The 57,671-nt window shown below is 55.3% G+C and carries 42 protein-coding genes, 1 pseudogene and 1 riboswitch (1 of these 44 running past the window's edge); of the genes and pseudogenes, 19 read left to right on the plus strand and 24 right to left on the minus strand.

All coding sequences use genetic code 11. The features are described from left to right. Positions 1-251: 251 nt before the first annotated feature. Positions 252-3,164, minus strand: coding sequence for a family 78 glycoside hydrolase catalytic domain (locus tag FE783_RS14540; RefSeq protein WP_138880106.1), 2,913 nt, complete (start codon positions 3,162-3,164; stop codon positions 252-254). 157 nt (positions 3,165-3,321) lie between these two features. Here FE783_RS14540 and FE783_RS14545 point away from each other — a divergent pair, with 157 nt between their 5' ends. Then, entirely contained in the window at positions 3,322-4,107 is a 786-nt protein-coding gene (locus tag FE783_RS14545) for an AraC family transcriptional regulator (RefSeq protein WP_138880107.1), read from the plus strand. Between the two features lie 160 nt (positions 4,108-4,267). On the opposite strand, the gene FE783_RS14550 is transcribed toward FE783_RS14545, so the two are convergent. The 5 genes from FE783_RS14550 to FE783_RS14570 form a co-directional block, all read right to left on the minus strand. Further along, the gene (locus tag FE783_RS14550) at positions 4,268-5,782 is read right to left on the minus strand and encodes an extracellular solute-binding protein (protein WP_138880108.1); all 1,515 of its coding nucleotides are present in this window, start codon (positions 5,780-5,782) and stop codon (positions 4,268-4,270) included. Between the two features lie 25 nt (positions 5,783-5,807). Continuing rightward, positions 5,808-6,686: a carbohydrate ABC transporter permease gene (locus FE783_RS14555; RefSeq protein ID WP_138880109.1), complete on the minus strand. Its 879-nt coding sequence runs from the start codon at positions 6,684-6,686 to the stop codon at positions 5,808-5,810. A gap of 18 nt (positions 6,687-6,704) precedes the next feature. Next, positions 6,705-7,601: an ABC transporter permease gene (locus tag FE783_RS14560; RefSeq protein WP_138880110.1), complete on the minus strand. Its 897-nt coding sequence runs from the start codon at positions 7,599-7,601 to the stop codon at positions 6,705-6,707. 66 nt (positions 7,602-7,667) lie between these two features. Continuing rightward, entirely contained in the window at positions 7,668-8,039 is a 372-nt protein-coding gene (locus tag FE783_RS14565) for a Rieske (2Fe-2S) protein (RefSeq protein WP_138880111.1), read from the minus strand. Further along, positions 8,036-9,172 carry an amidohydrolase family protein gene (locus FE783_RS14570; RefSeq protein ID WP_138880112.1) on the minus strand — a complete coding sequence of 379 codons (1,137 nt, stop codon included), beginning with the start codon at positions 9,170-9,172 and terminating at the stop codon, positions 8,036-8,038. Before FE783_RS14570 ends, FE783_RS14565 begins: the two co-directional genes overlap by 4 nt. A 567-nt stretch (positions 9,173-9,739) precedes the next feature. On the opposite strand from FE783_RS14570, the gene FE783_RS14575 reads away from it, so the two are divergent. From FE783_RS14575 to FE783_RS14585, 3 genes are all read left to right on the plus strand, one after another. After that, positions 9,740-10,393, plus strand: a complete 654-nt coding sequence (locus FE783_RS14575; RefSeq protein WP_138880113.1) for a hypothetical protein — start codon at positions 9,740-9,742, stop codon at positions 10,391-10,393. A gap of 98 nt (positions 10,394-10,491) precedes the next feature. Then, positions 10,492-11,502, plus strand: a complete 1,011-nt coding sequence (locus FE783_RS14580) for a hypothetical protein (RefSeq protein WP_138880114.1) — start codon at positions 10,492-10,494, stop codon at positions 11,500-11,502. Positions 11,503-11,559: 57 nt separating this feature from the next. Then, complete coding sequence (locus FE783_RS14585; protein ID WP_238403090.1) at positions 11,560-12,117, plus strand: GNAT family N-acetyltransferase; 558 nt, start codon at positions 11,560-11,562, stop codon at positions 12,115-12,117. Between the two features lie 144 nt (positions 12,118-12,261). Here FE783_RS14585 and FE783_RS38315 read toward each other — a convergent pair. Beyond that, positions 12,262-12,435 (minus strand): annotated as a pseudogene (locus FE783_RS38315) (aldo/keto reductase); the annotation flags it as partial. 308 nt (positions 12,436-12,743) lie between these two features. Between FE783_RS38315 and FE783_RS14595 the strand changes: the two are divergent. From FE783_RS14595 to FE783_RS14605, 3 genes are read left to right on the plus strand one after another with little or no spacing between them, the layout of a single operon-like run. Further along, positions 12,744-14,399 (plus strand): RNA polymerase sigma factor, encoded by a 1,656-nt coding sequence (locus FE783_RS14595; protein ID WP_138880117.1) that lies wholly within the window; start codon positions 12,744-12,746, stop codon positions 14,397-14,399. 15 nt (positions 14,400-14,414) lie between these two features. Beyond that, positions 14,415-16,910 (plus strand): LamG domain-containing protein, encoded by a 2,496-nt coding sequence (locus FE783_RS14600; protein ID WP_138880118.1) that lies wholly within the window; start codon positions 14,415-14,417, stop codon positions 16,908-16,910. Between the two features lie 48 nt (positions 16,911-16,958). Beyond that, positions 16,959-17,330, plus strand: a complete 372-nt coding sequence (locus FE783_RS14605; RefSeq protein ID WP_138880119.1) for a VOC family protein — start codon at positions 16,959-16,961, stop codon at positions 17,328-17,330. Positions 17,331-17,572: 242 nt separating this feature from the next. Here the strand turns inward: FE783_RS14605 and FE783_RS14610 are convergent, their stop codons facing one another. The 4 genes from FE783_RS14610 to FE783_RS14625 all read right to left on the minus strand — a co-directional run bounded on the left by FE783_RS14610 (position 17,573) and on the right by FE783_RS14625 (position 22,605). After that, positions 17,573-18,412 carry a GNAT family N-acetyltransferase gene (locus FE783_RS14610; RefSeq protein WP_138880120.1) on the minus strand — a complete coding sequence of 280 codons (840 nt, stop codon included), beginning with the start codon at positions 18,410-18,412 and terminating at the stop codon, positions 17,573-17,575. A 169-nt stretch (positions 18,413-18,581) separates the two neighbouring features. Beyond that, complete coding sequence (locus FE783_RS14615) at positions 18,582-19,979, minus strand: MFS transporter (RefSeq protein WP_158301804.1); 1,398 nt, start codon at positions 19,977-19,979, stop codon at positions 18,582-18,584. Between the two features lie 139 nt (positions 19,980-20,118). Beyond that, complete coding sequence (locus tag FE783_RS14620) at positions 20,119-20,976, minus strand: C39 family peptidase (RefSeq protein ID WP_138880122.1); 858 nt, start codon at positions 20,974-20,976, stop codon at positions 20,119-20,121. A 33-nt stretch (positions 20,977-21,009) separates the two neighbouring features. After that, positions 21,010-22,605 carry a glycoside hydrolase family 26 protein gene (locus tag FE783_RS14625; protein WP_158301805.1) on the minus strand — a complete coding sequence of 532 codons (1,596 nt, stop codon included), beginning with the start codon at positions 22,603-22,605 and terminating at the stop codon, positions 21,010-21,012. 271 nt (positions 22,606-22,876) lie between these two features. On the opposite strand from FE783_RS14625, the gene gltC reads away from it, so the two are divergent. Beyond that, positions 22,877-23,785: a glutamate biosynthesis transcriptional regulator GltC gene (gene gltC, locus FE783_RS14630; protein WP_138880124.1), complete on the plus strand. Its 909-nt coding sequence runs from the start codon at positions 22,877-22,879 to the stop codon at positions 23,783-23,785. Between the two features lie 125 nt (positions 23,786-23,910). On the opposite strand, the gene gdhA is transcribed toward gltC, so the two are convergent. The 4 genes from gdhA to FE783_RS14650 all read right to left on the minus strand — a co-directional run bounded on the left by gdhA (position 23,911) and on the right by FE783_RS14650 (position 30,346). Further along, positions 23,911-25,290, minus strand: coding sequence for an NADP-specific glutamate dehydrogenase (gene gdhA / locus FE783_RS14635; protein WP_138880125.1), 1,380 nt, complete (start codon positions 25,288-25,290; stop codon positions 23,911-23,913). 215 nt (positions 25,291-25,505) lie between these two features. After that, positions 25,506-25,688 carry a hypothetical protein gene (locus FE783_RS14640; RefSeq protein ID WP_138880126.1) on the minus strand — a complete coding sequence of 61 codons (183 nt, stop codon included), beginning with the start codon at positions 25,686-25,688 and terminating at the stop codon, positions 25,506-25,508. A gap of 130 nt (positions 25,689-25,818) precedes the next feature. Further along, a riboswitch (cyclic di-AMP (ydaO/yuaA leader) is annotated at positions 25,819-25,993 on the minus strand. A 212-nt stretch (positions 25,994-26,205) separates the two neighbouring features. After that, complete coding sequence (locus FE783_RS14645; protein ID WP_138880127.1) at positions 26,206-27,339, minus strand: response regulator; 1,134 nt, start codon at positions 27,337-27,339, stop codon at positions 26,206-26,208. Beyond that, positions 27,317-30,346 (minus strand): hybrid sensor histidine kinase/response regulator, encoded by a 3,030-nt coding sequence (locus tag FE783_RS14650; protein ID WP_338015853.1) that lies wholly within the window; start codon positions 30,344-30,346, stop codon positions 27,317-27,319. Before FE783_RS14650 ends, FE783_RS14645 begins: the two co-directional genes overlap by 23 nt. Positions 30,347-30,664: 318 nt before the next feature. Between FE783_RS14650 and FE783_RS14655 the strand changes: the two genes are divergently transcribed. From FE783_RS14655 to FE783_RS14700, 10 genes are all read left to right on the plus strand, one after another. Beyond that, positions 30,665-31,396: a DsbA family oxidoreductase gene (locus FE783_RS14655; protein WP_138880129.1), complete on the plus strand. Its 732-nt coding sequence runs from the start codon at positions 30,665-30,667 to the stop codon at positions 31,394-31,396. Positions 31,397-31,617: 221 nt separating this feature from the next. Continuing rightward, the gene (locus FE783_RS14660) at positions 31,618-32,709 is read left to right on the plus strand and encodes a GerAB/ArcD/ProY family transporter (RefSeq protein WP_138880130.1); all 1,092 of its coding nucleotides are present in this window, start codon (positions 31,618-31,620) and stop codon (positions 32,707-32,709) included. Between the two features lies 1 nt (position 32,710). Beyond that, complete coding sequence (locus tag FE783_RS14665) at positions 32,711-34,285, plus strand: spore germination protein (RefSeq protein WP_138880131.1); 1,575 nt, start codon at positions 32,711-32,713, stop codon at positions 34,283-34,285. Between the two features lie 27 nt (positions 34,286-34,312). Then, positions 34,313-35,407 (plus strand): GerAB/ArcD/ProY family transporter, encoded by a 1,095-nt coding sequence (locus tag FE783_RS14670; RefSeq protein WP_138880132.1) that lies wholly within the window; start codon positions 34,313-34,315, stop codon positions 35,405-35,407. Between the two features lie 5 nt (positions 35,408-35,412). Then, a complete protein-coding gene (locus FE783_RS14675; protein WP_238403091.1) occupies positions 35,413-36,606 on the plus strand; it encodes a Ger(x)C family spore germination protein in 1,194 nt (397 codons plus the stop codon). Beyond that, positions 36,603-36,824: a hypothetical protein gene (locus tag FE783_RS14680; RefSeq protein WP_138880133.1), complete on the plus strand. Its 222-nt coding sequence runs from the start codon at positions 36,603-36,605 to the stop codon at positions 36,822-36,824. Before FE783_RS14675 ends, FE783_RS14680 begins: the two co-directional genes overlap by 4 nt. Positions 36,825-37,104: 280 nt before the next feature. Continuing rightward, positions 37,105-38,460 (plus strand): ABC transporter substrate-binding protein, encoded by a 1,356-nt coding sequence (locus FE783_RS14685; RefSeq protein WP_138880134.1) that lies wholly within the window; start codon positions 37,105-37,107, stop codon positions 38,458-38,460. Between the two features lie 117 nt (positions 38,461-38,577). Next, complete coding sequence (locus tag FE783_RS14690) at positions 38,578-39,384, plus strand: sugar phosphate isomerase/epimerase family protein (protein WP_158301806.1); 807 nt, start codon at positions 38,578-38,580, stop codon at positions 39,382-39,384. Positions 39,385-39,621: 237 nt separating this feature from the next. After that, complete coding sequence (locus FE783_RS14695; RefSeq protein ID WP_138880135.1) at positions 39,622-40,071, plus strand: MarR family winged helix-turn-helix transcriptional regulator; 450 nt, start codon at positions 39,622-39,624, stop codon at positions 40,069-40,071. Between the two features lie 4 nt (positions 40,072-40,075). Next, a complete protein-coding gene (locus tag FE783_RS14700) occupies positions 40,076-40,615 on the plus strand; it encodes a glutathione peroxidase (protein ID WP_138880136.1) in 540 nt (179 codons plus the stop codon). 76 nt (positions 40,616-40,691) lie between these two features. Here FE783_RS14700 and FE783_RS14705 read toward each other — a convergent pair whose 3' ends face one another. The 5 genes from FE783_RS14705 to FE783_RS14725 all read right to left on the minus strand — a co-directional run bounded on the left by FE783_RS14705 (position 40,692) and on the right by FE783_RS14725 (position 50,913). Beyond that, positions 40,692-45,611 carry an OmpL47-type beta-barrel domain-containing protein gene (locus tag FE783_RS14705; protein ID WP_138880137.1) on the minus strand — a complete coding sequence of 1,640 codons (4,920 nt, stop codon included), beginning with the start codon at positions 45,609-45,611 and terminating at the stop codon, positions 40,692-40,694. Between the two features lie 89 nt (positions 45,612-45,700). Further along, positions 45,701-47,041 carry an ABC transporter substrate-binding protein gene (locus FE783_RS14710; protein ID WP_158301807.1) on the minus strand — a complete coding sequence of 447 codons (1,341 nt, stop codon included), beginning with the start codon at positions 47,039-47,041 and terminating at the stop codon, positions 45,701-45,703. 680 nt (positions 47,042-47,721) lie between these two features. Then, entirely contained in the window at positions 47,722-48,630 is a 909-nt protein-coding gene (locus FE783_RS14715) for a hypothetical protein (protein ID WP_138880139.1), read from the minus strand. Further along, positions 48,624-49,484, minus strand: a complete 861-nt coding sequence (locus FE783_RS14720; RefSeq protein WP_138880140.1) for a glycosyl hydrolase family 28-related protein — start codon at positions 49,482-49,484, stop codon at positions 48,624-48,626. The genes FE783_RS14715 and FE783_RS14720 overlap by 7 nt, the downstream gene beginning before the upstream one ends. A gap of 49 nt (positions 49,485-49,533) precedes the next feature. Beyond that, positions 49,534-50,913: an ABC transporter substrate-binding protein gene (locus FE783_RS14725; RefSeq protein WP_138880141.1), complete on the minus strand. Its 1,380-nt coding sequence runs from the start codon at positions 50,911-50,913 to the stop codon at positions 49,534-49,536. Positions 50,914-51,155: 242 nt separating this feature from the next. Here FE783_RS14725 and FE783_RS14730 point away from each other — a divergent pair, with 242 nt between their 5' ends. Then, positions 51,156-53,387 carry a helix-turn-helix domain-containing protein gene (locus FE783_RS14730; RefSeq protein ID WP_158301808.1) on the plus strand — a complete coding sequence of 744 codons (2,232 nt, stop codon included), beginning with the start codon at positions 51,156-51,158 and terminating at the stop codon, positions 53,385-53,387. Positions 53,388-53,443: 56 nt separating this feature from the next. Here the strand turns inward: FE783_RS14730 and FE783_RS14735 are convergent, their stop codons facing one another. The 4 genes from FE783_RS14735 to FE783_RS14750 all read right to left on the minus strand — a co-directional run. Beyond that, positions 53,444-53,992 (minus strand): SGNH/GDSL hydrolase family protein, encoded by a 549-nt coding sequence (locus FE783_RS14735; protein ID WP_138880143.1) that lies wholly within the window; start codon positions 53,990-53,992, stop codon positions 53,444-53,446. A gap of 14 nt (positions 53,993-54,006) precedes the next feature. Continuing rightward, positions 54,007-54,753, minus strand: coding sequence for a type I methionyl aminopeptidase (gene map, locus FE783_RS14740; RefSeq protein WP_138880144.1), 747 nt, complete (start codon positions 54,751-54,753; stop codon positions 54,007-54,009). Positions 54,754-54,868: 115 nt separating this feature from the next. Continuing rightward, positions 54,869-57,067, minus strand: a complete 2,199-nt coding sequence (locus tag FE783_RS14745; RefSeq protein ID WP_138880145.1) for a PAS domain S-box protein — start codon at positions 57,065-57,067, stop codon at positions 54,869-54,871. 202 nt (positions 57,068-57,269) lie between these two features. Next, positions 57,270-57,671: the 3' portion of an SDR family NAD(P)-dependent oxidoreductase gene (locus FE783_RS14750; RefSeq protein WP_138880146.1), read on the minus strand. Its footprint extends 363 nt past the window's final position; the window shows 402 of its 765 coding nt (coding positions 364-765); its start codon lies beyond the right edge, outside the window; it ends in the stop codon at positions 57,270-57,272.

Below are 57,671 nucleotides of genomic sequence, written 5' to 3' on the forward strand. Positions count from 1 at the left end.
CCTGATGGCCGGGGACGGCACACGCCGAGTGACGGGGTGCAGGGGGCGTGGCTCCCTGCAAAAAGCAAGAAACTATGAAAAACCGAGTAATTCACAGTAAGACTCCAGAATTAAGGGGCCGAACCGATTAGTGAACATAAGTTCAGTAATAGCAATTTTGGGTTCGCTATTTCCACAAACATAGCCAAAACCATCAAATTAGCGAAATGAGGTTCACTGCTAATGAACAGCGGTTCACTATTGCCTCAAAGTCAACGATCCAGCACCTTTTTAACCGAACGGACGATCTCTCCCGTCAGCCCTTCCGGGATGCGGATATCGAGCTCCACGCTTTTCGGCGCGGACACCTTGAGCGTCATATTGTCTCCATCGATGCGCCAATCAACTTCGATCAGGTCGCCTCCCGGAAGCGGAACCGCGCCTCTCGCCCACTTCAAGCCGCACGGATTCGGCTCGATCGTCGCGCGGCTCCAGCCCGGCGCCGCCCGCTGAACGCCAAGCACGCTGCTTCCGAGAAAATATCCCGGCGCGGCGGACCAAGCATGGCAGTGGCTGCGCGTAAGCTGTTCGGGATTCGCCCGGTTTTGGGTAAAATTCGGGTACATTTCCCAGCACGTGGTCGCGCCGTTCTCGATCATTTGCCCGTAATTCGCGCGGATGTCGTCCAGCATATGCCCGAACCGCCCGGACAGCGCGAGCGCCTCGTAGTAGAAAAACGACATGAACGGGCTGCCGATCCGAACGAACCCTTCCGGCGGCTCCACCAGATACGCTTCGATCCGTTCCTTCCGGCTTCCTTCGGCGATACGGCACAAGTAGGCGACCACCTGTGTCTGCATGCTGAATATGCCGGATCGTCTGCCGTCGGAGTGGATGCAGTCCAAGTAAGCCTGCTTCTCCTCGCTCCACAAATGGTCGTTGATCGCATGCGCCAGCGCGTCCGCCGCTTCCCGGAACGGTCCGCTCTCCATCGTCGCGCGTCCGGCCGCATTGGCCAGTTCGGCCGCCTTGCGCAGCGCCTGCACGAGAAACATGTTCTGATGCGTCACCACGCCGTCCTTCGGCTGATCGATCGGGGCCCAGTCCAGCAAATTCCACCCTTTCATGTTCAGGAGCCCGCGTTCGTCCCGTTTGGCCAAATAATGCTCGAGCGTAAAGCGAACGGAAGGCCATATCTCGTCCGCAAACGACGCATCCCCGGTATGCTCCGCATACTCCGCACACGCGACGACCCAGAAAAACGTCCAGTTCGGAATGACGCTGTTCCATCCGCTCGGCACTTGATCGACGTATAGAGGCGTCAAATGTTTGGAGCCTGGAACGAGCTTCAAGCAGCGCTTGACGATATCGAGCGAGCCGAACGCGTAGTAGTTGACAAGCGCTTCGTTCCGGGCGTCGCCTACCCAGAATACTTGCTCGTAGGCCGGGCAATCGACGAACGTGTCTTCCATGCACAGCCGCGTCGTATGGCGGCTAATGTCCCATATTTGTCCGAGCAGCGGCTCGGAGCATTCGAATTTGCCCGCGTCGGTAACCGGATAATTGCTTTGGTTGACGTACACCTCGTACAGCTTGACCGGCCTGGCGGCGCTTCGTACGGTCAGCAGCAAGTAGCGAAATCCTCTGCGTACCGGCGACAGGAAGCTCTGCCTTCCGCCCCGGCATATATACCGGATCGTATTGTCCAGCCCGTACGTATGCTGCCGGTAATCACCCTTCAAATATTCGATGCCGTACAGATCGATAATCGTCCCCGCTTCCGCCTCCACCTCGAAGCCGATATAGCCGGACCATTCCTTGCCGAAATCGATCACGAGCTCGCAATCGCCTTCCGCGAAATGCGGAATGACGGCCGGCTCCGGCGACGGGATGAGCGCATGCTCCAATTGGCGCGGAACCGCGTATGGTTCGGACTCGATCTGCCAAACGGAAGCGCCGAAGACGTCTTGCTCGGTGTATAAGGCCGGCGGAAGCGGACGAATCCACGCCGCGAATGCCTCCAGACCGGCACGGTCCGCCAAACCTTTCGCCCTAATGAAATCGGGATGCTCGCGGCTGATCGGAACGACTCCCTGATGGTCGATATTGACGGCGGATTCGAAAGGACCGACGACGATAAACGGCGTTTCCCCGGAACCGCTTCCCTTGCCCTTGCCGGAAAAAGGCGAGTGCAGCTCGAAACGGGCCGTTCCGTCCGCGGCAATATGGTAAGCCGCTCCATGATCAGTCGACGTGACGTCGATCAGCAGCAAATGCTCTCCCCTCTCCAGCTCCAGCTCGAAATAACGCTCTGGCTGGACGCCGTGCCATTTCCCGAGTGGGTTGCCGTCCACCCATATGTTCGGCGTACGTATTCCGCCCGGAAAGCCTAACGTTACCGTTCCCGCCTCGCTCACAACGATCGATGCGGCCAAATAGCCCGCATATTGAACATGGTTGGCGTGGTTGACGCTGTCCGGGATCATGGCCGCGCGGAGATCGATCGCGGCCGTCCACCTCGGCGCCTTCACCCGACGAAGCGATTCGATCCGCGCCGGGACGATTTTCTCCTCGGTCAGAAACGGAATATCTCTAGCCACGAGCGATTTCCACGGCCCCTCTCCGACGCTTCCGACGGAGAAGGCGCTGTCCCAGCGGCTATCGTCGTATTCCGGTTTCCCCCATGCCTCGTCCCACAGCCGTGCGTCATACACTTCGGCGAACGCTTGCTGGCACGACATGCGCGGTGCTTCGGGCTGCTGTGCGGCCACTCTTGCCGTCTTCCATCGGGCATCCGTGGCCGCAGCGACAACGGCGCCGTCCTCCGAACCAAGCTCAAGCTCGGCCAGCAGGCCGCCGCGCCCTCGGATGTAATAAAAGTTGGAGACGCCGAAATGGAGCACAAGCACCGCAATCGTATTGTCCCGCCCGGCCTTCAGCAAATGCCCTACTTCGTATGTATCGTAAAATTGCTCGGCGGGCCACGAACGGACCGGTCCCCTTCCGACCTGCACGCCGTTCACGTACAGCACGTAGCGGGAGTCCGCACTAATGCTCAGCTTCGCACTCCCCGCTTGCCCGTCCTGCAGCGCGAACGCACGCCGGAAGCAGCGCCACTCGTTGCGCGGACTTTCCTCTTCGCCGCCCCATATCCATGTTGCCGTCCACTTTTTGCCGTTTATCAAGGGTCACACTTCCTTTATGGTTTGCTGATACTTTAGACCTCATTGTAATTGTTTTCCGTCTGCGATAAACGGGGGTTATTGCCGAAAATATAGGGCTAACTTGCCACGGATATGATATTCTGATCGTAGATTCCAAGTTCGAAGGAGGGCGGCCGCCATGCCTGCCAACCGGTTCGAGATGAAAGGGTACGTGTACGCCGGGCCTCAGCCGGGCTTCATCATGCCTGAGGATACGTACGATCATTACGTCATGATCGCCATGGAGGTAGGCTCGTTCGATTACGAAGTCGGCGAAGAGCGCGGAAGCGCCGCTTTCGGCGATATCGTCTTCTGTCCGCCGGGCATCCCGTTCAAGCGCAAGGCGCACGGCGAAGTCGTGTTCCATATTATCCATTTCACGCTCAATCCGGAAGCCAGCGAGCCCGACGACCGGGTTCCGGTCGGGAAAGTTTCGGTCAGCGACACGACCCGGCTGTCGTCGACCTACTCGTATTTGCGCAATTTTTTGGACAGGCCCGGCTTCAATGCGCCGATTCCGAAGGTGAGCCACCATCTCGTATCCGATCTGCTGTTCCTGTGCGAGATGGAGCGGCAGCTTGCGCTGAAGAGCAAAAAAACGATCGACCCGCTCATGCAGCAGGCGGCCGGCTACATTCACCGCCATATGTTCGGCGAAATCAACATGCGGAGTATCGCCGCCATGCTAGGCATCAAGCAGCCGCAGCTGACCCGCAGGTTCCAGGAAGCATACGGCGTCGGCCCCGTCGAATACGTGACCGGGCTACGTCTGGAAGAAGCGAAGCGGCAGCTGCTGAACTCGGACGATACGCTCGAATCGATCGCCGAACGGTGCGGCTATGAGAGCGGCTCCTACTTCAGCCGCGTGTTCCGGGCGAAGGTCGGGCTGAACCCTTCCGCTTTCCGGCACAATTACCGAATGTAATTATTCCCCCAAAAGTGAAGTTCCGCTTCGCAGCTTATTCCTATTACTTTCGGGGGAGCCCCCATGTCAAGTCCCCCTCCCCAACAACAAAACCCCCGTCGGATGCGCGTATCCGGACGGAGGCTTTATCGGCACTACCTTATTCGATTGCGGAAACCGCTTACTTTTTCAGCTCGACCTGTTCCTTCTTGTATATCGCCGTCGCCTGCTCGATCCAGGCGCTGCCGCCCTCGGCCAAAACTTTTTTCTTGTAGTCGGCATACAGCTTATCCAGATCGCCCTTGGAGACGATCGCCGACGTTCGGAATTCGAGCTCCATGTCGTCCAATATTTTTTTCTTGTCCCGGTCGATTTCCGGCACCCCGAATATATACGCGTCCGGTATCGGACTGTTGACCGACAAATCGATCCCTTTGCGCGTCGTTTCGTTCATGAGCTGGTACTCCATGCCGTCCAGCCGCTGCATAATGCCCGAATAGGCGAATCCGCCCTCGTTCCGCAGCTGGACCGCGTCGTCGAACGGCTTGATCCATTCGAATTTGCCGTCCTTCATCGTATAATGCTTGCCGTCGATGCCGGCCCAGGTCAGCCGGTCGCCTTCTTCGCTGACGAGGAAATCGAGCACCTTCATCGACGCTTCCGGATTTTTCGATTTGCTCGAGATGAACGTCCACGGTCCCGTATCTTCGCGCACGTACCGAGTGTTGCCGCCTTTGCCGTCCGGTCCTTTCACGATCGTGTAGACGAACGTCGGCTTCGGATTCTCGATGTAGCGGGTCAGCCAGTTTTGCGTCGTGCCCGGAGGGTTGAATTGGAAAGCACCCATCTTGCCGTTCCACAGTTTCTCGAATTCCTGCAGTGACGGTATCGTCGAGAAGTCGGGCTCGATAAGACCTTGCTGGTACAGCTTGTTGTAAAATTTGACCGCCTCGAGATAGCCGGGAGCAAGCGACCACGGCGTCACTTTGCCGTCGACCAGTACGCCTCTTTTGAAAGGAACGCCATAGGCGGCGAAAATGTGCTCGAACGTCTGATCCGACGCGACCGACAGCCCGAGCGGAATCGTATCGTTTTTGCCGTTGCCGTCGGGATCTCTCGTCGCGAACGCCTTGAGAACGCTCTCATATTCGTCCAGCGTCGTCGGCGTCTTGAGCCCGAGCTTCGTCAGCCAGTCTTGGCGTATCGCCAAGCCGTTGCCGAGCACGTAGGCGTTCGGGATCGCATACGTTTTCCCGCCGATATACCCGGCGCCTTTCAAATATTTCCCTTTGTTGTCGACGATGTTTTTCCCGGATTTGGCGAGCAGATCATCTAGCGGCATGACGACTTTGTTGTCGACGAGATCGATTATTTTCGCCTTGCTCGATACGCGGAAAATATCCGGAGGACTGCCGGAGGCGATCATCGTATTCAGCTTGTTGTCGTAGTCCGGACCGTCCACGGCGATCACCTGCACGTTAACGCCGGTACGTTTGCGTATTTCCCGGATCACCGCATTGTCTTCGGGAAAGTTGGTGCTTTTGCTTGTCAATATCGTGACGGTCGGCGTCTCGCCCGGCTTCGTCTGATCTCCGCTCCCCTCATTCCCCGTCTTGCTGCAAGCGCTTACCAGAGTCATTGCGATAACAACCGACATTCCTGCCATTGCCGATCGGTTAACCGTTTTCCTATTCATGGCGAACCCCCTCCTGTACGCTGCTTTATCCTTTGACCGAGCCGATCAATACGCCCTTCACGTAATACTTCTGCAGGAACGGGTAGATGAGCAGCATCGGCAGCACGGATGCGATAACCGTCGCCATCTTGACCGATTCCTCCGTCACCATCCCGATATGGGTCGCGAAATTGTCCGCCCCCTGCACCTGCTGCAGCGAGCTGCCGTTCAGCATCGTCCGCAGAAACACCTGCAGCACCTGATTGCTCTGCGTGTTGATATACAGAATCGCGTCGAAATAATTGTTCCAATGCGCCACTCCGTAGAACAAGGCGATAGCCGCGATGACCGGCATCGATACCGGCAGGATGATCGTAAACAGCACCCTCGAAGGCGAAGCGCCGTCGATACTCGCGGACTCCTCCAGCTCCGCCGGAATGCTCTGAAAATAATTTTTCATAATAAGCAAATTCCATGCACTGATCGCTCCGGGAATAATGAGCGCCCATATCGAATCGAGCAGACCGAGCTGCTTGACGAGCAAATAAGTCGGGATCATCCCCCCGCTGAACAGCATCGTGAAAAAAATCATCAGCGTAATCGTGTTCCTCCCCATAAACCGGCGCAGCGACAGCGGATAGGCTAGCATCATCGTGAACAGCAAATTGACGAACGTGCCGAGAAACAGCCTGACGATCGAGTTCCAATAAGCCGTATAAATGCCTTTGCTGTCGAGCAAGATTTGGAACGACATGAACGAGAAGCCTCTCGGTAGCAGGAAAATGCCGCCGCCCATCGACAGCTTCGGATCGCTCAAGGCATACATCAGCACGTGCCAGAACGGATACAGCGTACACAGCGACAACAGGAGCAGCAGGCCGTTCAAAGTCCAGTAGCCGGCCTTCTCGCCGAACGATTGCTTCATCTCGTGCAGCCCCTCCTCTCAAATGAGTCCGCTGTCGCGGTCGATTTTTTTGGCGATATAGTTCGTAAACAGGACGAGCACGAGGCCGATGACCGATTTGAACACCCCGGTTGCGGTCGACAAATCGTACTTCGCTTCCTCGAAGGCGAGCTTGTAGATGAACGTATCCAATATTTCGCTCACCTCGTACACTTGGGGATTATAAAGCGCATACACTTGATCGAGCCCCGCGTTCAAAATATGACCGACGCGAATAATGAGCAGGATGACGATCGTCGTCCTCAGCCCCGGCAGCGTAATATGCCAAATTTGCCGCCATTTCTTCGCCCCGTCCACTTTGGCCGCTTCGTACAGCTGCGGATCGATCGAAGCGATCGTCGCCAAATACAGCACCGTGCCGAACCCGGCCTCCTTCCAAATGTTCGAAACGACGAGCAAGCCGCGGAAATATTCCTTGCTGCTCAAGAAATTCGTAATCGCCCCCTCGTAGCCGAACCACACCGCGATTTCCTTGATTACCCCGGTGGAAGGGGAAAAGAAAGCATACAGGATGCCCGCGATAATGATCCACGACACGAAATGAGGCAAATAAATGACGGTTTGGACGAACCGCTTGTACAGCATGTGCCGCACTTCGTTCAGCATGATCGCCAAGATGATCGGCGCCGGGAAGGCGAAGAAGAGCTGGTAGAAGCTTATAATGATCGTATTGCCGAGCGCTCTCCGGAAGCCGCCCATCCCGAACAGCTTGACGAAATTGTCGAGCCCGACCCAGGGGCTTCCGGAGAAGCCCTGGTACAGGTTGTATTTTTTGAACGCGATCAGGATGCCGTACATCGGAACGTAATGGAACACGATGAAAAATAAGATCCCCGGAATGGCCATCAAGTACAGCAGCTTGTCTTTCTTCAGCATCGTTATCGCAGCTTTAATGTCCGTTCACCGCCTGTTATTATCGAAATTTCGGACACCGCCCGGGATCTACATATGGACGAATATTTGCTCCTCGTCCACGGTTACGTCGTACCGCTCAACCGTGACATCGTACGTTTTCGTACGCGTTCTCGGATCGACGACCATCTGGCCGGTCTTGATGTCGAACTCCCAGAAATGCCAAGGGCAGCGGACGATTTCACCCTCGCGCTCGAAGCAGAATTCGCCGGGAACGTTCGACGTAACGAAGGAGGTCGTTATGCCTGCGCACAGCTCCGCGCCCTGATGCGGGCATAGATTGCGTATCGCATAAAAATGCCCGTCGACGTTGTACACCCCGATGCTTCTCCCTTCGATTTGGATGATTTTCTTGGAGCCGGGAGTCCACTCCGAGATGCGCCCCACCGGATAACGTGTCATGCGGTCGCCTCCCCGGCGGCTTTCCGCTGCGGCAGCTTGTACAGTCGGGCGGCGTTTTGGTAGAAGATCGCATCCCACGTCCGGTCTTCCAGCTTCGGAAAAGCGTGGAGCGGAGAATCGAAATCCCAATGCGGGAAATCGCTCGCGAACATCAAGTTCGACTCGGCATGGATGGCCTCGAACATCGGCTTGATCAGCTCCGTCTTCGGCGGCAGCTCCAGCGGCTGCGACGTGACGTATACGTGCTTGCGGTAATATTCGCTCGGCGGCTCCTTCACCCATGGCGTCTGATGACGGAGCGCTTTCCAGTCTTCGTCCAGCCTCCAGATCAGCGGGGCGATCCACAGCATCCCGGCTTCCATCATGACGAGCTTCAGCGTCGGATATTTGTCGAACACGCCTTCGAAGATGAAGCTGGCCAGATGGGCCATCATAATTTGCGCGCGGGCGGCCCGGTATTCGATATAGCTCGTGACGTGCCCGGCACCGGTAGGCGGATTATTAATGCCGATCCCCTCCATGCTCACATGGATCGTAAACGGCAAGTCGTGGCGCACGCACGCCTCGTAGATCGGATGGTAAAACCGCTGGCCGTAAGGCTTCTGCGCCCCGTTCGATACGACAACCTGAATCATGCCGGGATGCCCGCCGACCCGGTCGATCTCTTTGGCCGAGAGGACGGGATCTTGCTTCGGGATGAGAATCGAGCCCTTCAATCTGCTCTCGCGGGACAAATACCGCTCGATGTAGTAATCGTTGTGCGCCGAGCATACCGCGGCCGCAAAATCGGTGTCCGTCGCCGCATGCACCTCGTATCCGCCGCCGGTCAATATCCCGTATTCGATATTGTATTTATCCAGATGATGCTCGCGGAGATAGTTCAAATAATTGTCTTCGTGCGTTTCGTTGCGGGGCAGCTTGATATCTTGCATGCTGCCGTTGATTCCCCCGTTCAGAAACAAGCCGCTCTGCGCCGGAAGCCGCCACCCGAACGTCGAGACCTGCTCGCGGTATATGCGCGGCATATAGGGGAGCAGCTCGTCGCGCGGAGCGCTTCCGTGAATGTCCGTATCGATAATGGATCTCTTCCGTTTTTGTTTCTTGACCGGCATGTCGTACTCTTTCGTTTCCATCGAAAGCCCACTCTCCTATCCCGTTGTTTCTTCTCTTTATTGCATTGCCGAAAGACTTTGTCCGTTATCGGTGCACGTGCGCTCTCTAGTTCCCCCGGCATCCCCCTTCTGACTAGCGGTTTGAGATCTCGCCTTCATCATACATCCGTCTCCGGCCGTTTTACATACACTCATTTAAGCTTTTATTTTCACTTTTTTGCCTTCCTGTCGGTGCGAGGCATTCAATTTTGAAAACCTTTACATTATTTTGGTAAATAGCATTAAACCGATTCGGTCGTCCCGATCGGTGTAGGTGTTTGTACATATTTGTCGGTTGTTGGGGATAGCGTCGAGTCTCGCTTCGTTCCGCCGCGAACATTTTTATACAAAACAATAAAGCATTCCCAAGCTGGCAGAGATCTATCACCTGAGCGAGGATCGCATTCGTGATCGTGTATGAGAATTATTAAGTTTAGCCGCTCATAGGAAGGAGATGGTAGGTTTTCGCAGAAATTGTAATAAACCAAGAGGCTGACGATTCACTCAGCTAAATCAGCGAGTCGATAGTCTCGACAATATGATACGGAGGTGAATCCGATCGCTTCTCTACATCGGATCCAATGGATCGACGCCTGCATACGGCAGGGCCGGTATCCCGGCATTCCCGCTATATTGGATCGGTTCGAAATATCGCGGCGTCAGGCGCTTCGGGACATCGAATATATGCGCGATTCTCTCGGCGCCCCTATCGCCTACTGTCCGAAGCGCCGGGGCTACTATTATACAGACGATTCATTCGCCGTACCCGGCCAGCTCATAACGGCCGATCAAAGGGAACTGCTCTCTTGTCTGGCCACCAATTACGAGGTTTTGGCGCAGAACGATACAAGAGCAACAGAAGCTTACACCGCATTGGCGGAATTATTGCAGCGCTTGTCCGGGAAAGCCGCTCCTTCGATGAAGCTGCATCATATTCCAGGCGACGGAGTCGTACCGTTCCGTGCAATCCTCCGTCCGGAGTCTGCGGTGATGATGCCGCATCGTGCTATTCCGTCAACGCTCCGGCGGTTTTACAGGGGCAGAACGGAGCTGCAAACGGATATTTTCGAGTTTTACGATTCATACGAATTTATCCCGGCATTGTTGGCTTCGGGAGTATCCTATACGATCGAGCACCCGAAATGGCTGAAATCGAGGCTGCTCCAGTTTATCGAGCGGTTGCATAATCTGAATAGCGGTTGAATTGGACCTCCTAGCCTGGGTGTGACATTCTGTGTCACGCCCTCTTTGTTACGATAAGGTTGTAACAATGAAATAGACCATGATGGAGGATGATTGGTATGGTTGAACAGCCGATTCAGGCACGATCTACATCCGCTAGGCTCGGCGGATGCTGGACGACTTATCTCGGAGCGGCATACGGCGTGCTAACCTCAGCAGGGATGATCTCGCTGACTTTGCCTGAAATGGCAGGCATGACCGGCATGGCCTTTCAGTTGTACGCACATAAGCGCTGCAAGGCGGCATCCGTAACGGTATACGATTGGGCCGGTCGGCATCTGAACGCGCTCGACCGGATCGGAATCTTATCCGAGACGTATCACTACGAGCCGAACATGCGCTCATACGAAGCCGCTAGAAAACACGCCGTATTCGCCATCAAGAGATCGATCGACCGGGGCATCGCCGTCATTGCATGGGCTATCGACAACGGCGAATTCGGCGTCATTTACGGCTACGACGACGAAGACGGCATCTTCCTAGTGGACGGAGTAGATAAATTCAACCGTCCGTTCGGCAGCGATCCGATGCTGTATGACAATATCGGGGCGAAGTTTCCTCCCGCACCGATCCTTCATTATCAAATCCCTTTGGCATCTGTCGCCTATGATCGGGAGAAAACGTATATGGACTCTCTTCGCTTCTACGTGCGCGAGATGGAGAAAACGTTCCACGTATCGCCGGAGTATCACAGCGGATTGCTGGCGTACGAGCTTTGGATTCATGCTCTAAACAGCGGCGATTACGATTCATTCGGCCTCCGTTATATGACCTCCGTCTTTGCGGAAGCGAAAATGATGGCAGCGCAATATGTCAAGCAGTTGGCCGATACGTGGGGAGGATTGTCCGGGATTGCCGATGCTGCCGAACGGTTCGATCGGATTTCGTCGTTGTTCAGCACGATGATGACTGAAGTTTTAGCGCAGGATTGGCACGGAGCGAAGCATCTGGGCAAGCCCGTAACCCCCGATCAAGCGAAACGGTTAGTTCCGTTGCTGCACCAAGCGAGAAGCTTGGAATCCGAATGCGTGAACACAATCAAAAACAGTATTACAAACGGCGGCAAGTGACCCGTAAGATCCGTTTATGGTATTGTTTGTACATAGACGAAAGGAGAGCATATACCGATGAACGTATGGGAAGGCGGCAAAATTAGACTGCGGGCAGTCATTCCGGAAGACTGGGAGAAGTTCCACGAGAACGACCGGGATTCGGAAGGAGCAAGGTCAAGCGACAGCGTGCACTTCCCGCGATCGGCGGAGCGCGCCAGGCGGTGGGCGGAGCAGGAAGCGTCCGAAGGTCCCCGCGGCGACAATATCCGGTTTGCTATAGAGACGCTGGATGGGGAATTGGTAGGCAGCATCAACTCGCATAGCTGCGACAGACGCAACGGCACCTTCAAGTACGGGCTGGCCGTATTCCGTCCTCATTGGCGCAAAGGATACGGCTCGGAGGCAGTGCACCTTTTGCTGACTTATTTTTTCAACGAACTGCGCTACGAGAAGGTCACCGTGCACATATACGCGTTCAACGACAGCTCCGTCCTGCTGCACGAGCGTCTCGGCTTTAAACAGGAGGGCAAGCTCCGCAGCATGATCTACACAAACGGCCGACATTACGACGAGTATATTTACGGGCTGCTGAGGAGCGAATTTGTCGGAGAGTCCGGTAGACGCACGGTCTGAGGTTGAACGTGTGGATGCACCGTCATCCGGGGTCATAAGAGCTGGCAGAGACTGCTATTTTTCGTGACTGTCCGCTTCCGCACACAAAAGAGGGGCTGTCTCTCAAGTCCGACAAGACTTGAGGGATAGCCCTTCCCCCGCTTCTTATGCTTGGAAAATCCGGTCGATCGCCGCGATTTCCTCTACCGTTAATCGGACCTTTAATGTTTGCAAATTGTTCAGCACCTGCTCCGGCTTCTTCGCGCCGGGAATCAGCACGTCGATGGAATCTCTCGTCAAATACCAGGCCAGCACGACATGCGCTACTTCCGCCTGTATCCCACCTGCCGTCAATCGGGCCTCGCTTAAGGGCGGGACGGTTATTTGATGAAATGCACCGCTTTCTGCGAACTGTCCCTCCGCGCCCCAACATGCAACCTGCAAAAGTGCATTAAGAATGAACCAAATCCGCATTTTTATACCTTCTACGGGGGGCATGGATTGACTGCTCCATATGAAGGAGGAATCTTACGGAACATCGAATATGTTCAAATCAGAGGTTGGGATAGTTTATAAAAAAATTGCTCCCGGATGTCAGAAAGCGGCAGCCTCCAGCATCAAACACGGTAAACGCGAAAGGAGGAACTATGGGACCGCAAATGAATGACTGCGAGGACGACATGCAGAAAAAACTGGCGGAACGGGCGCGGGCCGGAGATCGGGAGGCGTTCGGCGAGCTTGTTAGCCTGCACCGAGCCAAAGCGTTCGGGATCGCCAGGCGAATCGTGCGCGATCCTTCCGCCGCCGAGGATGCCGTTCAAGAAGCGCTGCTTCAGGCGTTTCTTCATATTAACCGGTTAGCGGACGTGGAACGATTCGTCCCTTGGCTGAGCCGTATCGTCCGCAACCAGGCGCTGATGAAAATGCGCAGCGCGAGCCGCGCCTCCCGCGAGACATCGTTCACCGGTGTTAGCAGCCATGCCGGAGCCGGTCCGGATTCGGATCGGATCGACTTGGACAGCCTGCTGTACCGGATGACCCGGGCGCAGCGTGCCGATGACGGAACGGCCGATCCGGAGAACGCGCTGATGCGGCGTGAGTTTTATTCGGCCGTACACGGGATGATGCATGGCTTGTCCGCCCGGGAGCGCGCCATATTCGAGGCGCATTTTTTTAACCAGTTGGGACCGCAGGAGATCGCCGCGCTGTTCGGGACAACCGAAGGGAACGTATACAAGTCTCTGTCCCGGTCAAGAGCCAAAGTAAAGGAAGAACGGGTCCGCGTCTATTTGCGCGACCGGCTGGACGACACCGATGCCAGGCAGCGTCAGGCGAAAGTGCTGCTCCCTATCCGGACATCCGGCGAAGTATGGTCATTCGCCAAAACATCCGTATGCGTATGTTGGTACTTGATGTTGCGCTATGCCGGCATACCCGGACTGGATATTTCGGAAGTGATGGGCCTAACCGGGCAAGCGTTTCGCCTATGCGTGGAAAAGTCACGAATCGACGCATCGGGGCCGACGTCTTATTATTGGGAGCCGGTGTTCGAGGAAGGTTTGAATAGGCTTGGTTTCCGAATGCGGAATATCGGCGACGGGGGCATCGCGCCATCCGCTTATATGTTGGGAGAAGCGGCCGCATTCGCCCGGACCACGATAGCCGGCGGCATGCCCGTAGCGGTGTGGGACATGTTCTCCCCGGAATTCGGGCTGATGTACGGCTATGAGGATGACCGCCAGCTTTTTACCGGCGATGACGGACGCGGCCCGCGAACGCTGACCTATGACCGGTTGGGCCGCGGCACTGCCGGCGGGCTTTTCGTCATGGCGGTGGAACGACTGAAGGATACGCCCGATCCGCAATCGACGGCGGTCGAACTGATCGCGTCGATTACGAAGCACGCCTACGGGGAGCGTACTTTCCCGGGTTATGTCACCGGATTAGGCGCCTATGACGCTTGGCGGCAGTCGTTTCGGGACGGTTCGACAGATCCTCTCGGAAATGCTTACACTCTAGCTATAGCAGCCGATGCTCGGGAACATGCGGTCCGCTTTCTGCGGCGCTGGTCCTCACAATGGGAAGGCGAACGGGCCAAGCTCGCCTTCAAGGCGGAAGGACATTATTATGAGGCGGCCTGCTGTCTGGCCCGTCTGGCCGCTTTGTTTCCTTTCCCCCACGGAGGAAATCCACATGACCGCTCGGCCGCCCGTGAAGCGGAATCGCTGCTAGCCGAAGCGAGAAATCAGGAAGAGGCTGGCGTAGAAACGCTCGGCAGGTTAGCCCGTCATATCAGCAACTGATCGGAGGATGAGCACTTGGAACGAAATACAGCGACTAAGGTCGATGAGACGATATGGATTCCCGTATTCGACGGGACTATGCAAATAGACCGGCTCGTTGCCGCAGCTGGTAGCAGCCCCGTACGGACGAAGGAAGGCATTCAGTTTACCGATTCGTTCGGCAGCTTCCCCGCCATGACGGAATCGGAGTATCGGACTCCGTTTACGGTCGAGGCGACCGTCATGACGGACAGTACGAATATCGTGCTATTATTTGCCAAAGGGCAAGTCATCCTGAATTGGGACCGCCGGGAAGATTTGCTGCACGTCCGCCACCCCGCGACCGGCCAGCCTTTCAATGTGCCCGGCTCCGGAGCCGTTCCGGCAAGCCGCTGGCATCACGTCGAGTGGATTATAGCGGAGGATGTTATGCGCGTACTTGTCAACGGCGAAGAACGATTCGCGCTTCCTGGCAATTATAGGGGGCTTTCCGGCAAAGTCGGCATCCGTACCGGCTGGCGCGCCAATTTGTCGATCGGCTCGCTCCATATCGGGGAGCGCCTCCCGGCCGACGACGATACGGACGGCGGAAACGATATCCGCCTTAACGGCTATACCCCGGTTCCCCGCTCATCTACCTTTATCGGGTGTTTGTTTGGCGCCATGCGTTATTACAATCGGTACTGCGACGAAGCGGAGCTTCTATGCGGAGCCGGGTATTCTTGGTTTACGCCCGACCCGGGAAACAGCTTCGATCAAAGCGTAAATTCATTGATTGCAGAGCGGGTCGGAGGATACTTCGGATTGGAGTTGGATCATTGGCATAGGTCGAGCGGCGACGCAGATGGAGCCGTCAAGTTCGTTCGCAAGGCGTCGGCCGAACGGCTGCCCGTATTCGGAAGGTTTGATGAAGCCGGCGCGTTTGAAGCGGTCACGACTCTCGGCGGCAGTACGCTTCGCATCGTCTCGGCCGATGGAGGGAGCCGCGATGCCTCTTGCAAGGAGGCCGTGGAGCTTGTTTCGGTACGAAAGGGCAAAGAACCATCGGATCGGGAGCGGGCTGCAGCGATTTTCCGTAACGCGGCCGATCATGCAGCCGACTACTCGGAATCAGCCTATTCGGCATGGATCGCTGCGCTCAAGGCGGGAGCGGCGAATGACGGGCTCGCCTCGCAAGCGGCTGAAACGGCACGCGCACGAGCAATGGCTGCGGATTATTTGCACAGTTGCCGGGAAACGCTCGGGGAGCCGCTCGCCGGGCAGCTATCGGCAGCGATTCAACATTTCGAGGCGGCCGGAGAAGCTTGGAAGCAAGCATCCCGGATGATTCCCGTCTCTTCTGAAGATACCCTCGTCTCCTTGTATAACGCTCAAGCGGAGGAACGGGCAGGACTGGTCGAGCTTGCAAAGGCTGCCGACGTGATGGCCGGCAGGAAGCTTTTGCATGGGCTCGTGTACCAAGGCCACAGCTGTATTTCCCAATTCAACGCGTTTATCGGCATCGCCAACTATTACCGGCTCGAATGCACCGACGCATGGGTCAAAGGCGCGAGCGGCCGCCCGTTTTTATTCGCTTTGCACGAGCGGGTGAACGTTCACGATATATGTTTACCGATCCCGGAGCGCGGAATCATCAAATTGTACGCCAATATCGGTTTGGAAATCGACGGCGTGGAGGGCTATGCTGAGGGCGAAGCATACAAAAAGCTGCTGGAAACGGCGTGGGACCGCGCACGCACCGGACTCGATTCCGGGTTGGCCTGCTTCGGCCGGTCGGTCGATTTCCAGCAAGGCGAGTACTCCCTGATCGTCGGATACGATCATGAAGGCTATTATTCGCGCGGTTGGCACCCTCTGTCGACGAAAGCAATCCCGTGGACCCACTATGGTCTCGGGCAGTGCACTTGCCTGCCTTGTACGTTGGGCCGAACGGAGCAGCGGCCGGGCTTGGAGCCCGTCAAGTCCGTTTGCCGCTGCGATTTTTGCCAAAACCTGCACCGTACCGGACCGATAACAAGTGCCCGGGATGAAGGCGACGTTCGCTTATACGTGGTAAAACCTGCGGCTCCCGCTGACGATCGCACCGTTGTCGCGGACGCTCTTCGGTTCGCCGTGGAATTCGCGCAGGAGGACGGACCTTGGGCGAAGCCGGATATGCGTACCGGTCTGCAAGCTTACGATCTGCTTATCCGCTCGCTCGAGAAAGGAACGATCGACGGCTGGTACCTCGGCTTGCTCGCCAACGGCTGGCGCGAATGCCGGCACGCTGCGTGGCAGTTTCTCGTCGAAGCGAAACGGAGGCTGGACCGGCCGGAGTTCGCCGCCTCTTTCGACGACGCGATCGCCCAAACGGAGCGGCTTCACGATGCATTCGCCAAGCTGAACGATATGTTCCCTTGGATGCAGCCGTTCGGCCCGATTCCGGATACGGAGCGGCGCTATGCCGGAGCGGAGCTGCTGCGCGGGGCGCGCAAAACCGAAGCGGCCGCCATCGCCGCTTACGATAGATTGGTCGCATGTTTGAAAGGATAATAGCTTGATCGCTGTACGAAATCTTATACAAGACAAGGAGCATACCCTGTGAGCCAACAACCGTTTATCGAGCAGATCCATTATTTCCGAATCCCCGTTACGGATCTCGACGCTTCCGTACAATGGTATACGGACATCCTCGGTTTGAAAGTACGGCGAAGGGGCGAAGGCTTGGCGGTTATGGAATTGCAAGAGGACCCGTTGCTCGTGCTCGTGCAAGCCGATGCAGAGTCGCGCGGACATTTCACCATAGACGGACGTGCCGAGTTTTCCGTCGGCTTCACCAGCCCCGACATTCACAACTTTCGCGATCATCTGATCGGGCAAGAGGTGGAGGTCGACGAGATGAAGGAAGATAACGGGCACTACTTCTTCCATTTCTTCGATCCTAGCGGCAACAAGCTTCAGGCGCACTGGTAGGAGAGACTGGACGACTTGTTCTATACGCGTGATACGCGGCGGCTGATAAAGTCCCCGTAATAGAAATTGAATGTCGCTTAACCCGTAAGTTTGCCGCTTAAGCAAGCTTATGCAAAAACGAAGAAGTCTTTTAATTTCAAGGACTTCTTCGTTAACAGCCCTCACTGTTCTTCCACTGAATTAACGTAATCCGTTAGGTTAACGACATTGTGTAGAGCAACAGTTCGGACGAACAGTGATATTTAATCCATACTAAGTCGCATCAAATTCCTTTTTATTTCGACTTGGAAACCAAGCTGTTGATTCACTGTTCGCATACCAATGTTTTTCAACGCTGTTGTCACGGTAATTTGATTAACATGAGGACATTCAATCAATAGTTCTGCAATTAAATTAGCCTTGACCGCTCTTGCTAAACCTTTTCGACGATAACCAGGCAGTACAACTGTATCTTCTTGACTCGCCTCTTCTTCACCCGTCACCTCTATTTCGGAAAATGCAATGATTTGTTTGTTTCGTTTATCCTCTAATGCCCCAACCCAAAGCATCTTCCCGCTGGCCTGTCGGTGCTTCTCATTATTGCGAATTAGCTCTTTGTTCCATAATGGAACAGAAGGCGGGAAGCGATTTGGTGCATCTGATATGAACCGTTTTACTCTGGCATAAGAATCGACATACTCCTCCGGTACGGCTGCATTCCAACAGTGGAAACGATAATTAGGCTCTAATAGCGCATATGAAGTTAACTTTTTATAATCCAAAGCATCTCTATTTAAAACGGACATCTCCAATTCGTCTCCGACTACCGCTCCTGTTTTCAAAGCAAAATACTCGCCTTCTGAACCTACCTGGACTACAGCCTCAAGCACTTTTACATCCTCAGTGCGCAAATCGTCGATAATAATAGTAAGCAATTTCGTGCCTATTCCTATCCTACGAAAATGGGGATCGACCTGAAGTCGAACGTAACGAGCGTTCTCTTGAGAACCTACTGCGATTTTTGCTGCCGCCACTACCTGAGTGTTAATAAGAAATTCCCAAGTACACAAATTAATTCTTTTTACTATCCACTCGTGCTCCACTGTATCTTCATCTCCATTTTTTTATCGTGAAAATGCTTCTAGTCTATATGCTACTTATTAAACTAGATGCCCGTTTGCAGAAAACGGGCGATATTTCCACACCTCATTTCGAGCAACACCCATAAAACACAAAAGTCCGGAGCCTGATCAAGCTCCGGACTTTCGCTATTTACGCCGAGACGCCTGTCGTCTCCGGCTTGCTCTTCGGCAGCAGCCGGCCCGCCAGCGTCACCGCCAAACAGAACAGGAAGCAGATGCCGAACAAGATCCGGATCGGGACGCCGAACGACTCCCCTTCTCCACCCGCTGCGCCCATCGAGCCGACAAGCAGCGTTGCCAAGCCGATACCGGCGATTTGGCCGAGATAGCGGACCATGGCGAGCAAACTACCGGCCAAGCTGCTTTTCGATGCGGGAGCCGCGCTCATAATTTCCGCATTGTTCGTCGCATGGAACAGCCCGATGCCTACGCCGAACACCGCCAGCTGCAGACCGACGCCGATCGCCGTCACTTCCGGCAGCAGCGCGACGAAGAGCATCGATAACGCACAGAAGAGCGACCCGGCGGCAATCGGCGCCGCTCCCCCGTATTTGTCGCGGAACCAGCCCGCGAACGGAGCGATCACGCCCATCGCGAGCGGCTGGAGCATAAGCAGTGCGCCGGTTGCCCAAGCGGAATAGCCGAGCTGGCTCTGCAAGTAAAACGTGACCGGAATAAGCGTAGCCGTCTGCGCCAAATTGATCAGAAACGAGCTGGCATTGCCGAGCCATACTTTGCGGTGGCGGAACAGCTCCCGGTCCAGTACGCCATAGTCGATGCGCCGCCCTTGCAGCCAAAGAGCGATCAGCAGGGCAATGCCGATCATGCCCTCGACCCATGCAACCGTCGAGAAAGCCGACTCTTTCTTCACCGACTCGGCCGCCATCATGAGCAGGCAGGCGCCCGCAGCCAGCAGGAACACGCCGACGAAGTCGAACGGCGTCTTGGCCGATTCGCTCTTCCCGCGCGGGAACCACCGCATGCCGAGCACGCACGCCGCCAATGCGATCGGCACATTGATCCAGAACAGCCACGGCCATTCGACGAATTCGAGCATGAATCCGCCGATCGCGGGTCCCGACAAAGTGCCGATCGAGATGACGATCGCATTCACGCCTAAGGCTCGTCCGCGTTCGTGATCCGGAAATACTTGCCGCACCATCGCCTGGCTGTTCGCCATAATCATCGTGGCCCCGATCCCTTGCAGGCAGCGCGACAGCAGCAGGGCGACGAAGCCTTGCGAGAGGGCGATGCACATCGAGCCGATCCCGAATACGAGAAATCCGCAGCTGTATACTTTGCGCCGCTCCAATCGGTCGGACAGCTTGCCGAGAAACGGAAGCAGCACGACCATCGTCAGCAGATAGACAGTCGCCGCCCATTGAATCTGGGCGAGAGATACCGAGAATTGCTTCGCCATAATCGGCAGCGATACGTTGACGATCCCGACGTCCAGCGTCGAGATGAGCGTCCCCATGTTGACAATTTGCAAAATACCCCATTTGTTTACTTTCGTGCTCGACATCATCCGTATTCCTTCCCCATGCGTTTTCCACGGCAATATACCGCTATGCCGAAGGTTGCGACAAGAAACGTCTCTCGCCTGATTGTACATCCGTCCGTTCCGAATGAAAAGAACAATTCTCGTGTATGTTCTTCCGCAAACGTCAGCTCTTGTACGTCACGGCCTGGCTCCCCATCTGAAGCCACGACGAAATCAGCGTATCCCGCTCGATAGCCTTGGCCGCCGTACCGTCGAAGGGATCGTTGACATAGAAATAATCGGCGTCATAGCCGACAAGCAGCACGGCATGCTCGTTCCACGACATCAGAACCGGCCCCGCGTCGCTTAGCCACGTTTCCATCACCGTCTCCGGAGCAAAATTGATGTTCGTCCAAATGACGACCGGCCTGCCGTCCGCAACCGCCGCAAGCAGCTTATCGAACGGCTCCTCCGTCAAATCCTCCGCCCGACCCGGCAATATTTCCGCCAGCAGCTGGAACACCGGTCCGTGATATACGCCGAACCCATCGGTTTCTCCGGTCATATCGCCTACGAAGCCGATGTCCGGGTTGCCCCACGATTCGACCCCTCCGTCTTCGCTCCATACGACAGGAGTCGTATCTTTGGCCACCCGGTCTGCAAGCTCCATCTTGTCGACCGGGTGGCCCGCGGCCTCAAGCAGCATAGCCAAGCTCGTAACCTCGCAGCCGTTGAACAGCTCGGGGAGCTGTTCGATTACAGGCACTTCAATCATTGCCTCGGGCGGCAGCGGAAGCGGCGCTACTGAAACGCTGCCTTCGTCCGACGGCGGCGGTTTCGCGGCATCGGACACGCTTATAGCGATCTCCGGAGCCGGAGGAGCCGTCTCCGGAGATCCGCCGCCGGCAAGCGCGGCCGTTACCGGAAGCTCGACGGTGTTATCGCTAGACGTATGCGCGGACGATCGCGGCATAAAGGCGGCGCCTGCCGCAACGGCGGTCAAGCCTCCCGCTACCGTCAACGCGATGATGACTTTCTTCACCTTGTTGGCTCTCCCTCCGATTCCATGCGGCGATCAGCGCTTCGACCAATTGAACGTTTGTGTCGCGATCGTTTCGTGTTTGCCGTTATAAGCGGCGATCGTTAACGGTACTCCGGCCTGCAGCGAAGAGAAATCGATCTCGACCTCCCACGGAACCTCATATGCGACGGCAAGCCGCTTATTGCCCTGCATGACGGCGACGGAATGGGGCTGGTTGTCGTACGGCATGTCGGGATACACGAACAGCTTATGCTTGCCTTGCAAGCCGGGAGCCGTTTCCAGCGGAACGTAGCGGACATTGTCCGCAGTCGAGCTGCCCTGCTCCACTTTCGCCAAGAAATAGTCACTCCGGATCAGTCTGCGGTATTGATCGAACATATGGCGGTTATCCACCATGTCGTAAATAAATTCGCTCTTCAAGCTTTCGCTTCTGCTTCGGCTCATATTGAAGTATGTTATCGCTTTCACCTGAGGGAACATCTTCGGAAGATAGCCGTACATGATGGCGACCTGCCCTTCGGCCCATTTCGCATGGCTCGTATTCAGCTTCGTATTGTAGTGGGAAATCGCTCCTTCCGCGATCATGATCGGTTTATGCTTATATTTCTCGTAGAGCGGGATGAAGTAATCGATCTGGTTTTTGCTGAAATCTTCTTTTCCGTCATAGTAAGGCGTCGAATAAAGCGAGAACCCGACCCAATCGACATACTCGTCGCCCGGATAATAAGCGTCGATATTGTCCTGCGGCCAAAAGTTCGGGGACCATACCATCGCCACATTGGGCGCTTCCTCCTTCATGATCCGGGATATGAGCCTAAACTTCTCCACATATTTCTGCGGCTCGTCGTACCAAGGCACCCAAGCCCCGTTCATCTCCGACGCGTAACGCAAAAAGATCGGAATTCCTGCTTCCTTGGCTTGCCGCGCGAAAGAGCGCACGTACTCGTCGTCCTTGACGGTATCCAGCCCGTATTGCGGCTCCCAGCCGATCTGCAGGGCGCCTCCCGCTCCCGCCGCTTTGACGCTGTTGATCGTCCTTGTCGGGAAATAGTTCCGCGTATCGTTCTCGTCCTTCCGCCAGCCCGCATAATGAAGACCGATCGGATGGTACCGTCCGAACGTCTTCTCCACGGACGGGTAATCGAAGATGCCGAACATGCCCAAATAAGCGCCTGACTTCGGCTCGAACTTGGCGAGCGGCCGATTCCCGCTTTCGGCAATGCCGACATACGGCGTTAATGTGACGCTCCCCGGAACCGGAATCGCATCATCGTAGAAACGACTGTCCCGGGTCCCGGCCTTGGACCAATACGTATCGCTGGCGGAATACCATTGCTCCGCTTCCTTCTCCCGGTTCTCACTGCGAAAGTAAGCGGCCTTGCGCAAGGCGTAATCGGCGGCAACGTCCCATTTCCCGTCCCGTTCCGCCTCCTTGAGCCGTTCGTCCCACCATCTCAGCAGGTCGTCCGGCTGCCGGACCGTCGTGCCCTGCATCCCGTCTCCGCCCGATTGTCCTGCGGAAGCCGAGCGCGGCTGTTCCTTCTTGTTCTCCATATACAGCCATCCGAATACGGTCCCTGCCGCCAAAATCGCCGTCATCACGGCCGTTCGCCCATAAATTCGCCTCATGCCCTCGCTCCCCCGCCTCGGATCTTCTTGCTCTATATCTATTCTACTATATTCCGGCATATTAGTGAGGCTATTATGCGTTAAGACCCGCAGCAAAATGGCATGCCTCTTATTCCTACAACACCGATGGGCATAGCAGTTGTTTTATTAATTGCCGGTTTGTTGTACAATAGGGGAAGCGCTAAACCTTACACGTTATGATAAGGACTTTAACGGAATGCAGGTCGGAAATTCCGTTAAAGTTCGTAACTACTGGCGGTGATGTTCGAGAGTGGAATTAAGGCAAATTCAATATTTTATCGAGGTCGCCAAGCTGGAGCACGTTACCGAAGCTTCCTACGTGCTGCATGTGGCCCAGTCGGCGGTCAGCCGCCAAATATTCAAGCTGGAGGCGGAGCTCGGCGTCGACCTGTTCATTCGGGACGGCCGTAAAGTGAGACTCACTCCGATCGGCAAATTGTTTCTCGGCCACATGGAACAAGCAATGAAGGTCATCGAGAAAGCCCAACAGGAAATCGGAGAATTTCTGGACCCGCAGAAGGGGACCGTACGGATCGGTTTTCCGAGCAGTCTCGCTTCCCATGTGCTGCCGATGGCCATCTCCGCATTTCGCGAGCAGTATCCGCAAGTTCAATTCCAGCTGCAGCACGGATCGTATCGGGAGCTGATCGATCTGGTTTCCAAAGGAACGTTGAATTTGTCGCTCATCGGCCCTGTTCCGAAGGGCGGGAAGCAGATCAACGGAGATACGCTCTTCCTCGAACGGATCGTCGCGCTGCTGCCCGCGAACCATCCTCTGGCCGATCAGCCGTCCTTGAAGCTGAGCCAGCTGCGCAACGATATGTTCGTCCTGTTTCCCGAAGGATATATATTGCGGGAGCTTGTCATAAACGCTTGTGCCGCCCAAGGATTCGAACCGCAGATTTCGTTCGAGGGCGACGATATCGACGCGATCAAAGGTTTGGTTGCAGCGGGCCTGGGCATTACGCTGCTGCCCGAGATCGCCCTGAACGACAGCATACCGCGCTCCACCGTCAGAATCCATTTTCAGGATCCGCAGGTGACGCGCACCGTCGGAGTCATTACGCCGGCCAACCGGGAACTGCCGCCGACGGAGAAGCTGTTCCACGATTTCATCAAAACGTATTTCGCCACGGTCGGCCAGTTCAATAACGAATAGAAAAGGGAAATGAACGCATTGCGTCCATTTCCCTTTATTTTTGCCCTTGACTTTTGGGTCTTCGTGGGCTCCCCCGAAAGTAATCGGAATAAGCTTCGAAGCCCTTCTTCACTTTTGGGGGATCCTTATACTACGCCGTGCAGCATCATCGCGTCGGCAACTTTCAAGAAGCCGGCAATGTTCGCGCCCACTACGAGATTACCCGGATGACCGTATTCTTCGGCAGCTTTGACGCTGTTGCGGTAAATGTTTTTCATAATTTCGTGCAGCTTGTCGTCCACTTCGTGGAACGACCACGAGTAACGCATGCTGTTTTGGGCCATTTCGAGTGCCGATACCGCTACGCCGCCTGCATTGGCCGCTTTAGCCGGTCCGAATTGAACGCCAGCTGCCAGGAACACTTCGATCGCTTCGAGCGTGGAAGGCATGTTGGCGCCTTCGCCGACCGCTTTGACGCCGTTCGCTACGAGCAGCTTCGCCGACTCCTCGTCGATTTCGTTTTGCGTTGCGCAAGGCAGCGCGATATCGCAAGGAATGGACCAGATGCCCGTGCAGCCTTCGGTATAGACGGCACCCGGATGCTCCTTGACGTATTCGCTGATCCGTTTGCGCTCAACCTCTTTCAACCGTTTTACGGTTTCGAGCTTGATGCCGTTCGGATCGTAAACGTAGCCGTTCGAGTCGCTGCAAGCTACAACCTTCGCACCGAGCTGCTGAGCCTTCTCGATCGCATAGATCGAAACGTTGCCGGAGCCGGATACGACTACCGTGCTCTCGCCGAAGGACCAGCCGATCGATTTCAGCATTTCCCCGACGAAATAAACGCAGCCATAGCCTGTTGCTTCCGTTCTTGCCAAGCTTCCGCCGTAGATGATGCTCTTGCCCGTCAAGACGCCCGCTTCGTTGCCGCTGCGAATACGCTTGTACTGTCCGAACATGTAGCCGATTTCTCTGGCGCCTACGCCGATATCTCCGGCCGGTACGTCAACGTCCGGTCCGATATAGCGGTACAATTCCGTCATGAAGCTTTGCGTAAAGCGCATAACTTCGTTGTCGGATTTGCCTTTCGGATCGAAGTCCGAGCCGCCTTTGCCCCCGCCGATCGGTTGGCCGGTCAATGAGTTTTTGAAAATTTGCTCGAAGCCCAAAAATTTGATGATGCTCGCGCTGACGGAAGGATGGAAGCGCAGCCCGCCTTTGTAAGGACCGATTGCGCTGTTGAATTGAACGCGGAAGCCGCGGTTTACTTGCACTTTGCCCTGGTCATCGACCCAAGGCACACGGAAGGTGATGACGCGCTCCGGCTCTACGATTCTCTCAAGAATACCGCTCTTCATATAATGCGGATGTTTCTCGAAGACGGGAACAAGAGAGTCTACGATTTCTTTAACCGCTTGATGGAATTCCTTCTCATGAGGATTTCTTTTGATAACCGTCTCGTAAACTTCCCGGACGTATTCGCGTGCTGCAGTTGCCGTTTCCGGCGCCGTTTGAATGGTGGCCATGCTTAGTTTCCCCTCTCGTCTCAAGAAAATGTCTCTTCGTCCATTCCAGGATATGCGATTGTACGATGGATCGGATGTTCGTTCCGACGATTGGTCCGATATGCGGCGTCAATCTCCAATACATGTATCTTATTATGCGAAGGGCGGCATAAACAATGCGCGATTTAGATCATCTTCATGCCGGTTCGAGATTAGGCAGCATAACCCGACGGCTCTTACTTGATCCAGACCGTTGCGATGGAAGCAAGCACGAGAGCTTGCGCCACGGAGAATGCAACCGTCTTGCGCCAATCGGTCTTGACGAACGGTCCTCCGCGGGACAGCCTCAAGCCTACGAATGGCACAAACAGCAGACCGAGCAAGAACAGCAGGATGAAACTGACGAAAAAAACGTACATGGCCGACCCTCCGAAGTTATAATGCAAGGCATGGATTCCCCTATCAGCACAAAGAAGCCGCAGGAAAGAGGACCTTTCCCGCGGCTTCTCGAAGACATGGCAAATAAGCCATGACGAACGCGCGTTTACGGTTGCCTCTCCGAAACGCTTACGAGGTTAGCTGACGGATTCGGACGTTGGAGTCGCCCTACGCTTATGCCTTGCGGCTCAAGCGATTCACCCCGTGAAACCGCGACTTTCAGGTTGCGTGCGGCTTCGTTGGTTTCCCCGCTTCTGCTTGCAGCAGAATTCAGCGATTGCAGACTTATGAACTTTAACGGAATCACCGCCTGACTTACGATTCCGTTAAAGTTCCTTATGGATTCATGCTCTATGCATCATACTCCTTCAACCGTACCCTGTAAAGCCGGAAGGAAGACGGAATGAGACACTATTAAGCCTCCCGCAACGGAAGGCAGCGTTTCCATCCGCCGCTATCTGTCTTTTGCTCTCGTTATCTGCCTCGTACTGCATTCTACTATTCCAGGGTGTCCAGAAGCCGTTCGTACAGCCGTTTCGTCTTCGGTTCCGGGTCCACGCCCAATTCTTTCCGGATCACGTAGGCGAACGCTTCATAGCTAGCCTTCAATGCTCCGAAGTCGCCCATTCGCGCGTATGCCTGCATGATGAGCCGGCACGCCGCATCGGAATACGGGTCCTTTTCTTGAAGAGCGATCAGGCAGCGCAAGGCCCGTGGATCGTTCCCCCGGCTCATTTCGTATTCCGCGTAATTTTGGGCCGCCTCGACATATTGCTGCAGCAGTTCCCTTCTTCTCGGCTCCGCCCAGCCGAAATCGTGCTCTTCCAAATAATCGCCGCGGTACAGCTCCAAGGCGCGTTCGTACCGGTCGCGGTTTTGCTCCTGGATGGGCGAGCAAGCGCCGATCTCCCGCTCGAACCGCTCCACGTCCGTAACGATCCCTTGAGCGAGGAGGCGATAGCTCTCCTGCGCATATTCGATCGCCGCCTCCACCCCCCAGTCTTTCAACACTTTCCTGACTTGGGAGATGGACGTATGCAAGTAAGTGACGGCTTTGTCCGGCTCGGTTTCGGGCCATAACGTATCGATGAGCAGCTCTCTGTCCAGCCATAGTCCCTTATGATGAATCAGAAACGCAAACAGCTCCTGCGCCTTCATCGTTCTCCATCTCAGTTTGCCGCCCGACTCCGCAAGGTCGGCCAGCATCAGCCGTTTGAAGCAAAGGACCATCGGATTGTCCGGCTTCGCCGAGCCGGTCCTGCCGGCATGGTGCCGGCCGATATCCGAGACGCGCTCCACCGTCTTGGACAGACGATCGGGATGGATCGGCTTCAGCAAGTAGTCGAGGGCATTCAGCTCGAACGCTTCGATCGCATACTCGGAATAGGCGGTCGTATATACGATTCTTACGTCCCGATCCAATTGCCGGATATATTCGGCCGCTTCCAAGCCGTTCATTTCCGGCATCTCGATATCCAGGAAGACGATATCCGCCTTATTCGCCGATAGATGCTCGAGCCCTTCCCGGGCGGAAGTGTATTTGCCCGCCACCTCGATACGGCCGTCATGGTTCAGCAGACGCTCCAGATGGAGAAGAGCCGGCTTCTCGTCATCGATCAATATCGCTTTCAATGCTGTCGCCCCTTTCATCCGGTTCATAATCGGCCGACAATTCGAAGCGGACGGTCGTCCCGCGGTTCCGTTCACTTTCAACATTCAGACCCCGTCCATACAGCGTCAAGAGACGACGGTGGATGTTTCTCAGCCCTACGCCGCTGCCATCCTTGTCGGACAGGACATCGTTCAGCCGTTCGGAGGTCATCCCTACGCCGTCGTCGGATACGGCTACGACAACGCTGCCGTTCGATTCCGACACGGCTATCCGGACCGTTCCTCCGGCTGCTCGCCGCATAATTCCGTGTCTCACCGCATTCTCGACGATCGGCTGGATCGTCAGTGGAGGAATCAGGCAGCGCATATTTCCGCTGATATCGTACTCCACCTGAAGCCGTTCGTCGAACCGGGCTTTTTCCAAAATCAAGTAGGACTTGACCAGCTCCAGCTCCTTCTCGAGCGGAGCGAGACGTTCCCGATTCTGAAAATCGAAGCTGGCACGCAAATATTGACTCAGCTCGATTAGGAGCAGCGTCGTTTTCCCCGGATCGACCGGACATAAAGCAATAATCGTATTCAGCGCGTTGTATAGAAAATGAGGCTTGATTTGCGCCTGCAAAAACGCCATCTCCGTCCGCACCTCCGTCCTGACCGATTTGCGCAGCGCAAGCAAGGTGCGGATGCGGGCCCGAAGCTCCCCGGCATCGACGGGCTTGCTCAAGAAGTCGTTCGCTCCCGCCTGAAATCCGGCTTGCACGTCCTCCGCACGGCTTCTTGCCGTAAGCATCAGAATGGGCAGCGCGGTGAGCGAATAACGCTCCCGGATGTTCCGGCACAGCTCGAGTCCGGTCATGCCGGGCATCATCCAATCGACTACGACACAATCGAGCTGTGGCGTCCGGGATAGGAGGGCGAGCGCCTCTTCCCCATTGTCCGCCGTGATGACCGCACAATTGTCGACACTGAGCAGATTGTACATCACTTGTAAATTCACCAGGTCGTCATCGACGACAAGAACGGTAAATTCGGTACGGCCCTTTCCGACTACGGGAGCGATTTCGCCGGGACGGACGGAAGGAGCGTAAACCGCGGTATCTCCCTGGCCGGTATCGGTCATGCTGCCCGCCGAAGGGAGCGTGAAGCAAAAGACGGTTCCCCGGCCGGGCTCCGATTCGACTCCGATCGTCCCGCCGTTCAGCTCCACCAGCTTTTTCGTAATGCTCAGACCGAGTCCCGTTCCGCCATGCTCCATGTCGATCGCCGCTTCGGTGTCATCGAACGCCCTGAACAGGGTGGCGATGCGGTCTTTGGGAATGCCGATACCGGTATCGGCGACGAATATTTTTACTTGACTGCCCGCAGTTTCTGCATATATCCGAATTTCTCCTTGACTCGTAAACTTAACCGCATTGCCCAGTAAATTGAACAAAATTTGCTGTAGCCTGTTCTCGTCAGTATCGAGCAGAGGCAGCCGGTCCGGCCATTGTTGAACGAAGCGAATTTCTTTCTTGCCCGTCATTCGCCCGATCACTTCGAGTACGGATGCCGCGACCGCCTTTAAATCAACCGCCCGTCGCTGCAGCACGATGTCTCCGTTTTTGAGCCGGGAGAAGTCGAGAATGTCGTTGATGAGCAAGGTCAGCCGTTTCCCGGTCGATACGATCATCGATAAATCGTTCGCCTGTTTCCCGTTCAGCGCTCCTCCGGCTCCCGCCAGCAGCGATTCCGCGATGTTGACGATGCCGTGCAGCGGGGTGCGCAGCTCATGGGACGTATTCGCCATAAATTCGTCCTTGAGCCCGTCCAGCGTAAGCAGCCGCTGCGAGAGCTGCTCCACCTCGCGGAACGATCGCGCGAAACGCTCCGCAAGCAGCAATGCCTGTGCGATGACGAAGATCAGCATCTCGACCGGAACGAGCATCTGGTCCGCCAGAAGACCGACTACATTCAATATGCTTACGGCAATAATAACGACGATGCTCTGCACGCTCAACAGAATATAGAACACGTCTTTGGAGCGATAGCGTATATCTCTTAGCAGTACATACGCCACGTACAAGACGATGAAGAAAGCATAAGTAAAGTAAATGGCTTCCAATCGGGAATAAACGAGTGCCGGCAAACAGACGGCAATGAGCAGCAGCACGCCGGTCGCCGCCTGAAACGGGAGCAGCACGGACCGGGATGTCGGGCGGGTGACGGAACCCGAAACGTATTTCAGCAGGAAATAATGCACAAGCACCGAGGAAATGACCTGAATTTTCAAAAACAGCTCGTACGGCAATCCATCGAAAGCCGCCCCGAGCAGCTTCTCCCCGTGAGTCAGCACATAGACGAGGCTGGACAGACAGAAAAGGCCCAGGTAGCGCAAAGACGTCTCTTGCCTGCGCATACGGTACAGCAGAAGAAAGAACAGACCGGGTATGACAAACCCTGCAGAGGACATCCAATCCGCGAACAATTTCCATTCGCGGGATTTCGTGACGGAATGCTGATCCCCGAACACGATCGGGTATATCATCCCGCCCGAAGAGTAATTATAGTTGGAAACTTGAACGATAATATCGACCGTGTTCCCGGATACTTGGGCGAATCCGACGTACGGGGTATTTTCCTGCTCGCTCCTCTCCGGCGATTCGCCCGGTATCCCGCTGGAGCCGACTTCCATGCCATTCAGGAATATCCGGTTCGCCATCCGGATATTAGTCGTTTCAATGCCGTACACCGCATCGGCCGAACCGTCAAGCAGGATGCGGAGCCGGAACGTGCCGTAACCGGTGTCCGACGGTTTACCGTCCTCCGATAGGTACGAATTCCATTTGCCGGGTATACTGACTATGCGGGCCGGTTCCGGAGCCGGAGAAGCCTCCGACCCGAACTCCGCGAAATGCTCCGGACCGAGAAGCCGGCTTCGGTAAAACTCCCATTCCCCCGACAGGCGGACCGTCCCGTCTTCACGGAAGCTCCACTCGCTCAGATCGAGCAGCCCGTTCTTCGCTTCGGGGTTCCGGTATTCGGAATTCATAGAATGATATAATCCGTACAAAGGCACCAGAAGTACAATAATAAAGCAGATTCTTGCCATTAATCGCCGCATGGACATCATTTCGCTCCCGATCAGTATGTAACCTTATGAAGTAAAGTCTCCCTTCATTATATTTGGACACGCCCGGTATATCGAGTGCAAAACGAGATTTTGCAAAATATCGCTCCGCATACCGTGTTGACTTCCGCTCCGGGTCCAACTATACTGTAGACACCCGAATCATGTAACTGTATCAGTTACTAGATTGACGCAATACGCATCGAACTTATTACAATATCATACAGGGGCGTGATGATCATGAAAGTGGAAATATGGTCCGATTTCGTTTGTCCATTTTGTTATATCGGCAAACGCCGGTTCGAATCGGCGCTCGAGCAATTTCCTCACCGGAACGAAGTGGAGATCGTGTACCGCAGCTTCGAGCTCGACCCGAATTCGAAACGCGATTTGCCTGGCGATATTCACGATATGCTTGCTTCGAAATACGGGATGAGCCGCGAGAAAGCTATGGCCATGAACTTCAACGTAGGGGAGCAAGCCCAATCCGTCGGGCTGACCTATCATTTCGATATGATGAAGCCGACCAATACGTTCGACGCGCATCGACTGGCGCATTTCGCCGGCCGGTACGGCAAGTCGGCGGAAATGACGGAGCGGCTGCTCCAGGCGTACTTTACCGAAGGGAAACATATCGGCGATCATGAGACGCTGACCGCATTGGCTGCGGAGCTCGGACTCGACCGGGACGAAGTCGCGGCCATGCTGTCAGGCGAAGAGGGCAAGACGGAAGTGCGCTCGGACGAGCAGGAAGCGTCCGCGCTGGGCGTTCGAGGCGTTCCCTTCTTCGTCTTCAACCGCAAGTATGCGATATCCGGCGCACAGCCGACCGAGCTGTTTGCGGATACGCTGAACAAAGTATGGAGCGAGGCTCACCCTCTCGTCTTCGTTAACGGCGCCGACGGCGAGTCGGCGGACGTCTGCGAAGACGGCGTGTGCGGCGTTCCTCCGACGCCGGAGCACAAAAGCTGATCGAACACTTTGCACTTCATATGCCAAGCCCGCTCTCCTCATCGAGAGCGGGCTCTTTCCGTTTGGCTATCGATTCGCCTACGGCCGGCCAACCGTCGTCCTGCCGCGAGCCGGTTTCCGCACGATTCTCGAATGACGCGCCTGTTTAATCCCTCCATTTTATGCCGATATTGAAAAGTGGAGAAAAGTCTCCTTCATCGGCAGCCGGGAGGAAAAAGGCCATGCTAGAGAAAGGCAAAATATCCGCGCTTCAAATGGCGGTCATGATGTACCCCACGATAGTGGCTACCGCTATTCTCACCCTTCCGGGAGTGACGGCGAAATACGCTAAAAACGATTTGTGGATTTCGCCGATCTACGCCTCCCTCGTCGGCATCCTGACCGTGTATATCGCCTACAAGCTGCACCGGTTATATCCGCAGCAGACGGTCATCCAATATAGCGGGAACATTGTCGGCGTTTTGCCGGGGAAACTGATCGGCCTCCTGTTTATCCTGTTTTATTTGCACGCCAACGGATTGATCGTACGGCAATATGCGGAATTCGTCGCAGGCTCCTTTCTTAGCAAAACGCCGATAACCGTCGTCGTCGTCACGATGGTTGCCATCAGCGCGTGGACGGTACGCGGCGGGGTCGAAGTCATCGGACGCGTCTGCCAAATTTTCACACCGATTTTCATATTCCCGCTGACCATCGTGCTGCTCCTGATTCCCGATATGAAGCCCGGCAATCTGTTTCCCGTCATGGGACACGGCATCATGCCCGGAATTGCGGGCGCGGCCATCCCGCAGGCATGGTTCAGCGAATATTTTCTGATCGCCTTCCTCCTCCCGTTCCTGTCCGACGTTCATAAAGGGAAGAAATGGGGAATGATTTCCGTATTGGCCGTTACGATCACGCTCATTTATTTGAATTTGGTCATTTTGTTCCTGTTCGGAGCCGAAACGTCAGGCATGCTGTATCCGGTATTGAATGCTTTCCGGTATATTAGCGTGGCCAACTTTTTCGAAAATTTGGAGGCGTTCGTCATGGCGATATGGATACTCGGGAACTTCATGAAAATATCGGTTTTTTATTACGCCGCCGTCTTGGGGACCGCCCAGTGGCTGAAATTGTCCGACTATCGGCCGATCGTTATGCCGCTCGGTTTTATTACCGTTATCCTGAGCTTCTGGGATTTACCCAACTTTTCCGATCTCGCCCATTTCATATCGATAACGATTCCGTTCTATTTGACTTCGGTGGAGACGCTCATTCCGCTTCTGCTATTGATCGTCGCCCTCCTCCGAACGAACAAGAAAGGACAAAGCTAGCATGGTGCGCAACCTTCATAAATGGGTAAGACGGCATGCCCGGAACGGCAAACAAAACGACGAGGCCAAGCCGGCGCCTTCGCGGGATATCCCGCTTGCAGCCGATCTCCAGCGAAACACGGAAATTCTTCAATCGTTGTATGCGAACTGCTCGGATGTCATATTCCGGCCGTTCCGGATCGCGGACACGATCGACGCGATGATTATTTACATAGAAGGCCTCACCAATATCGAGGAGCTCGGTTCCTGCGTGCTGACTCCGCTCATGAACGGGTCGGGCGCCGTGCTTCAGGATGCCCGTCGGTGGGTGAGCGGCAGTATATCGGTTTCGAAAGTAAGCGAAGCGAACACGATCGGCGACTGCATCGAATCGGTCTCGAGGGGCGAGCCGGTATTGCTGCACGAGGGGGATAATCGGGGCCTCGTTCTCGGTCTCGGCAAATGGGAGAAACGGCCGGTGGACGAGCCGACGGCGGAAGTCGTCGTGCGGGGGCCGCGGGAAGGGTTCACCGAATCGATCGGCGTCAACATTTCCCAATTGCGCAGAATCATCAAAAGTCCCGCCCTGAAAGTTGAAGCGATGAAAATCGGCGACTATACCCGAACGAAGGTGGCGATTTCCTACGTCGAAGGGATCGCCGATCAGACGCTGGTCGACGAGGTGAAAAGCCGGCTCTCGCGGATCAAGATCGACGGCATTTTGGAGAGCGGGTATATCGAGGAGATGATCGAAGACTATTCGTTCTCCCCTTTTCCGCAAATACTCAGCACCGAACGTCCCGATGTAACGTGCGCCAATTTGCTGGAAGGACGAGTCGCGATATTGGTCGAGGGTACGCCATTCACGTTGGTCGCCCCGACGACGTTCTTCTCCTTGATGCAGTCCGCCGAAGATTATTACCAGCGCTTCCTGATCGCTACGGCGATCCGTTGGCTGCGCTATTTGTTTCTGGGCATTTCGCTGCTTCTTCCGTCGCTCTACGTAGCCATTCTGACCTTTCATCAGGAGATGGTCCCGACCGCGCTGCTGCTTAGTATGGCGGCGGCCCGCGAAGCGGTCCCCTTCCCCGCACTGGTCGAGGTGCTGCTTATGGAGGTTACGTTCGAGGCGCTGCGCGAAGCGGGAGTCCGGCTGCCCAAGCAAATCGGCGCGGCCGTAAGCATCGTCGGGGCGCTCGTAGTCGGTCAAGCGGCGGTGCAGGCCGGACTAGTATCAGCCCCGATGGTCATCGTCGTGGCCATTACCGGGATTTCCTCGTTCATGATCCCGCGCTACGTCACAGGAATTGCCATTAGAATGCTCCGCTTTCCGATCATTTTTCTCGCCGGGTCGCTGGGACTGCTCGGAGTGATGATCGGAATTATCGCGATCGTCGTCCATATGTGCACGCTGCGCTCCTTCGGCGTTCCTTTCTTGTCCCCGCTTGCCCCGACGAAAGGGAACGAGTTGAAAGACGTCGCGGTAAGAGCCCCTTTATGGATGATGGACCGAAGGCCGCATTTGACGGGAGAGGACAATTCGTCCCGGCAAGCTCCAAACCAAAAACCCGATCCGTCCAACGGAGGGGAATCGTAGATACAGCTGCGGAGGTCTTAAACGGCTATGGAGAAAGGAAAAATATCCGCCTGGCAACTGGGAGCGATCCTATATCTTCAATCGATGGGCATCGGTGTCCTCGTAATTCCGGGGATTACGGCCAAATATGCCGGCATTGATTTATGGCTTACGCCTATCCTGGCGTCGCTCGGCGGATTTATTGTCGTGTACGTTGCTTATACGCTGCATAAGCTTTATCCGGATCGGACGATCGTACAGGCCGCAGAACGGATTTTGGGTCGGATACCGGGCAAAGTTGTCGGTTTGGGCATCTGTTTCTTTTATTTGCATATCGCCGGCTTGCTGCTCAGAAACTACGCGGAGTTTTTGGCGGTTCTTTTCTTGCCGAAAACTCCCATCGTCGTCCTATCCGGCTGCATGATCGCGGTTTGCGCTTTTGCCGTAAGGGGAGGACTTGAAGTCATAGGCAGAACAGCGCAATTGATCGTCCCTGTGTTTACTTTGCTGCTGCTCTTCCTTATTCTTCTGCTGCTTAAGGACCTGACTCCGGAAAAAGCGCTTCCCGTTCTCGAGCACGGCATGCTTCCCGTTTTCAAAGGCGCCGTCCGGCTGCAAGGATTTTTCACGGAGATGCTGCTAGTCGCCTTTCTGTTTCCTTTTGTGAACGACCGGAATAAAGGACTGAAAGCCGCAACGGGATCGGTCGCCGCCGTCGCATTCACGATGGTGGTTATCAACTTGGTCGCTCTTTTTCTGCTGGGCAAAGATACGGCGAACGAGCTTTATCCGTTGATTGTAGCTTCCCGCTATATCAGCGTCGCCGACTTTTTCGAGAATTTGGAGGCGGTGGCGATGGCTATTTGGGTGCTCGGCATATTCTTGAAACTATCGTTGTTTTATTACGCCGCCGTTCTGGGCACCGCGCAATTGCTGGATCTTTCCGGTTATGGGTCCATCGTATTTCCGCTAGGACTCCTTATTACGCTGTTAAGCTTCTGGTACGTCCCGAACGTGTCGTCCTTGTTTCAATTCTTTACGATGTACCCGTTCTATGCCATGTTGTTTCAGGCTTTTCTCCCAATGCTTCTGCTTGCCGTCGGTTGGGTTCGTCACGCAAAGCGCGAGTTGAAAGGGGGATGAACATCATGCGCGGAATCATGCTGATCGTACTATGTGTCGCGATCGCGCCGCTGCTCGGCGGCTGTTGGGACCGGACCGAATTGAACGACTTGGCCATCGTCGTCGGCACGGCCGTCGATATGAACAAGGAAGGGCAAGTCGAATTAGCGGTACAAGTGTTTATCCCCCGTTCATTGGGCGGCGGAGGGGCAAGCGGCATAGGAGGAGGCGGGGGCGGAGGCCAGAAGCTGACGGTCGTACGCTCCGGCGACGGCGTGAATATGGCGGATGCGATGTCCAAGCTTCAAACGAAGCTCCCGCGCACCATTTTTTGGGGCCACTGCAAAACTTACATATTCGGAGAGGAGAAAGCGAAGCAAGGGATCGCCGAGGAAATGGATTTCCTGCTGCGCCACCGGCAGCCTCGGGAGCGGGCTTATATGTATGTCAGCAGCGGGAAAGCCGTCGACACTCTCGAGCTGTATCCTCCTCTCGAGCGGTATTCCGGAGAGGTGATCCGGGAATTATCCGACCTGCACAGCGCGATGATTATGACCATGAAAGATTTAAGGGACATGCTGAGAGGAATTAGCGGGGCCGCCGCAGTTCCGCTGATCGATGTGCTGCCACCCAAACAAGGGCGGGAGAAATCGCAAGCGATCCCCTACATCGTCGGGACTGCCGTATTCAAAAAAGATAAAATGATCGGGAAAATAAGCGACAAAATTACGAGAGGCGTCATGTGGCTGAGAAACGAAGTGGATGAGAGCATCATCACGGTCGAAGCGGAGCAAGGGAAGGAATTCGTTTCGATCAGTCCCGTACGCACGCGCGTAACGTTAACCCCAAATATCGACGACGGCGTATGGAGCATGCTCGTGAAGGTCGAATCGGAAGGCGAGATGATCCAGAACGGGACGAAGCTCGATCCGATGAATCCGAAACTGCTGGCTATCATGCAGGAAGGGTTGAAGGAAGATATCCGCTCGCGGATCGAGTCCACGATCCGTCACGTTCAGAAAGAGTTGAAAGCGGATATTTTCGGATTCGCCGAAGAGTTCCACCGTAAATACCCGAAGCAATGGGAGCAATCCCAGGATCGCTGGGATGAACGATTCCCGCAGGTCAAAGTCAAAACGGCAATCGAAGCGTATATCCGCAGGCCGGGGCTCATCAATGTACCCGGAGGCGTTCCCGAAAGCGAGGCGAAATCAAAATGAGATGGAGCGGCATGATCGCGGTGACGGTCATCATCGGCTTAATTTTCTTGTACGAGTGGCCGAAAATGAAACGCAGCCCGAAGAAGGACAAAGCCGTCTTCGTGACGCTTCTGTCCGTCTGCTGGGTTCTCTCCTTATTCGACCTGCGCAGCATGGCCGGACCGACTACGCTGATCGAGTCGCTGTTCAAGCCTTTCTCCGAGATGCTGGAAAAATGAAAACTGCAAACCATCGTAAGGCGGCCGGCCTGCAGCGTCGGGCGCCTTTGTCGTGCTCCGGGATGAAGCACGCGATGTAACAATCGGCAAATCGGGTCATCATCCGCAAATCGCCGTTGTAACCGCGGGCAAACCGATTGCGGAAACGGTGCATTGTTCCTATGCCGGTTCTGTTTTACGGTATAAGCGGCACTTGCAAGAGCCATACAAAATCAGCAAGGTCGTATGCATACCCGGTCTTCCGGGCCGCTTGCGCGACCGTACAGGGGGAAAGCACAAGATGCTCAAACAACGATGGATAACGACGATGGGGGCCGCCGTTCTACTGATGCCGATTGTAGCGGCGTGCGGAAATAACGCGCAAAGTTCCGACGCGAAGCCGGCCGATACGGCCGATTCCAAAAAGACGGAAACGAAAGCCGCGTCCGCCGACTCGTTCGGATCGGATGAAAAGGCCGAAATCAGCATTCGTACGGGTATTTCCGACGAGCTGTTCGAGCAGAAATACCGCAGCCTGCTGAAGAAGAAGTTTCCGAACGTCACGTTCACGAAAGCCGGCACCAACATTAAGCTGCAGGACCAGCTGGCTTCCGCTCCGCCCGACCTGTTCGACCAAGGATACACGAACCTGCAGGAGCTGACGAACCTGGACCTGGCGCTGAATCTCGATCCGCTGGTGAAAAAGTACGGTGTCGATCTGAACCGCTTCGATCCGTACGTCCTTAATGATGTCCGGTCTTACTCCGTAGGCAAAAACGAGCTGCTGCTGATCCCGTTCTCGGTTCAACCGTTCGTCCTGCACTATAATAAAGACTTGTTCGACAAATTCGGAGTCACGTATCCGAAGGCGAACAGCACGTGGCAGGATTTGATCGAGCTGTCCAAGAAGCTGGCCCGCACCGAGCAGGGCGTCGCCTACCGCGGACTGGATGCCGGACTTAACGTCAACCGGATGCAGAAGCAATTGTCGCTGCCGTTCATCGACAAAGCCGGCAAATCCGTCGTAAGCTCGGCGTCGGGCTGGAAAACGCTTTATCAAACGTATGCGGACATTTACGGGGTACCCGGCAACTTCCCGGAAGGCGCCAAGCACGGGGACGGGCGCAAAGCGTTCTTGGAAACGAAAACGCTTGCGATGTACCCGCATATCGTCATGGTCACCGATACCGACTTCGTCCAAGCGGCACAAGCCGGGTTTAAGCTGGGGATTACCACCTATCCCGTGTTCAAGGATAAGCCGGGCGTAGGCACGGGGCTGTTCGGCGGCGGACTCGCCATTAACAAGCTGTCGAAGCAGCAAGAGCTCGCTTTCAAGGTCGCGGTGTACTACTCGTCCGACGAAGTGCAGAAGGCACTTAGCAAAATGGGCTTCGTCACGCCGCTCGTCAGCCAGGATGTGCGCAAAACGCTGTTCGAAGGCAACCCGCTTGCCGCCGGGCTAGATTTGAACGCCATCTACGGCACCCGCGCCGCCGATCCGTACGAAAGAACCGACTGGGACCAGAAAGCGTTCGATATCGTCAACGCCAGCATGCAAGATTTCTTCACCGGCAAAACCGATTTGAACTCGACGATGCGCAATGTGGACGAGAAAATCAACAAAATGGTGCAGGATCAAAAAGCGCAGACGAAATAAGAAAAAGCATTCGGCCGTTGCAGCCCGCCCTCACGTTCCTGTATCATACAGGTAGTGACAGAGTCTTCAAGGAATGGGTATACTCTGGACAAAAAGCCGTGAAGGACGGGATGCAACGTGGAGCTGAAGATGTTCATCGCAAGATGGGGAATGAACGAACCGCTGCCCGAGCTGTTCGCCAAAGCTGCGGATGCCGGCTATACGGGCATCGAATGCGGCGCGCCGGGCGGATCGGAGGAAGCGGCGTTTAGATCGCTGCTGAAGGAACGGAGCTTCGACTACATAGCCCAAATCCACAGCGCAGGAGACGATCTGATCGCCAATTTCCGGCATAATGCGGAGCGTGCCGCTTCGTTCGCTCCGACGCTGATCGTCTCCCACAGCTCGCGCCACGGTTTAAGCTTCGATGACAACCGGAGATTTTTCGAGCAGGCGCTGATCGTTGAGCGGGAAATCGGCATTCCGGTCGCCCATGAAACGCACCGCGGCCGGGCCATGTTTACACCCTGGACGACGGCGGAGCTGCTGCGGGAATTTCCGGAGCTGCGCATCACGGCCGACTTCAGCCACTGGTGCAACGTATGCGAGAGCTTGCTGGAGGATCAGAAGGCGCATCTGGATTTGGCCATGTCCAGGACGATCCATATTCACGGGCGGGTCGGCCACCGCGAAGGACCGCAAGTGTCGGACCCGAGCGCGCCGGAATATGCCGAAGAGCTTCGCGTCCACCTCGGCTGGTGGCTGGAGATCGCGCGCCGCAGACGTGCGGAAGGAGCGCCGGTATTGACGTTCAATCCGGAATTCGGCCCTCCGGGATATATGCCGACGCTGCCTCATACGAGACAACCGCTCGCCGACCTGTGGAAAGTAAGACTTTGGATGAAACGGCGTTTCGAGCAAGAATTTGCCGACGCGAGCCTATAACGTCGACCATGCGTACATGGAACCGAAAGCCGCGGGAAACCGCGGCTTTCTGCATTGTCAAGTATCGAATGCGCCATTCGGATCGGGAGCAGCGCCCCTCACTCTCCGCGACACCTTGCGCCACCTCCTGCTTCTCCTTGTCCACGGTCGCATTTTGACTCGCGAAACGGAGCTGTGTTAGAATTGCATTGTACACAATTTAATTTTATGCGAAACATTTAAGCTGCGGAGGCTGCAATGAACCGGGATGACGCGCTGAAACTGGACAACCAGACATGCTTCGCCCTCTATGCCTGCTCCCGTGAAATCACGAAGCTGTACCGACCGTTTCTGGACGAGCTTGGCCTCACGTACACCCAATATGTGGCGCTGCTGGCGTTATGGGAGCAGGACGACGTTACCGTCAAGCAATTGGGGGCACGGATGTATCTCGATTCCGGCACCTTGACTCCCCTGCTGAAGAAGATGGATGCCTCGGGATGGATCGAGCGCGTGCGGGACCCTCTGGATGAGCGCAATGTGCGCATACGGCTGACCGAAGATGGGATGCAGCTGAAGGAGCGGGCATACGAGGTTCCCGGCAAGGCGTTTTGCCGGGCGGGAGTGCCGGCCGAGGAGACGGAAGAGCTGCGCGACCGGCTCACTGCTTTACTGCGGCGCATTCATCAATCGACGATGGAGGAATGAAACGATGGGAGTTTACGAATTCAAGACAGCCAATATCCGCGGAGCGGAAGTATCGCTCGACCAGTATGAGGGCAAAGTGCTGCTGATCGTCAATACGGCGAGCAAATGCGGCCTGACGCCCCAATATTCCGAGCTGCAAAAGCTGTACGAGCAATACAAAGACCGCGGTTTGGTCGTCCTCGGCTTCCCGTGCAACCAATTCGGCGCGCAGGAGCCGGGCACGAACGAGGAAATCCACACGTTCTGCCAGTTGAATTACGGCGTAACGTTTCCGCTGTTCGACAAGATCGACGTAATGGGACCGAATCAGCATCCGTTGTACGGTTATTTGACGCAACAGGCTCCTTTCGAAGGATTCGACCCCGACAACGAGCGCGGCAAACGCCTCTCCTCCATGCTGGAGCGGGAAGGACGTCTGGAGAATAACGACATCAAATGGAACTTCACGAAGTTTCTCGTTGACCGCAGCGGCAATGTAGTCGGCAGATTCGAGTCTCCCGTGGAGCCCGCCAACATCGTGCCCGCCATCGAGGCGCTGCTGTAACGGCGAGAGCGCGACACGGCCAAATACCCCCGGAACCGCAATGGTCCGGGGGTTCTTTCACTCTGCACTTCGAACATTACTTCGTTTTGCGCGGACCGTAACGTACTTCAGCCGTATTGCCGGTTTGGTCAGCGGCCCGGATATGCAAATACAAGCTGTCCGTCCCGCCTCGAGCGGGGATCGTCCTGCCGCTTGCAAACGGCTTCCAACCCGAAGCAGGCGCATTCCCGTCACTCGACCACGCATACGCGAGGCTCGTCTTCTCCACTCCGCTTCCCTGATCGGTAACCGTCACTTTTACCGTAGGAGACCTCGACTTCTCATTGCCGTTCGGATCGAACTGCACATTCGGCGCATTCCGGTCGATCCGGATCAGCACCTGATTCATAAGTTTGTTTCCGGCTTCGTCTACAGCCTGAATCGATACCGGATATGTCCCGTCTTCCGTAAACGTTAGCGTGCCCGTAACAAGACGCCACGAAATGCCTTGATCCAACGAATAAGTAACTGCGGTTACCGCGAGCCCCTGCTGATGGATCGAGTAGACGCTGGCCGTTACGCTTTGCCGGGTCCATTCGCCGCTCGCATAAGGAGAGCCGTCCGAATGACGCAGCGTGACGGTCACCGCCAAGCCGGTCCTCGCGATTTTGATCGTACGCTGCTCCACGGCTTCGTGCCCGGCCAAGTCGGTCGCCCTGACTTTGAGGATATACGTTCCGTCTTGGTCGAAACGAAGCTGCTCGCCATATACGCTCCAAGTGACTCCGCCGTCCAGCGAATACTCCAATGAAGCGAGTCCGCTAAGCTCATCCTGCGCATACACGCTGGCAACGACACTCCGGTTGGTCCACGTATCGTTCGCATAGGGCATGCCGTCCGCGGCGGTCGTCATCGTCACCTTTATTTTCGGAGGAAGCCGGTCCTGCGGCTGCGTCGGCTGCACCGTCACGAGATTTTGCACCCATTCCGCGGGATATCCGAATCGGTACCATTTCTCCACCTTCACCTTGTCGCCCAGCTCGCCCAATATCGATTGGCCGCCGGCCGCCTTGCCCATCCAATTGTTGAATATGTAAATGCCGTCATAGCCCGCTACATAAAACTGGTGAGCTCTCAGCAAATATTGCTGCTTGCCGACGCTTTCGTGTCCCGTCGCGATCCGGATTCCGCGCTTCAGCAATTCTTCCTCCTGCCGAGTCAGATCGCTTCCGGAGAGCGTTCCGTTAATATTTCCATACAGCTGCACATTCGTGCCGGCCGTCATTTCCTTGAACGAATCGATTTCCCCGAAAAACGTCTCATGGCCCAACGTGCAGACGACGAGCGTATCGATCAACTGCTCCTGGATCCATCTCTCGATATCCAAGCCGTTCTGCAAATAAGCGTCATACGGGATGCGTACCGAGATTCGTTCACCCTCCAACTGCCCGCGCACATCTTGCATGAATCCGGTCATGATGTCGGCTTTGAATCGGTTCCACCTGTCCGGTGAAGTCTCCTGCCGGGGATCGATGCCGTATTTCGCGATATAGGCATCGGTTAGAATAGATTCATACCCGAGTACATTCGGATATCGGCAATAATCGAGCTCCACGCCTTTCAGCAGCTTCCGCCCCTGCGCATCGGTTACGGCAGTCGCCTCCTTGAGCACATCGATCACGTATTGTCTGAATTCGGGATAGGCATAGCTCATCCGCACATCCGGCGTGCCGTTGCTTTTGATTTGCAGATAGCCTTTGTTCGCATATTCGGAATACAAGTTGCCATTCAGCCACGGGTAAACATTTTGATTGTAAAACGCCCCCATCCTTAAGGAAGCATAGGCGTCCAACCCGATATCGTTCGCCCGCCCGGCCACGATCGCGAGCGGATCTTTGCCCGCGTCCACATAGCCCAATACGACGTCTCTGACCCGCTTGTCGCCTTCCCGCATCAAGTTCTGCTCTTGTGCCGGAGTCAAGCTCGCATAGGGCCGTCCGGCCGCTTCGCTGTCCCGTAGAATAAGCATCGTCGTCCCGAGCGTCCAGTACAACGAATTCACATCTTGATCTTCAAAAAAATTTACGGCGTTATTCAGCAAACTTTGCTCATTATTGTACCGGCCGCTGAAATAATCGCTGTAGCCGTCATTGTTGTAAATGACCCGTTTCCCCTCTTGACCTTCATCCGGCTTCGCAATAAGCGCGATCTCTTCGGAAGACAGTCCTTTCAGCTTGACATAGGCGATCCTCGCCTGCTTGCCGGGGATCGGGGCTAGCGTGACCGTTCCGCCTTCAAAATCCGACGCCAGCGCAAACACCTCCGCTATCGCCTTGCTGCCATAAGGCTCGCCTGTTACGACGCCATCCATTTCAATCGTCCGCGATTGCGTGCCGTCCGAGACAATCAGTCCTTCGGTTCCGGTCGCATAGCCGATCGTGACGCCATACCAGCCGTGCAAGCTGACAGGCAGCTCCAATGCAGTGGATTCGTTCGTGCTTTCTATGAGCAGACCTCCGCTGTCGGTTCCGTCATAAGTGTAGGCGGCCAGCTTCCACCCGGCTTGCCAGGATAGGCTGCCGGCGGAATCGGCGGCCAGATCGATATCATTGAATACGTACACTTCGCCTGTTACTGCCGTGGCTTCTTGCTCGGGCGGCAAGATGGAGACGGACGGATACACATCCAATTTATAGGACACTCCGCTTCTGACCGTATTGCCGTCCATTAATTTCAGCGATAAATCCATCCAGCCGGTTCGGCCGTTCGCGGGCAATCGCAGCGTAACCGTCTGGCCGCTCACGGGCTGCCGAACGCTGTTTACGACTTGCCCGTCATCGATCAATTCCGCTTCGAGCGCAAGCCGATTCGATGCGAACCATAGCGGATCGGCGTCGATTAACGGAACGACCGCCGTAATCTCGGCGGAATCCGAAGTCGGCAGAACGGTCGCTCCGGCGATCAAAGGCTGAAACTCGCTCCATTCCGGCAGCACGTTTTTGACCAGCTTGATCCGGTCCAAATAGACCTTCGTCTCCCCTGTCGCGCCCGCCGCCTGATTGATGATCGTGATCCGGTCCGGTTGATTCACAGGCATGCCCGCCCCGGACCATATGCCAAGCTTGCTCCCGTTGCGCGTGACGATTAATCGGCCGAACTGATCATAGGCAATGCCCCAGTTGTCATAGTAAGCGCCGGATAACAGGCTCGTCTCGACCGCCTCATAACCGCCTCCGCCTTTGCTTACGTACAGCTTGCTGCCATCGTTATATATAAGTTTGTATAATTTCCCGCCGGCCGCGACTTCGACGATAAACCCTTGCTCCGCTCCCGTCGCGCCGGGTTTCACGAGTGAAGCCATCTTCGCATCGAATTCAAGCGCCCACGGCCCCGTGCCGATGTCGACACTTTTGCTCATTTGCACCGCGCTTGACGCTCCGGCATGGGCATAGGTCAAATACCGCCCTTCTTCAGCGTCCAGCATGCCGGTCACCGAACCGTTCGTTTTGGCATAATCGGTAAAATACGATTCCGCAACAGGGGGTGCTACCGACCAACCCGCCGTTTGGAAGCTTGCGGCATCGTCGTTCAGCAGCAAGTTCGGATCGCCCAGCTCCGTCGTATACAGCTTCACGTAATCCAAATAAACTTCATTCGTGCCCGACTCCAGATTGAGCGGTACGTTCGCGATCTGTACCCGGTCGGATATTCCCGCGGCAGACGAAGCGACTTGGACGAACGTCGCTACGACGGCTTGATCGAGCTTCACACGAACCGTATCTGCTCCGTCGAAGGAGATTTCCCATTTGTGGAAAGCATCGTCGTCCGGCATTTGCACTTGTTTCCTGGTCGAGGCATTTGCCATAATTTTGTCCTTATCGTTAAACGTAATTTTGTACCGTTTCCCGGCGGCATAAATATCGAAATAGACGCCCCGGTCCGCATGATTGGCGGAAGGCTTCATCAGATCGGCGAACCGGGCCGCAAATTCCAGCGTCCACGCCCCGGCGCCGATCGGTACGGTTTTCAGCAGCCGCACGTATTTCCCTTGCAAGCTCGCCCGGTTATCTCCGTATAACAAATATTGTCCGGGTGGGACCGTTTTCATTAGGATGCCGTTCGGATTGCCGAGGGAGTTCCCCGCATCCGTAATGTACAGTCCGTCGATCGGAGCAAGCGACCTGGACCATCCCGCGTCGCTTATGCTGGAAGCGCTGTCATCTAGGAGCATATTGGATGGCATTGCTTGTCCGTTTGAGCGCAGAGCTATATGGTCTATGTACACCTCGTTCGTGCCGGACTGCCAGTTCAATGGCGCATTCAGAATGACAAGTTCGTCCGCCCTCCCCGATACGGCAAATCCGATGTTCGGGAAGCTGGCCATTACATGTCCGTCCATCTTAACGGATACCGTATAATTGCCGTCATACGCTATCTCCCATTGATGAAAAGCGTCATCGGCAGGCATATCTGCCTCTTGCTGCACATAAGCGCCCGACGCATTTGTCATCGCCAATATTTTGTTCGTATCGTTGAATGTAATTTTATATTCTTTCCCGGCTGCGAATAGTTCAAAGCTGATCCCTCGGTACACGGGGAATTGGCTCGGCTTCATCAAATCCGCAAACTTGGCGGAGAACTCCAAAGTCCACGCGCCGGGGCCGATCGGCATCTTCTTCGATATGGACGTATACTTGGAAGCTGCACTCGCGTTCTGATCCCCGTACAGCAAGTATTGACCCGGTAGAACATTCTTCGTCGCGATCTGATTCGGATTGCCGAGAGAGTGAGAGGAATCGATAATGTAGACGCCTGTCTCGGGCGGTATTCTCCTGCTCCATCCTGTGGCCTGCAGGCTGGTTGCGTCATCTTCGAATCGTAATACACTTCCTTCCGCCGAATCGGCATATACGGTGCCGCTGCCAATCCCGGTATTTGCTGAGAACGGCAAAGTTCCGGCCATAATAAAAGCGATTAGGAGCAAGCTGATTGATCTGCGCCATGTGAACGTTAACATGTAGCCACCTCGATCCCTATATAATAGATAAGAAGAGGACAGGCGCTGTTCGGGTAGCCTCCTGTCCTTCTCCTCCGCACGTACCGAACTTATTTTTTGGCTGCTTTGATCTCTTCTATCTTCTTATTGGCCGCTTCGGTCGACTCGCGGAACGCGGTATTGATATCCATTTTGCCGTGCACCACTTTTCTGAATATGAGGTAAAGCTCGTTTTGGGCCGTCGCGGTAAATTCGGAGAACGGCTCATCCGGCACCGGGGCGAATTGTTTCGGCAGCAGGGCGCCGACGTTTTTGCCTTTATAGAAGGCGGATTCCTGTCCGAATTGCATGACGATCGATTTGTCCTTTAGCACCGGAAGCAGCATGCCTTGCTTCGTAGCGGCCGTCTGGAATTCGGCCGAGGTCAAATAGGCCATCGCCTCGAACGCTTCTTCCTTGTGCTTGCTCGTATTGAACATCGAGATGATGAACGGATACGGTTGGGAGCCTACACCCGGCTTTTCCTTCATCGAGGGGAACGAAGTAAAGTCCCATTGGTTGCCGAGACCCGCGAGCGACTCTTCGCCGAGCAAGGTGCCTCCCGGCTCGATCATGGCGACCGTTTGTTCCTTCAGGAACAGCGTGTTCACGTTCGTATCGGGCGATAATTTGTCCATGCCGTAGCCGGGGAGCTCGTAGATGCGGAATATGTCCTTCAAATAATTTTTGAATTCGCTTGTATCGAAGGCGACCTTCTGCCCAGACGCGTCGAACAGCTTCTGCGATACTTGATTCAGCCTCATCAAATGGACGTAAGATGCCAAAAATCCGCGATACTGCACACCGTTGTCATTGCGTGTCAGCCGTTTGGACAGCTCGTACACGTCGTCCCAGCTCATCCCGTCCTTCGGATAGGCGACGCCGAATTTATCGAACACGGTTTTGTTGTAATACAGCGTGTTGGGCGCCATATAGATCGGAAGGCTGAACAATTCGCCTTTGGTCGATAAGCTTCGAACGGCGCCGACCGCTGCCGGGTCCAACTGGTTCAAGTCATATTTATATTGTTTGATAAGCGGGGTCAAGTCGAATTGAGATTCATACTTCCTTATCGTCGTCTCGAATCCCGGCCCTGGGGTAGTCATGATCAAATCCGGTAAAGTACCGGACACGACCATTTCTTCCAGCTGCTTCGGACCTTGGTATGTAATCGCCTTCACTTTAATATAGGGGTATTTCTTCATGATCGGTTGCGCAAAAACTTTATCGTTTTGTTCCTGCGACCAGGTGCCGTTATAGTGGAAGATCGAGATTTCTACCGTCTCCCTCGGTTTTTGCTGCCCGCTTCCTTTCTCGGCTTCCGTGCTTGATCCTTTGCCGCCGCTGCACGCTGTCAATGACGATACGACTATAATGCCGGCTAACGATACAAAAATCGATTTTCTAATCATCTCTTTGCTTCCTCCCGTTTGTGTTGTAATTCGGTCCCCCATCGCTGCAAACGGCTTTGCCGGTCATGATTAATGCAAGATGCTCACCCCCTTTCATACTTTCATCCGGCACTCGCCTCCCGGAAGCGGACCGCTTGGATCCGTTGAACGAAACGCGCCTTTGGTAAGCGCTATCATTTCTTCAGCGCGAAATATTTGTAGGACCGATCGGGATATATGGCTGCAGGAAAGCGAGGCAATCTCTGCCCGTCCGATGAAAGCGCGGTTCGGAAAATTTCCGGTTCGAATCCTGGTCGGAGAAATGCATTCGTACGAGAAACGCTATTCCGGTGGAAGTTTTTACGTTCAATAGAGAGGCGCAGTACGCCGTTTACGACTTAGGTCGCGACATCTGCAATATGGTCGGACCACTAATCGGAAGCGTGGAAATAGGAGAAGAAGAGCAACAATGATCTCGCCAAACTGTATACTATGGTCATACCATAATACCACAACAATTGTTATCATATACGTTTCTGAATGGATCGTCAATAACATTTTTACAATTTTTACAGGAATTCGAGGCTCCGTCCTGGTGCAAAAGACTCTTTTTTTCCCGGTCCGATTCGCGCGCATACAAAATACCCCCGGAACCGTTATGGTCCGGGGTATTCGGATAAGTGGCGAGCCGATATTGCGGATCACACCCAACGGATGGCGGCAACCGGAGCGCCCGCCGCAACATTGCCGGCAAGCGTCTCCGAGATCGTCACCGTATTGCCGGATATGGCCGAGACGGACGTCCACTGCGTCGTCCGGTCTTCCAGGCAGACGGCTAGCACGTCTCCGACACTCATGCCGGCCGCATCGGCCACCGGCAGCGCAGCCGTGCCCGAGCTTTGCGCGGTTGATACGATCGTATCCGCCCTGCCGACACAAATCCATAAGCCGGTTCCGTCGCTTTTCGCAACCGTATGTCCCGGATGCACCAGCCCTTTGACCGGTTTCGCCGCTTGCACGAGCGGACGGCGCTGCCTTCTGCCGATATCGTCGACGGACCAACCGGCGGCATTCGTCCTGACGTACGCTTTCAATCTTGCATATTCGAAGCTTCCCGGTCCGTAGTAGTACAGGACGATATTGGCGTATTTCACCGTTTTGTCGCTGAAGACGACCCAGGCGTCGCTCACGTTCGTTTGGAAGCCGGCGTAATCGCCGAGCTGCTTCCAGCCGCCGATGCCGTTGATGTACAGCTTGTCGTTCAGCAAACTTCTGTTCTCATCGTAGCAATATACCCGGTAACGGAACTGCTTCGAATCGGCTTCGAACTTGAACCGCTCCACCTCGCCCACCGGCATGATCCCCGTTTCGAACAAGACGGTGTAGCTTTGCGCGACCAGCTTGTCGAAGCCGCTTCGCACGACATTTTTCATATTGGCATACTCCGCGCATCCATCCAGAATGACGCTGTTCCGGTCGATCGACACTACGCTTGCGACCCGGTATAACGTTTCTATGCCGGCGAGCACCATATTTTCTTGCCCGTTGTCCGTCACGATTGCGCCGCTCGCCAAATTGCCGTTGTTGGATACAAAGTTGTCGATCAGCACGTTGTAGTACGTTCCGGCGGATTGATTTTCGTCCCGCCCTCGGTTCTCAAGTCGTAAAATTTGTTTCTTACGCCTTTCTTGATCTGGATAACCGCATCGGCACCCTCCACGCACGGCTTGATGAATACATTGTTGTTATGGCTGTAGCTCGCCGAATCGATCACAATTTTTTTCAGAGCGCCTTCGTAAAACGTATTCTCGTTAATCCAGCTTGTCCCGGCCGCTCCGTACAGCTCCAGCGTGTTGATCATCCGGCCCAAATAAAATTCGCAGTACGCGATGCTGCTCATCGTCGGATCGGCGGCGTCGGCGAACAGCTGCAAATAGTAGCAGCTCATGACTGTCATCTTGGCGTTTTTCAATCCGACCGCCCGGATGCCGATATCGTCCTGGTTTAGCGTATTTCCTTTCGTTACGCCGGCGAAATAAAGCCGGAACACTTTCGTATTTCTTGAATCGTTGCCAACGAGCAAAGCATGCGAATGGTCGACGTAAGAGACGATCGTACCGAGCGATTCGATGTACGGGATGTAGCGCAAATTAACCGTAGACGAAATTTTAACTTTCATCGCGGCGGGAACGTACAGCGCCTTCCCGCTCGCTCTCGCAGCATCGGCCGCCAGCTGGAATGCCGCCGTATCGTCCGCCGTTCCGTCCCCAATTACCCCATAATCGGCGACATTCACACAGTCCATGCAGCAGCTCGGCTCCCCGCCTCCGTATACACCTGCGGTTACTGTCCCTTGAGGCTGCCCTGCAAACGCTTCGGGAACAAGCCCGCCTGCAAGAAATGCCGCACCCGCCGCGCCCATCGTTCCGAGCAGCGCTCTTCTCGTTATGTTCCGCTCTTCCATACTACCCCTCCCGTATAATGGATAATGGTGTCATTCGCACGTTGCACCGTTACTTGACTTTGGCTTTGTCTTCAGCGATTTTCTTGTTCGTTTCCTCCTCCGCCTGCCGGATCGCGGTATTTACATCCTGCTTGCCGAGTATTAAATTGTTGAACCCTTTGATCAGCTCGTTGAAGGCGGTGCCGTTGTATTGGCTTTGGTACGGTGCGGGTGCGAATTTCTCGGGCAGCAGCGCTTTCAGGTTTTTTCCCGTGAACGCCGGCAAATCTTTGCCGAATGCATCGCGTACCGCCTGGCTTTTGAGCACGGTCAACGTGCCTTGCTTCGATTTCTCCATTTGGAATTCGTCGGACGTCAAGTATTGCAATATTTCGAACGCCTGGTCCTTGTGCTTGCTCGAGACCGAAATATAGAACGCCGTCGAATACGGCTGCGGGCCGACGTTCGGCAGTTCCTTGAAGGTAGGCATCGAGACGAAATCGTAGTTCATGCCCGCAAACGTAAGCTCGCTTGCACCCGACCCGGATATCGGCAAATACATGGCGACCGTCTTATCCTTCTCCCACAGCTTGCGCTGCTCCGCGACGCTCACTTGCGCCGCCGTCAGCTCGTTGCCGGGAATTTTGTAGATCGAAGCCATTTTGTCGAACAGCACCTTCCAGTTGTCATTCTGAAAATTCGCTTTCTCCGACGACGGATCGATGAAGCCGAGCGAGAACGGGTTCCGGAGTATCATGCCGCTCGCGTTCACGATCGCTCCGCGGTACTGTATGCCGTTCTCGGTACGGGTCAGCTTCCTCGCCAGCTCGTAGAACTCGTCCCAATTCATGCCGTCCTTCGGATACGGCACGCCAAATTTGTCGAATATATCTTTGTTGTAGACAAGCGGGGAAGCGGCCCCGATTCCGGGAAGTCCGTATATTCCCCCGTTCGCGAGCTGCATCGCCAAGGCGACCGCGGACGGCTCCAGCCGGTTCAAGTCGTACTTGTACTTCTTGATTAACGGCGTCATATCGTATTGCAATTTATTGGCCAAAATGTTGCCGTGCACGGCCGCGCCGGAAGAAAACAAAATATCGATCGGCTGGCCCGCCGCGATCAGCTCCGGTATCCACATGCCACCCGGCTGGCCCGCATATGGAAGCGCCTTCACCGTGACGTGGGGAAATTTCTTCGCGATCGCGTTGCCGTAATTGTCCATAAACTTCTCCGGCGTCCAGCCGAACGAAACGTCTTTGAATACGATTTCGACCGGCTCCTTGAGCGGCGCGGGCGGAGCGTCGCTTGCGCTGCCGGCCGCCGGGCTTCCTCCGCCGCTTCCCTTGCTTTCTCCATTGCCGCCGCCCGATGATCCCGCGCAAGCCGGCAGCGCGATCAGCAGACCGCCGATTAGAAGCGGCAGCATGGCCTTGTTCCGAATGTTGAGCATTTGTGTGAGCACCCCTTCGTTTTGTCGATACGCCCCTATTGTGCGGCATTTCCGGCGGCAAACCAATTGCAATGTTTCGCTATTTGTTATGCGTTTTCGCTGTCCCGCATTGCAAATATTCGGCCGCGGTTGCTATTTTCCGGTTAAGTGCTTCCCTTTGTTTACATCGGCGAAAACGGTATGTTACGATGAGGTCGCGCGGCTAAACGCGACGACGAATGCGGAAAGGAAGTGGAACGGAAATGGGATGGTCCATAGTCGACAGGCTCCGCAATCTTTATTTCCGCCGCTTATTCGTATCTTATACGATCATTACGGTTGCCGTCTCCTGCTTGTGCGGCGCGATTTTGTACGATAAAGCCCGTCAGGTGACCGCCGGCGATTTATATGCAACCGGTCAAAACCGGCTTAATCAAATGAAAAGCTACATGGAGGAGACGTATCCGGCCATTTTTAAAAACGCTTTCATAAGCAACATGCTGTCTACAGTCGATCTTCCTTCCGGCTCGGACGATGCGTTCTCGACCTTCTATAAGGAATACGGCTCGAACGTATACCAGATTTTCCGCCTTGCCGACTATTTGAAGGGAACGGTGGAAGCCAACGAAGGCGTTGACAGCATCTCGATCTATTTCAAATCGGCCAACATGATGGTGAACCAATACGCGTTTTACCGGATGGCGGAAAATTCCCCCAAGTACGACCTGCTGACCGAGCTCGATCAGGGCCGGTTACAAACCGACCGCTGGATCGCGCGCACCGTTCCGTACGGGAATGAAGCGGCGGAACGGCTTCTTACGTATATTTATTCTTTTCCGTTGAACGCACCTGCGAACGAAGCGAAAGGGTATATGTTTATCGACCTGAAATCCGACCATCTCGGCCGGATGCTCGATTCGCAGTTGCAGTCTCCTGACGAAAAGCTGCTCATGTACGACCGCAGCAGCGGTTACGCCGCCTATTCCGGCAACGTAACGGAACGCGATGAGGGATTGCTCCGGAATATGCTGATCGGAGAAGCCTCTTCTGTATACCGGGAGGGCGGAATATATTTCAGCGCCCTGAAGCAAACGGACTTAAGCGGCGGCTGGGCGTTCGCTTCCGCACGTCCCGTCGATTCGATCGAGGTCGCCTCCGGCTCGATGCAGCGGCAAATATTCCTCGTCAGCCTGAGCGTACTGCTGTTCGGCGTCGCGGCCTCTTATGCCGTCGCGGTCATGACGTACAATCCGGTTCAACGCATGCTGCAGAAGCTCAAGGAAAGCGGCGGCGTTTCTCTTCCGGGTCAGCAGCGGAACGAGTTCTCTTTGTTCGAACACGTCTTAGCCGGACTGAACAACAGAATCAGGCAGTTGGCGGGACAGCTTAACGAAGAGAAGCTTCTAGCGCTTCTGAACGGCCGTCTGGATGCCGACGAGCTGCCCGAGCCCGTGCCCGCGGACTCCCTGTATATGGCCGTCAAAGTGAAGTTAGCTGGAACCGGAGGCAAAACGGGATTGACGAGACTGCACAAGCAGGCCGCTCTATGCCCGCACACGGCGATCCATACCGGCCCGTCCGAGCTATGCATGCTGTACTATTCGGATGAGTTGCCGGACAAGAAACGACAGATCGGGCAATTTTGGCGGCAAGCCGCGGCATCGAGCCGGACGAATGAGAGCCTTTTGTCCGTGGGAATCGGCAGCATCGCCCATGCCGCCGAAGACATCGCTAAATCGTACGGGCATGCCGCCGCGGCCGCGGGCTACACGTTCATTCAAGGCTTGGGTACGGCAATCGACTATGACGATATAATCTCGCGGAGCTCGCTTCCATCCGTCCGTTTCGAACCGTTCGAGAACGCTCTCCGGGCTGGTGATACGCAGTCGGTCGGGCAGTTCATCGACGAGTTCGGCGCCGCCATGAAGCAAGCCGCCGTCTCGCTCGAAGGCGTCGAGCTTTCGCTTATGCAGATGACGGTTACTTTGTCCAAAGTCATCGTAGATATGAACAGCAAGGAGCAGATGTTCCCGAACGATTATATGTTCAAGGATGTCAGGATGGACACGATCGATGAGACGCTCGAACGGATTCGGGAGCGGAGCCTGCAAATCGCCGATCATATCGGGCGGCATCTGCTGCGCAGCACCCAATACGACGTGATTACCCGGCTGAAAGCATATATCGACGACCATCTCGAAGAAGATATTTCGCTGGACCGTCTGTCCGCCATGGCCGGCTTGTCGACTCACTACGTATCCAAACAGTTCAAGGAACTGCTTCACGTTTCGTTCGTCGACTATTTGACGGGCGCCCGGATGGACAAAGCGTGCGAGCTGCTGCGCGGCGCCGGCCTGTCGGTTACCGACATTTCCGCCAAGGTCGGGTACGGCAACGTCCAATATTTTTGCAACAAGTTCAAGAGCAGGTACGGGGTAACTCCGAATCAGTTCCGCAAATCTTATTCGGGCGCTTCCGTAGAAGCGCTGCGGTAACATGCGAAAGAAAAGACCGCCCTTCGGATTGTGCCCGGGGCGGTCTTCTGGTAGATTCACAAATAATGTCGGATTGCCGCTGTTACCCGCTCGGCCAGCCTCGCATTGCCAAGCTCGCTCATGTGCAGCCGATCCGGGCAAAGACACCCCGCCATGTCTTGCTTGACGATGGCGTTCAGATCGTTTACTTCGACTCCGTGCCTGCTCATCAGTTGAACCGCCGCCGCATTGTACAGATCGATCTCGGCATTGCTTCGGTTCGTCTCGTCATACGGCACCGGGGTCGTCGTGGCGAAGATGATCGACGCTCTCGTCCGCTGCAGCTCGTTCAGAATGCGTGCGATCGTGTGGATGTACTCGTCGAGCGGCGTCAGCGCCTCGATCATCGGCGCTTCGTGATGCAAATCCCACAATCCGTTGTTCCAATGCACGATATCGGGCTTCCCCAGCTCCTTGATCCACAGGTTGACGCCCCATAGCGTATGCTTCGCGAACCGGCCGTTCTCCGCCGGAGCGACAACTTCGGCTTCCCCCGCCAGCTGCGCGCGAACGAGCGGTTCATAGCCCATCCGGATCGAATCTCCGAGCAGCAGTACTTTCTTCATCCGTCTATCCCCTGTCACTGCTTCGTTAAAATAAGCGGCCCTTCCGCCGTAATCGCTACCGTATGTTCGTACTGCGCCGACAAGCCGCCGTCCTCCGTCCTCGCCGTCCAGCCGTCCGCATCGAGCTTGCTGCGGTATGTGCCGGTATTGATCATCGGCTCGATCGTAATGACCATCCCTTCCTTGAGCCTTACGCCGCGGCCCGGCGGTCCGTAATGGGGCACCTGCGGCTCCTCGTGCATCGACTGTCCGATCGCATGGCCTACAAAATCGCGGACGACCGAGAAGCCTTGAGACTCCGCGTACGATTGGATCGCATACGATATATCGCCGATCCGGTTCCCGACAACGGCCTTCTCGATTCCTTTGTACATGGATTCCTTCGTGACGTCCAGCAGCTTCCGCGCAACGGGACTGACGTTCCCTACCGCGTACGACCAAGCGGAGTCGGCGAGCCATCCGTCCAGATTGACGACCATGTCGATCGCGACTATGTCTCCGTCCTCGAGCGCCCGCTCTCCCGGGAATCCGTGACAGATTACATCGTTGACGGACGCGCACGTGGCATACGGATAGCCGTGATATCCTTTCTGCTCCATCGTCGCGCCGTGCTTGCGGATAAACTCCTCGGCAAACTTGTCGATCTCGATCGTCTTGACGCCAGGCTTGATCAAGCCTGCTATTTCCCGATGGCAGGCGGCCAGCAGTTCACCCGCCCGCTGCATCTTCGCTATTTCTTCTTTCGTTTTGATGACGATCATCGCGCGCCTCCCGAAAACGGAAAGCCAGAAATGCGGAACGCATTTCCGGCTTTCGCCATGAATTGCTTTCTATTATAAAATTTTCACCGGATGAATACAAATATGCCTGCCAGCGTCACTCGTCCTTATAAGGCAAGCCGACCTCCACCGTCGTGCCGACGTTTTCCCGGCTGCGCACGGTTATCGTGCCGTTATGGTTTTCGATGATGCGCTTGCTTACCATGAAGCCGAGGCCGGTCCCCTTCTCCTTCGTCGTATAGAACGGCTGCCCCAGCTTGCTTAACAGCGGTTCGGGGATGCCGCATCCTTCGTCGACGATGCTGACGACAATCCGCTCGCGCCCCTGCCTGCGCATCCGGATATGGATCTTGCCTCCGTCCGGCATCGCTTCGATCGCATTTTTAATGAAATTGATCCATACTTGCTTCAGCTGGTTCTCGTCACACAGGATGCAGGCCGTCTCGGGATCGAAGTCGGTTACGATCTGCACGTTGCTCATGATCGCCTGCGAATCGAGCAGCGTCTTCACCTGCTTGAGCAGCAGCCCGACGTCTTTGCGCGTAAACATGACCGTCTGCGGCTTGGCGAGCAGCAGCAGCTCGCTCGATATCATTTCGATGCGCGCGATCTCCGAGAGCATGATATCGAAATATTGGCGTTTCTCCGTGTAGCCCGATTTCAGCAGCTGGATGAACCCTTTGATCGCGGTGATCGGATTGCGGATTTCATGCGCGATGCCGGCCGCGAGCTGACCGGCGATCGACAGCTTCTCCGAATTGATCATCAGCTCTTCAGCCTGCTTCCGGTCGGTTATATCTCTAAGCGATACGGAGTATCCCGATATGTTCCCCTGTTCGTCCCTTAGAGGAAAAGCGGTCAAGTTGACGTTAAGTCTCGTTCCGTCCTTGCACAGCCGGATCGTTTCATAGCTCGGAACCGGCTGACCGGCATTCAGCAAGGCCAAATTTCGTTTCAGCTCGGGCATCATCTCCGGCGCCACGAAGCGGATATCGATTACGAGCTGGCCTACGATCTCCGCACTGTTCCAGCCGAATGTCCGTTCGAACGATTCGTTCACCTGAATCAGCCTGTTATCCGCATCGAATACCATAATCGGATCGATATTATGGTCGATAAACGATTCCAGCCGTTCTTTAGTCGCTCGCAGCTCATTCTCGGCCCGTTTCCGTTTCGTAATGTCTCTTCCGACTCCAAGAATTTTATCCTCTTCGCCTTTCGTGTCGCGGACGATTTTGGATGTCGTCTCAATCCAAACGTAGTGCCCGTCCTTATGCAAGATCCGGCACGTATGCGTCTTGGTGTCGGAATGCTCCGAAACAAGCGCCGCCCCGTCGACGTCCGCATCGTCCGGATGCCGGAACAGCGAGAACGGTTTCCCGATCAGCTCCCACGGCTCGTACCCGAGAACTTTGGTCAAAGCGGGAGAGATGAACAAGGTCGTGCCGTCCATCGAACTGTACGTAATCATATCCTGTGAATTGTCCGAGATGAGCCGGTACATTTCTTGGCTTTCCTGCAGCTTCTCCCATAATTCCTTCTGCTTCGAAATGTCCCGCGACAAGCCGTGTACGCCGATGATTTCACCGTCGACGACGATCGGAATGTTCGTCACGTCGAATACGATCCGGTTCCCCTCGGAGTCTATCCCTACGGCTTCATACCGTTGGGGCATGCCGTTCGCCGCTGCCTGGAACCCGACCTCGGTCTGATGCATGCTCTCCGGAGCCGTCAGCGATTTTAAATGAAACGGCCGCTCCTTGAAATCATTCGTCCCGTACCCGAACGTTTTATGAAACGTCTGATTCGCGAATGTCAGATAACCATCCATGTCCAATGAATAAATCAAATCCGGATGGTGCTCGAAAAGCGACTGATACCTAAGCTTGCTAAGCCTCAGCTCCAGCTCCGACTGTTTCATGCCGGTTATATCCGTTATTTGCGAAATGAAAAACTGCGGTTCGCCGTCCCCGTCCCGGAGCAGCGTGGAGCGGAGCAGCACCCAGACGACATGCCCCTTTTTGTGGATATAGCGCTTCTCCAGCTGATACGACTCTCTCTTGCCGTCGAGCAGCTCGCCGATCAGCGCCCAGTTCCGCTTGACGTCATCGGGGTGGGTAATATCCAGAAACGACAAGCCGGTCAGCTCATCCGCCGTATAGCCTACGATCGAGCAAACGGAGTCGTTCACCTGAATCAACTGCCCGTCCGTGCTTATGATCGCCATCCCGATCGGCGCATGCACGAACGCCAGTTGAAATATATCCTCATTGCGCAGCAAATGTTTAATGGGCATGGGAAGATCCTCCGCGACTAAACTGATCGTTACATTTGTTCGTGAAGGAGCGGTGCTTTTCCTCCGTATCGCCCGCTGCGACAGTTAAAATCAGGAAAAATATTTTGATGCGAAATTCGACATTTTTTTCGGTTGAAGCCGCGACGCCGCCCTATAACGCCGACGGCCGCCCTGCTTCTCGCAGAGCGGCCGTCGTTTCGTTTCAGTGCATCACCCAGCCGCCGTCTACATTGACGGTTTGGCCGGTCGTAAAATCGCTGTCGCGCGAAGCGAGGAACAAAAAGGCGCCGACCATGTCCGGCGGCAGCTGGCGGCGCGGGATCGCCTGCTCCTCGGTCAAATAGAGGCGGGTCTTTTCCCGCTCCGCCGCATCCGGCATGTCGAGGAGCTCCTGCTCGGTCATCACCGCTCCCGGCGATATCGCATTGACCGTGATCCCGTGCATCCCGACCTCTCTGCTCAGTGCCCGGGTAAAGCCGATAACGCCGCCCTTGGAGGCTACGTAATGGACGAAGCCTTTCTGCCCCCGCCAGAACGTGACCGAAGAAACGTTTATTATTTTTCCATAGCCTTTCTCGCGCATATGGGGAAACACGGCTTTGCT

It is taken from the genome of Paenibacillus mesophilus, from assembly GCF_005938385.1.
GTDB lineage: Bacteria > Bacillota > Bacilli > Paenibacillales > NBRC-103111 > Paenibacillus_AB > Paenibacillus_AB mesophilus.

Excerpts from the sequence above, each read along its gene's own strand:
- FE783_RS14545 (WP_138880107.1), top strand. The coding sequence starts at position 3,322 with ATGCCTGCCAACCGGTTCGAGATGAAAGGGTACGTGTACGCCGGGCCT.
- FE783_RS14550 (WP_138880108.1), bottom strand. The coding sequence starts at position 5,782 with ATGAATAGGAAAACGGTTAACCGATCGGCAATGGCAGGAATGTCGGTT.
- FE783_RS14555 (WP_138880109.1), bottom strand. The coding sequence starts at position 6,686 with ATGAAGCAATCGTTCGGCGAGAAGGCCGGCTACTGGACTTTGAACGGC.
- FE783_RS14560 (WP_138880110.1), bottom strand. The coding sequence starts at position 7,601 with ATGCTGAAGAAAGACAAGCTGCTGTACTTGATGGCCATTCCGGGGATC.
- FE783_RS14565 (WP_138880111.1), bottom strand. The coding sequence starts at position 8,039 with ATGACACGTTATCCGGTGGGGCGCATCTCGGAGTGGACTCCCGGCTCC.
- FE783_RS14570 (WP_138880112.1), bottom strand. The coding sequence starts at position 9,172 with ATGGAAACGAAAGAGTACGACATGCCGGTCAAGAAACAAAAACGGAAG.
- FE783_RS14580 (WP_138880114.1), top strand. The coding sequence starts at position 10,492 with ATGGTTGAACAGCCGATTCAGGCACGATCTACATCCGCTAGGCTCGGC.
- FE783_RS14585 (WP_238403090.1), top strand. The coding sequence starts at position 11,560 with ATGAACGTATGGGAAGGCGGCAAAATTAGACTGCGGGCAGTCATTCCG.
- FE783_RS14595 (WP_138880117.1), top strand. The coding sequence starts at position 12,744 with ATGGGACCGCAAATGAATGACTGCGAGGACGACATGCAGAAAAAACTG.
- FE783_RS14615 (WP_158301804.1), bottom strand. The coding sequence starts at position 19,979 with ATGATGTCGAGCACGAAAGTAAACAAATGGGGTATTTTGCAAATTGTC.
- FE783_RS14625 (WP_158301805.1), bottom strand. The coding sequence starts at position 22,605 with ATGAGGCGAATTTATGGGCGAACGGCCGTGATGACGGCGATTTTGGCG.
- gdhA (WP_138880125.1), bottom strand. The coding sequence starts at position 25,290 with ATGGCCACCATTCAAACGGCGCCGGAAACGGCAACTGCAGCACGCGAA.
- FE783_RS14640 (WP_138880126.1), bottom strand. The coding sequence starts at position 25,688 with ATGTACGTTTTTTTCGTCAGTTTCATCCTGCTGTTCTTGCTCGGTCTG.
- FE783_RS14650 (WP_338015853.1), bottom strand. The coding sequence starts at position 30,346 with ATGAATTCCGAATACCGGAACCCCGAAGCGAAGAACGGGCTGCTCGAT.
- FE783_RS14655 (WP_138880129.1), top strand. The coding sequence starts at position 30,665 with ATGAAAGTGGAAATATGGTCCGATTTCGTTTGTCCATTTTGTTATATC.
- FE783_RS14660 (WP_138880130.1), top strand. The coding sequence starts at position 31,618 with ATGCTAGAGAAAGGCAAAATATCCGCGCTTCAAATGGCGGTCATGATG.
- FE783_RS14665 (WP_138880131.1), top strand. The coding sequence starts at position 32,711 with ATGGTGCGCAACCTTCATAAATGGGTAAGACGGCATGCCCGGAACGGC.
- FE783_RS14670 (WP_138880132.1), top strand. The coding sequence starts at position 34,313 with ATGGAGAAAGGAAAAATATCCGCCTGGCAACTGGGAGCGATCCTATAT.
- FE783_RS14675 (WP_238403091.1), top strand. The coding sequence starts at position 35,413 with ATGCGCGGAATCATGCTGATCGTACTATGTGTCGCGATCGCGCCGCTG.
- FE783_RS14680 (WP_138880133.1), top strand. The coding sequence starts at position 36,603 with ATGAGATGGAGCGGCATGATCGCGGTGACGGTCATCATCGGCTTAATT.
- FE783_RS14685 (WP_138880134.1), top strand. The coding sequence starts at position 37,105 with ATGCTCAAACAACGATGGATAACGACGATGGGGGCCGCCGTTCTACTG.
- FE783_RS14695 (WP_138880135.1), top strand. The coding sequence starts at position 39,622 with ATGAACCGGGATGACGCGCTGAAACTGGACAACCAGACATGCTTCGCC.
- FE783_RS14700 (WP_138880136.1), top strand. The coding sequence starts at position 40,076 with ATGGGAGTTTACGAATTCAAGACAGCCAATATCCGCGGAGCGGAAGTA.
- FE783_RS14705 (WP_138880137.1), bottom strand. The coding sequence starts at position 45,611 with ATGTTAACGTTCACATGGCGCAGATCAATCAGCTTGCTCCTAATCGCT.
- FE783_RS14710 (WP_158301807.1), bottom strand. The coding sequence starts at position 47,041 with ATGATTAGAAAATCGATTTTTGTATCGTTAGCCGGCATTATAGTCGTA.
- FE783_RS14720 (WP_138880140.1), bottom strand. The coding sequence starts at position 49,484 with ATGGAAGAGCGGAACATAACGAGAAGAGCGCTGCTCGGAACGATGGGC.
- FE783_RS14725 (WP_138880141.1), bottom strand. The coding sequence starts at position 50,913 with ATGCTCAACATTCGGAACAAGGCCATGCTGCCGCTTCTAATCGGCGGT.
- FE783_RS14730 (WP_158301808.1), top strand. The coding sequence starts at position 51,156 with ATGGGATGGTCCATAGTCGACAGGCTCCGCAATCTTTATTTCCGCCGC.
- FE783_RS14735 (WP_138880143.1), bottom strand. The coding sequence starts at position 53,992 with ATGAAGAAAGTACTGCTGCTCGGAGATTCGATCCGGATGGGCTATGAA.
- map (WP_138880144.1), bottom strand. The coding sequence starts at position 54,753 with ATGATCGTCATCAAAACGAAAGAAGAAATAGCGAAGATGCAGCGGGCG.
- FE783_RS14745 (WP_138880145.1), bottom strand. The coding sequence starts at position 57,067 with ATGCCCATTAAACATTTGCTGCGCAATGAGGATATATTTCAACTGGCG.